The sequence below is a fragment of the Peptoniphilus sp. DNF00840 genome, from assembly GCF_001553125.1.
Taxonomy (GTDB): Bacteria; Bacillota; Clostridia; order Tissierellales; family Peptoniphilaceae; genus Peptoniphilus_A; species Peptoniphilus_A vaginalis.
Genome location: NZ_KQ960218.1, coordinates 1 through 57,671, shown reverse-complemented (window position 1 = coordinate 57,671; position 57,671 = coordinate 1). Strand labels below are relative to the sequence as shown.

Genomic DNA, 57,671 nt, shown 5'->3' with positions numbered 1-57,671 from the left:
TATAAAGTTTCTTTCTCAGCAAATGGGGGAACTTTTAGTGAAAATTCAATCTTTAAAACTCAAAAAGATGTATTTAAAATTGAAAAAGATAAAAACGGCAGTGATGTTGCAGTACTTAAAAAAACTGCAAAATACAATGATAAATTATTTGATTTACTAAATGGACTTGACCATAACAAATTAAAACCAGATAAAGATGCAACAAAAACTGGCTTTGTTATTAAAAACAATGACAGTTGGTCTAAAACAATAGAATCAGGATATGATACTATAAGATTTGATGATCATAAGTCTTTCATCTTTAATTATCCAGGGGAAAATCCACAGATAACTAAAGATACAACTTATTATTTAACTTGGAAAGATGATCCGAATATTCCTAAAATTTCTTCACAAGAAACAATTGACTCTGATATTTTGTCAGACAGTAAACAAACAAGTAAAGATATAAAAATCATTTCTGAAAATAAAGAATTTTCTTTAACAGGTGAAGTAAATGTTTCTTCTATAAAAGACAAAATGAAAGCAATTGAGGGAATGTTTAAAAAAGAAGAAAAAGATTTTGATAAAATTTCTCTAACTGGAGCAACATCAATATTTACTGCTACTTTAACTTTACCTAAAGAAGTAGAAGCTCCTAAAAAGTTACAAGTAGAAGCTAAGGGACTTGGCAATTGTTTTGAAATTAGTGAACCAAAAGTAAACGGACAAAAAATAACTGTAACATTTAAACTTAAAGATGGAATGACTGATTATAAAAAATTAAAAGATGCAGTTTTTTCAGCAGGTGATAAAGATAATACACTTTCAGTAACAGTTAATGGGCTAAAATTAAAAGATTTTGATAAAATAAAAGACGGCGAAAAATTCACGATTAAAGGAGAAGTTAAAGGAGAATTTTCTTCAGTAGCAAAAGAAGAAGATACAATCAAAAAATTCGACTTTAAGTGGACTGGAAACCAATCAATAGAGGGAAAAGATTCAGAAGCAAAAGATGATTCTACTATCCAATATACAATAATGGTTTCAAAACCTGTTCAATTAACTCTTGGTGGCGATTTACTTGTTAAAAAGGCTAATGAAGACTACGACACAGAACATGATAGCATTTATCCAGTAGATAAAGAGGACCTTTTAACATTTGATGGAAAACTTGATGTTTCTTCAATTAAAAATCAAATACAACATTTAAAAGATAATTATGCAGGGAATTCTGACACTATAACAACCAAAGATATAAAAAGTGAATTTATAGCAGAGCTTACAATTCCAGAAGGATTAGAAATTCCTGCTGATTTAAAAGCAACATTAACAGAAAATAAACTTTTTGAAGTTAAAGCTAGTGATGTTAAGCGTGATGGAAATAAAATCATTGTAAAAATGACTTTGAGAAACGGCAATTACACTAAATTTTCTGATTTATATAATGATGTAACAAGCGTTCCAGATAAATTAGATTTAAAAGTTCCAAAAATTAAAGTGAAAGATAGTGTATCTGATGGAAGTAAGTTAACCGTTGTAGGAAAGGTTAATGGTAATTTTAAAGGACAAGCTTTTTCACAATCTGGTAAAAAAGAAGTTTATAATTATAAATGGACTGCAGAACAAACTGAAGATGGTAAGGACTTTATCATCAAAGATCAAAAGGATAATAAGACAATCCAATATACAATACTTGTAAAAAGTCAAGTTAAACCTTCACCAAAGCCTGAACCAAAGCCAGAACCAAAACCTGAGCATAAATATTATTATGTAAAAACAGGAGAACCTACTCTAAATATTGATGATCATTATGCTTATATGAAGGGTTATCCGGACAAAACTTTTGGACCTGATAAAGCAATGACTAGGGCAGAAGTAACTATGATGTTTGCGAGATTGTTAAAGGAAAGACCAGAAAAGGGCAGAAAATATATTATGCCTTATAAAGACATTAAAGAAAATGACTGGTATGCATACGCTGTAACATTTATGAGCGAAAAGAAATTAGTTTCTGGCTATCCTGATGGAACATTTAAAGCCAATGCGCCAATAACAAGAGCAGAGTTTGCTTCAATTGCTTCAAGATTTGATAGTTTGTCAGAAGAAGCAAGGCTAAAATTCTCTGATGTTAAGGAAAATTATTGGGCATATAAATTTATTTCTTCAGCTGAGGATAAGGGATGGATAAGTGGATATCCAGACGGTACCTTTAAACCTGAAAAGAATATAACAAGAGCAGAAGTGGTAAGTTCAACAAACAGAATTTTGAATAGGTATGCAGATTTAGATTTTGCGAAGGCTCATGCACAAGAGCTTGCACCTATGATTGATATGGATGATAGTCACTGGGCATATGGGCCAGTAGTTGAAGCCATGAATGGTCATGACTATAAAAGACTTTCTGATGGAAAGCACGAAAAATGGATTAGGTTAAATGGAAAGAGATTTACTTTTCCTATTCCACCTTACGGAGAAGAAAAATAAATTATTTAGTAGTTTATTTTATAAGAAGATATTAATTAAAGATAAAAGGCAGCTCTAAAATGGGCTGCCTTTTAAAATTTTAATTTCGATTTTGTTTTATGACCTATTTTTTCTTTAAATGAACTATAGGATTTGTAAAATTTCTTTTATGGAATTAATTTTATAAGTTGCATCTTTGCCTTCTTCTTCTGGTCCGAAGCCATAGGTGCAGAAGATGCTCCTCAAATTATTTTTGCGGGCTGCCTCCATGTCGTGGTGTCTGTCGCCAACAAAGATAATTTCTTCTCTAATATTTTTCCTTTCCTGCTTAATGATTTCGTCCTTAGGTATGAAGTCAAAAGTTTCTGCTGCGTAGTATTTTTTGAAATATTTTTTTATGCCGTATATATCAAGGGCTTGGTCCAGGTAGGACTCACGACAGTTGGAAAGGATGTAGAGGTCGTAGGACTTTGAAAGTTTTTGCAAGACTTCTTCTGTTCCATCATAGAGCTTGCCAACCCTATTTTTTATATTTTCATCCATCTTTTGACCAACAAGGGTCATGACTTTTTTCTTGAAGTCATCGTCAGCATCTTTTGCTAATAGGTCGTAGGCAAAGTTCGGTCTTTCACCTAAAAATCTTTTTACATTGTCTTCAGAAAGTTCAAAGTCCTTGGCATATCCATGCTCCTTTAAAATTTTTACTCCTTCAGAGAAGGCTGGGTAGTAAATTTTTATGGTGTTGTGAAGGGTTCCGTCAAAGTCAAAAATTATGCTTTTGACATTTTTGAGGTCCTCCCTTATAGAATTCTTATCCACGGATCTCACCTAGAAGGTTTGCCATTTCAATAGCAGCTGTGGCAGCATCGAAGCCCTTGTTGCCAGCCTTTGTTCCTGCTCTTTCAATTGCTTGTTCAATATTTTCTGTTGTGATAACTCCAAAGATAATTGGCACTCCAGTTTCAAGTGAAGATGATGCAATTCCCTTGGCAACTTCGGCTGATACAAGTTCGTAGTGAGTTGTTGCTCCTCTTATAACTGCGCCTAGGGCAATGACTGCATCGTATTTTTTTGTTTGCGCAAGGGCTTTGGCAGCTAGGGGGATTTCAAAGGATCCTGGCACCCAAATCACTTCGATTTCTTCCTCTTTAACTCCATGCCTTTTAAGTCCGTCGAGGCAGCCATCTAACAATTTTGAAACTATAAACTCGTTAAATCTTGCTAAAACTATTGCGTATTTCTTTCCTTGTGATTGTAAATTTGCACTGTAAACTTTCATTTTTCCTCCAATTTTATTTTAAAATTTTATTAAATGTAATTAATTTACTAACCTATTTATTATTACTAAATTCTGACAAGATGTGGTTCATCTTTTCTGCCTTAGTCCTCAAATAGAACTCGTCGTGTTTTGTTGAGTGAATTTCTATTGGAACTCTTTCCTTTATCTTCATGCCAAATTCTTGAAGTGAATAAACCTTGTCTGGATTGTTTGTAAGGAGTCTTAGCTCTTTAACTCCAAGGTCTTGTAGGATTTGTGCGCCAGTTGCATAATCTCTTGCGTCTTCTGGGAAACCTAGAGCCAAGTTTGCTTCAACTGTATCCATTCCTTGGTCTTGAAGGGCATAGGCTTTGATTTTATTTACAAGTCCAATTCCACGACCTTCTTGACGCATGTAGAGGAGGATGCCCCTTCCTTCCTTGTCGATTTGATTCATGGCAAGGTGAAGTTGGTTTCCGCAGTCGCATCTTGATGAGCCAAAGCAGTCACCTGTTAGACATTCAGAGTGAACTCTTGTGAGTACGTCCATTCCGTCGCCAATTTCTCCTTTGACAAGGGCTATGTGGTGTTCGCCAGTTACCTTGTCAATGTAGGCATGTGCTCTAAAGTCGCCAAACTTTGTTGGAAGTTTTGCCTCAGCAACTTTTTCTACAATTTTTTCGTGTCTCTTCCTATAAAGAAGTAACTCTTCAGTTGTTGTAATCTTCATACCAAGTTCTTGGGAAAGTTTAAAGAGGTCTTCGCCACGCATCATGTGGCCATCGTCTTGCATGATTTCACAGCAAAGTCCAACTTCCTTAAGTCCAGCAATTTTAAGAAGGTCAACAGTTGCTTCAGTGTGGCCACGTCTTACAAAGATTCCATCTTTTTTTGCAACAAGGGGGAACATGTGACCAGGTCTTCTAAAGTCCTCTGGCTTTGCATCATCTTCTACAAGCTTGTTGGCAGTTAAAGCTCTTTCCCAAGCTGAAATCCCCGTAGTTGTGTCTACGTGGTCAACTGAAACTGTGAAGGCAGTTTCGTGGTTGTCTGTGTTGTCTGCAACCATTTGATTTAATTTTAATTTTTCTGCGTATGTCCTAGACATTGGCATACAGATTAGACCCTTTGCAAGGGAAGCCATGGTGTTTAGACTTTCACCAGTGGCGAACTCTGCTGCCTGAATCATATCACCTTCGTTTTCTCTATCTGGTTCGTCAGTTACTATAATGATTTCGCCCTTTTTAAGAGCTTCAACAACTTCTTCAATAGAATTAACTTTCATTTTATCTCCTCTCAATTAAAATCCATTTTCTAGTAAAAATGATTCAGTAATTTTGCTTTCACTTTTTGCATTTACAAAATTGTAGACATAGCGGCCAATGATGTCGGTCTCAATATTAATCATATCTCCCACTTTTTTATTTATAAGATTGGTGTTCCTAATAGTTGTCGGAATAATTGAAACTTCAAAATATTTTTCTCCAACCTTTGAGACAGTAAGACTTATTCCATCAAGGGCAATGGACCCCTTGGGGGTAATGTACTTAAAATTATCGGAGTCAAACTTTATCCTGTAGACAATTTCATTTCCGTGGTTGAGGATAGAAATTATTTCTCCAATTCCATCAACGTGACCTTGTACTATGTGACCGTCAAGTCTCTTTGAAGGGCTTAGGGCTCTTTCAAGATTTAGCCTTTCGCCTCTTTTTAAATTTTTAAAAGTTGTGGACTTTATAGTTTCCACCATTACATCAGCCTTGTAAAAGTCATCGCCTAATTCTGTTACTGTAAGGCAAACGCCATTAGTTGCAATAGAGTCACCCACATTTGTTCCCTCCAAAACTTTTTTGCAGGAAACTCTCAAGCTGTAGAGGTCGCGTTCTCTTTTAATATCAGATAGGCTGCCAATTTCTTCTATAATTCCTGTGAAAATTTTAATCACACCTTCCAGTGACAAGTATGTCATCAAATAATTTTTCGCACTTCATATCCTTTATCCTAATTGCATTTTTGAGCTCATCAATTTCAAGGTCGCCTATGGCAGGTATCCCCTTGGACCCAAGTAAGATTGGGGCAATGAAGAAGTAAAATTTATCAACTAAGTTATTTTTTAGCATTTCAGCATTTAAGGTCCTTCCACCTTCAAGTATGATGGAGGAGATGTCGTAGTCCTTTAATTTTTCCATAAGGTCTTTGAGGTCAACCCTCTTGTCCTTGTTCTTACAAATTATGACTTCAACATTTTTCATTGCCTTTAATTTTTCTAGCTTATCCTTGTCGCAGTTTTCTGTTGTTGCTATTATTGCGATCGAATCTAAGTCATCGCTTAGGACTTTTGCATCAAGGGGGATCTTCAAGCTTGAATCTGTGATGATCCTTATGGGATTGTTTTTATATTTGCCGTGACGGGTGTTAAGGCTTGGGTCATCTGCAAGGACTGTTCCTATTCCCACCATTATTGCATCAAGTTGTCCCCTTAGTTCATGACCCTGAGCTCGTGAAAATTCTGATGTAATCCACTTGGACTCGCCAGACTCTGTTGCAATTTTTCCGTCAAGAGATATGCCAGCCTTTAGGACCACAAAGGGTCTCTTGTTTTTTAAGTAAGCGAAGAAGCTTTCATTTAGGTTTAAACATTCTTCTTCGCAAAGACCTTCTGTAACAGAGATACCTGCATCTTCCAAAATTTTTATTCCCCTGCCAGAAACTTTTTCAAAGGGGTCAGATGTTCCTATGACAACTCTTCTTATTCCTTCCTTTACAATTTTCTCAGCACAGGGAGGAGTCTTGCCATAGTGGGAGCAGGGCTCGAGATTGACATAGAGGGTTGCGCCTCTTATGTCTTCGCCACGAGATTTTGCATCTAAGATGGCATTTACTTCTGCATGGTTTTCGCCAAATTTTAGGTGGGCGCCTTGACCAATTATCTTGTCATCTTTTACAATTACGCAGCCAACAAGGGGGTTGGTCTTTGTCTTGCCAGTTCCCTCTCTTGCAATTTCAAGGGCACGTTCCATGTAAAAGATATCGTTAAAATCTTCTAAATACATTAAATCACCTATAAAAAAAGAGCCCATGCAGGGCTCAAAAAATTTAAAATTTATCTTCTTTCATCCAGACTATACTGTCGGTATTGGAATTGCACCAATTCAGCTTTCGCTCGCGGACTTTTACCGCCGGTGAGGAATTGCACCTCGCCCTGAAGAGTTTTATTAACTTATGAATTTATAATAACACTAGAAATTAAATTGTCAAGAAAAAGCAAATCATTTTCCCTCTTTGATCTTTTTTATTAAGGTGATGACATCCTCAAAGACAGAGTCTATGTCCCTGTCGGCATCAATGATATAGTCAGCGTAGGGGTCAAGGTCTTCTAAGACATCAAGTCTCTTTTCTATATCATTTGCACTGTCGTGCCTCTTTATCATCCTATCCCTCAAAGTATCCCTTGAGCACTTTAGGTAAATTGATTTTGCATTTTCAAATTCTTTTTTAATAGCTATGACGCCTTCCTTGTCAACAACAATAACGCAGTCCTTGTGCTTGTTGTTATTCTTTTCAAGGTCTTCCTTTAAGGTTGAGTAGTAGTTGCCAACGTAGCAAGTTGTCCCAATAAATAAATTCTCCTTGTCCATCTTCTTAAAAAGCTCTGAGTCGATGAAGTTATAATCCATGCCATCCACTTCAGAGATTCTTGGTTTTCTTGTAGTGTAAGTAATAATTTTTTCGATTCCGTGTGAGGTCAAGGCATTCCTTATAGTAGACTTGCCTGAACCAGAGTGTCCTAGTATTAAATAAATCATAATTGCTCCTTAAAATTTAATTTATTAAAGTATAACATATTTTTTCTATTATGCTTTACAATTTTAAAAATTTGAAGTAATATGGAAAAGATAAAATATTAGATGGAGGTTAGGATGAAACATTTAATTGAGCCACTAGATTTTACAACTGAAGAGTACGAAGAAATTTTTAGACTAGTTGATAACATTATCGCAAATCCAGATGATTATTCTCACGTTTGCGACAATAAGTTATTGGCTAGTCTTTTTTTTGAGCCTTCCACTAGGACTAGACTATCCTTTGAGACAGCTATGCTAAGATTGGGAGGACGAGTAATTGGATTTTCTGACGCAGGTGTAAGCTCATCATCAAAGGGAGAGACCCTACTTGATACCATTAGGGTTATAGAAAATTATGCGGACATTTGTGCTATGCGTCACCCCAAAGAAGGGGCAGCCCTTATGGCATCAAAGGTCGTTAAGACAATGCCGATTATAAATGCAGGAGACGGGGGACACTTTCACCCAACTCAAACTCTTGCAGACTTAATAACAATAAGGCACTACAAAAAATCCTTTGACAATTTAACTATAGGACTTTGTGGTGACTTAAAATTTGGAAGGACAATTCACTCTCTTGTAAGAGCCCTTAATCGCTATGAAAATGTAAAATTTATTTTTATTTCGCCAGAGGAGCTCAAGATGCCAGATCCCTTTAAGAACTTTATAGACGAGGAAAACTACATTGAGACTAGGGACCTTGTAAGCGTGATTGATGACTTAGACGTCCTCTATATGTCAAGGGTTCAAAAGGAAAGATTTGTTTCCTCTGATGAGTATGAAAGGTTAAAGGACTACTACATCTTAAATGAAGAAAAATTAAAAAATGCTAAGGAAGATATGATAATCCTTCATCCTCTACCAAGAGTAAATGAGATTGCACCAGAAGTGGATAAAGACCCTCGTGCAGTTTACTTTGAGCAAACAAAATTTGGAATGTACGGCAGGATGGCTTTGATTATGAAACTTTTGGAGGCTACAAAATGATAAATGTTTCAAAAATAAAAAAGGGAATTGTACTCGACCACATAGAAGCAGGCAGGGCTCACGTTCTCTATAAGGCACTTGAACTTGATAAGGTCACAGATACAGTTGTACTTATGCAAAATATTTTTTCAACTTCAATGGGAAAGAAGGACCTAATAAAGATAGAAACAGATTACAACTTGGACTTCACAGTCCTAGGACTAATTGCTCCTCACACAACAGTAAACTTCATTGAAGATGGGGAGAGGGTGAAAAAAATTCGCATGGAAATGCCAGAGCTTGTTGAAGGTGTATTGACTTGCAAGAACCCAAGATGCATAGCAAACTCTGAAAGAGAAGTGCCAGGTCACAAGTTCTTCCTCTACAACAGGGACAAGAAGGAGTACAAGTGCGAATATTGCGACACAGTAACCACATACGGAGAATGATATGGCGAAGGTAATAGAAAACATTGAGGTGTGTAAGGACTACTTCATACTTAGGACAGACCTAGATGTAAAAGTTTATCCAGGACAATTTTTTATGTTAAGGGCATGGGAGTCTTATCCAACTCTTTCGAGGCCAATTTCTGTCTATGACTTCACTGATGGAGTTGACTTTCTAATTGAAAAGAGAGGAGAGGGGACAAAGATACTTGAAAAATTGCAAGCAGGCGACGAGATAAAATTATTTGGTCCCTTTGGCAATGCCTTCTACGCCAACGTAGATGAAGTTGCCCTAGTAGGTGGTGGAGTTGGTCTTGCACCCTTTCACTATCTAATTAAGGAAATTCAAAAACTTAAAGCAAATTCAAAAATCATCCTCTACATTGGAGAAAGAGAAGAGCTTGAACTTGAAAATGCCTTTAAAGATATTAGCTGCGACATAAAAATAAAAAAAGGCGGCTTCATAACAGATATAATTGATTTCCAAAACCACGACCTAATTTACACTTGTGGGCCAGAAATTATGATGAAAAAAGTTGTTGAACTTGCAAAAGCTCATGACATAAGGACCTATGTGTCTCTTGAAAAGAGAATGGGATGTGGCGTAGGTGCCTGCCTATCATGTTCTTGTGACACAAAAAAGGGCAGAAGAAGATCTTGCAAGGAAGGGCCAGTATTTAAGGGGAGTGATCTACTTGACTTCTAGGACTGAAATAGATTTAGCAGGAATAAAATTAAAAAATCCAATAATAATGGCAAGTGGTACCTATGGATTTGGAGAAGAGTTCAAGGACTTTTACGACCCGAAGATTCTTGGAGGGATTTCTTCCAAGGGGATCACAAGACATCCCAAGAAGGGAAATGAAGGCATAAGAATTTGGGAAACTCCATCAGGAATTTTAAACTCAATAGGACTTGAGAACCCAGGAGTTGAAGAATTTGTAAAAACAAAAATCCATGACATGAATAAACTTGGGACAGAAGTCTTCGTCAACCTTGGTGGCAATACTATTGAAGAGTACATTGAGTCAGCAGAAATTTTAAATGACTATGACTTCGCTGCCATTGAATTAAATATTTCTTGTCCCAACGTCAAGGAAGGTGGCATGGCCTTTGGTATGGACAAGGACTCTGCTGCAAAAGTTGTAAGAGAAGTGATGAAGGTGACAAACAAAAAAGTTTTTGTAAAGCTTTCTCCAAACGCAGGCGACATTGTTGGCATAGCCAAGGCAGTGGAAGCTGAAGGTGCGGCAGGACTTTCTCTTATAAATACAATTCTCGGCATGGCAATTGATTTAGACAGAGGAGAAATTCCCTTTAAGAATACTTACGCAGGCCTATCAGGTCCAGCAGTAAAACCAATTGCTTTAAGGATCCTCCACCAAGTTGCAAAAAATGTAGACATTCCAATAATTGGTATGGGAGGCATATCTAACTACAAAGATGTCTTAGAATTCTTAATGGCAGGAGCCACAGCAGTAGAAGTTGGAACCTATAACTTTATGAATCCAAAGGGAGGAGCAGAAATTATCTCTGACCTTGAAAGGTATTTGGAAGAAAAAAATAAAAACGTAAAGGACTTTATAAAAAAATTAGTTTAAAGATTACAAATTTTGATTCGAGGACTCCTGAGTAGGGAGTTCTTTTTTATTCTTCATAAGTTTTAAAAAAATTTTTTCAAAATTAATGCTAGCTAGGTGCAAACAAAATTTTTATTAATCTCAACTTACTAATGCAATAAATTATTTTACTAAAATATTGTTTAACTTTAAGCACGAAGTTGGATATAATAATAGTATATTAAGTCAGTATAAAAACCTTACATACTAGGATACTTACTAATCTAATAAAAATTTTTTATAAGGAGATGAGTTTATGGATTTATTAAGTATTCTAAATTCAAAACCCCTATACCTACTAGTAGGTATATCACTTGCAATTATTTTTGGAATGTGTATCTTTTTTTGCAAAAGGGCAATAAGAAGAGCAGGAGAGCTTAATATTGGTAAGGACAAAATCAAATCAGTAATAAGAACTTCAATAATATTTTCAATTGTTCCATCAGTTTCCATCATTATAGGTCTTATTACACTTGCACCAATCCTTGGAGTACCTTGGCCATGGTTTAGACTTTCAGTAGTAGGATCACTTCCTTACGAACTTATGGCAGCTGACTTATCAGTTAAGGGAGCAGGCTTTGAAGGCTTTGAAGATTTCTTATCTAATGGAACTCCTGAAGTTATTGGAGCAATAATGTTTGTAATGAGTATCGCCATTATGGCAGGTATGGTTTTTAACATTGTTGCATTAAAAAGAGTTCACACAGGTGTACTTAAGGCTGGAGAAAAGGATACTCCTTTTGGTGATCTTGCATTATCTGTTCTTGTAGTTGGTATGATGTCAGTATTCGTACCAGTTCAATCAGTTAAGTCAACTATTCACTTGCTTACAATTATAGTTAGTATGTTGATAACAGTTATTTGTTCAAAGATTGCGACAAAGTACAAAGTCACTTGGTTAAACGATTTTACAATGTCCTTTGCCCTTGTTGGAGCAATGGCAGCATCAGTTATTTTCACTAATATGGGAATAGGAGGTTAATTATGCAAATGTCAAATTATATGAAAAATACTTATAGATATGGAATCATTGAAACCCTAATAGCAATGGCTCTTATGCTAGGTATTCCTGCAGTAATGTGTACAATTTATGGAATGTGGCCTGAGTGGTCTCTTATAGCATCTGTTGCTGGTCCGCTAATGGCACTTTTTGTACCGACAGCCTTGGCAGAACAACTTTCAATGATTCCAATTGGTGGTACAACTTGTTATCTAAATTCAATTCTTGGTAATGTTATGAACATCAAATTTCCTTGCTACCTATCAGCTATTGCAACTGTAGATGCAACTCCAGGTACAGAAGAAGCTGACGTTATGGGAATGATAGCAGTTACAGTTTCAGGAATGGTTTCTATGATAACAGTAGTTCTTGGTGTAATTCTTTTGGCACCATTAAAACCAATTCTTCAAACAGAAAGTGTTGCTATTGCAACCAACTACATCCTTCCAGCCCTATATGGGTCAATGGGAATTTCTGCCTTTATATCAAGAGGAGCTGGTTCAAAATACAAGGCACCAAGAAAGCCTCTTATAGCTATAACATCTCTTATTATAGTTTATGCCTTTAACTTCCTAGTGATGCCAATTGCAGGCAAAGAAGGTTACGCTATGCTCATTATGCTTGGAGTAACTTTACTAATTGCTTACGCTTATTACAAGTCAGGCATAGTTAAGTTAGAAAAAAAGGATTAATTATGAATTTGGATAAATTTTTAGAATCAGTAATTGATTATGGAAAAAATTTTACAAGCCAAGGAAAGCTTGTAGACTATATAGAAATTTTAAAAGATGCAGATAAAAATGCTCTCGGTGCTTGCATCATTGACAAAGATGGAAAGGTTTATGAAGCAGGGAGGTCACGTGAAGAATTTGCAATTATGTCAATTGTAAAAGTACTGCTCTTTGAAATTGTTCTAGAAAATTATGAACTTTCTGAAATCAAAGAGTATATGAGACTTGAAGGATCCTCAAAGGCCTACAATTCTATATTGGACTTGGAGGCAGAGGGGGGTAAACCTGTTAACCCCTTTATAAATGCAGGAGCAATTACATCAGCCTACTTAATTTATAAAAAGTTTAAGGATAAGTCTGTTGAAGTCTTAATGAAAAGAGCAAGATTAGTAATGGAAGATGAGAGCTTAGACTACAGTCAAACCCTACTTGATACAGCAAGAACAGGTGGAGAGAATAACCTTGCCCTTGCTTGGATTCTAAAAAAACATGGGACTATTGATAGGTACACTTCTGTAGAAGATGTTATAAACTTATACAATCTTGCTTGCAGTATTATGGTTAACACTAGAGACCTTGCAGCCTTTGCTTCTATGATTTCTAAAGATGGGAAAAATTTAGAAGGAGAGCAAATAATTAAGAAGGGGAATGCAAGAATTCTTAGAACACTAATGGCGATTTGTGGAACCTATAACTATTCCGGTGACTTCGCAATAGATATTGGGCTACCTGCTAAGAGTGGAGTAGGCGGAGGCATAATGGCAACTACAAACAAAGAAATTGGCATCTGTACATTTTGCCCAGGACTCGACTCCTTTGGAAATTCTGTTGCAGGTCTTAAGATGCTAGAAAAAATTTCTATGGAATTGGATTTAAACTTTTATTAAACTTTTTAATTTTTCTTTGCTTGAAAAAGTTCAAGAGTTTATAAATTATAAAGAAGAAAGATTGATGAATTCATAGATAAAATTTTAAGGAGAAGGATATGGATAAATACAATAAAGAGCTAATAGACCTTGCAAAAAATATTTGGGAATATGCTGAAATTAAATGGAAAGAATTTAAGTCCATTGAAGCTCAAAAAGAAATTTTAAAAAAGCATGGTTTTAAAATAAATGATAATTTGGCTGATCTTCCAACAGCTTTTTCTGCTGAATATGAAAGAGGCAAGGGAGTAACAGTTGGTTTCTTAGGCGAGTTTGATGCCCTATCTGGACTTTCACAAGTTGAGGACTTGTCTGAAAGGAAGGAAAAAGTTGTTGGAGCTTGTGGACATGGTTGTGGTCACCACCTCTTAGGTACTGCATCAATAGGTGCAGCCTTAAAGTTAAAGGACTACATGGATGAAAACAACCTAGAGGGCAAGGTAGTTTACTTTGGATGTCCAGCAGAAGAAGGTGGAAGTGGTAAGGCCTTTATGGCAAAGGCAGGTTGCTTTGATGTAGCAGATATTGTCATTGCATGGCACCCCTTTAACGCCAATGCAATTTTCACAGGATCTCTTCAAGCTAATAAGCAAGTTTATGTTAGGTTTAGAGGTAAGGGAGCTCATGCAGCAGCATCTCCTCACTTAGGAAGATCTGCCCTTGATGGACTAGAGTTAGTTAATATTGGAGTTCAATTCTTAAGGGAACACATGCAAGACTTCGAAAGGATTCACTACTCAATCATTGATCCGGGATCAGCATCACCTAATGTTGTTCAACCTTATGCTGAAGGACTTTACCTAATCAGATCAAAGGACACAGAACACGTTAATAGACTTTACAAGAGATTTGAAAAAATTGTTGAAGGTGCAGGACTAATGACTGAAACTGAGCCAGAAATAATTTTTGATAAGGCTTGTTCCAATGTAATTCCAAATCCTGTAATTGAAGAAGAACTTTACAAGGCCTTCTTGGAAGAGGGACCAATTGACTTTACAGAAGAAGAATTAAAATATGCAGAGAACTTTAGGGCTACTTTCCCAGAAGAAAATATTGAAAGTGAACAAACTCTTGTCTATGCAGTTGACAAGGTTGATGAGTTAGCCTACCTAAAGGATCACATCCTTTATGATAAGATTTTGGACTACAAGCATTCCGATGAGTTGGGAATGGGATCATCAGATGTTGGTGACTGCTCTAATGTTGTGCCAACTGCTCAAATTATTACAGCTTGCTTTGCAATAGGAACAACAGCTCACTCTTGGCAAGAAGTTGCTCAAGGTAAGTCCTCTATGGCTATGAAGGGAATGTTAAAGGCATCTAATGTAATGTCAAGAGCTGCAAGAAGCTTTATAGAAAAACCTGAACTTGTTAAGAAGGCTCACGAAGAATTTATAAAGGTGCGTGGAGAAAAATTCATATCACCACTACCTGATGGAGCAAGGCCAAGGATGTAAGTTAATAAAATAAATTGTTAGAGGTCTCTTAGGAGGCCTTTTTTAATTTGCTTTTCAAAATTTTTCTACAATGAATTCTTTTGTTTTTCAAAGGTCAATATCATTTTACAAACTCACTTTATCGTATTATAATATCAAAAAAGGTTACAGTATATTTAATTTTTTTTAAAGGAGAAAAAATGGATTATAAAAATGGATACAAGGAAACTATAAAGGCGAGAGAAAGAATAGGGGACTTTATTTATGAAACTCCTCTAGTAAGACTTAATTATATTTCTGAAATGCTTGGCACATCTATTTATGCAAAACTTGAAAATATGCAAAAGACAAATTCCTTCAAGATAAGAGGTGCTCTAAATAAAATTAGAAAACTTTCTGAAGAAGAATTAAAAAAGGGTGTTGTCACAGCTTCTAGTGGTAATCACGGCAAGGGAATTGCAACTTGTGCAAAAATGTTAGGGATTCCAGCTAAGATTGTCCTATCAGACACTTCTACTGAAGCCAAGAGACAAATGATAAAAGATCTTGGTGCAGAAATTGTAATCACAAGCGTTGAAACAAGATTTGAAGTTGCAAAGGAAATTTCTGAAAAGGAAGGAATGACTTTCATTCATCCTTATGATGACTTAGATGTTTCTGAAGGTCAAGGAACTATTGCAGTGGAAGTCTTAGACAAGATGGACAACTTGAAGATGATTGTTCCTATTGGTGGTGGCGGACTAATCTCTGGCATTGCCATGTACACTAAGGGAGTTTCAAAAGGATCCAAGGTCATTGGAGTTGAGCCAGAAAATGTTGCAAGATATACTTTATCACTCAAAGAAGGTGAGCCAAGTCAAGTAAAGAGGGGAGCAACTCTTGCTGATGGACTTCTTTCTGTTAAACCTGGAGATCATGTTTTTCCAATTGTAAGAGATCTTGTTGATGACATTGTAACTTGCCAAGATAAAAATATTAAAAAAGCTTTGGATTTATTGTATAATAAAGAGAAATTAATTGTTGAGCCATCTTCTGCAATAGGTCTTGGTGCAATCTTAGAAGGCAAAATAGATTATGATGACAAGGACAAATTAGTTCTCATAATAACAGGTGGTAATGTAGAAGGCAGAGCAATTGAAGAAATAATAAATTCTTAGGGAGGAAATCATGAGAGATTTTATTTGTGGTAAGTTTAATAAGGTTGGGCCATCTGGCATTAGAAAAATCAATGAAAAAACCCTTGAGATGGAAAGAGCTGGCAAAAAAATCTACCACTTTGAAGTAGGCAGACCAGACTTTGACACTCCAAAGGTAATAAAAGATGCTACTATAAAGAGCATCGAAGATGGAAATGTTTTTTATACATCAAATTATGGCGTAATGCCTCTAAGAGAAGCTGTGGCTGAAAAACTTAGAAAGGAAAATAATTTAGACTATACTGCAAAGGAAGTCTTGATAACAGTAGGTGCTACTGAATCTATTTATGATTCTTATTCACTTATCCTAGAAGAAGGCGACGAAATCCTTCTACCAAATCCTTGCTGGCCAAACTATATCAATGCAGCTTATATTATGGGAGCTGTGCCTGTAAGATATAGCCTTGCAGAAGAAAATGACTTCCAAATTGATTTTGATGAACTTGAAGACCTTGTTACAGAAAAGACTAAGGCTATTGTAATTATTAACCCATCAAACCCAATTGGATCTATGTTCACACTAGAAACTTTGGAAAAACTTGCTGACTTTGCAAAGAAAAAAGACATCCTAGTAATTTCTGATGAGATTTATGAAAAGATTATTTATGGAAACAAAAAGCACGTATCTATTGCATCTCTTGATGGAATGAAGGAAAGAACTATTACTATTAATGGTTTCTCAAAAACTTATTCTATGACAGGCTTCCGTCTTGCTTATATTGCAGCCCCAGAAGAATTTATTAGGGTCCTAAATATTATCCACCAACACAATACTTCTTGTGCAACTTCCTTTGTTCAACATGGAGGTATCACTGCCCTTAAAGAAGGAAATGAAGGCGCAGAAGAAATGGTTAAGGAATACAAGAGAAGACGTGATTACATTGTCGATAAAGTTAACTCAATTGAAGGACTTAGCCTAAATGCTCCTGACGGTGCCTTTTATGCCTTTATAAATATCAAGGGACTTGGAGTTTCTTCAGAAGAATTCTGCAATTACCTTCTTGATGAAGAATGCGTTGCAATTGTTCCAGGAACAGTTTTCGGAAGTGCAGGAGAAGGCTTTGTTAGATTTTCCTACGCATCTTCTTACGAAGATATAGTTGAGGGTCTAAACAGGATGGAGAAAGCTTGTAAGCATTTTTTAAATAAGTAAGCTCACTGGATTTTAAAAATTATTTATTCAGTGGTCCTTGTTAAGGTAGGATTTAATATAGCGAAAGCATTAAAAATAGAGTAGGTTTCTCATTGAACCTACTCTATTTTATTTGCATAAGTTTTTAAAAATATACCAACTACCTTGTGGAAGCGGGCGATGTCAGTTATATAAGCGTAGTCATTGCCGTAAATCTTCTTGATGTTCATACTTTCTGCCTCTTTGCCAGTGAAGACTCCAAAGGTGTTGATTCCTTTAAGTCTTGTCAAGAGGACTTCCTTTGATGTGTCCATTACAGCTTCTTCGTCCTTGTAATTTTCTCCAGGCGTCTTTGATGCACCAACTATTCCAATGTCGATTTCGTCAAAGGGAAGGCCATCAGTTAGAACAATTAAAAATCTTCTTGCGTCTCTGTTTTTTGAAATCAGGTGTCGCATAAATTTTATTGCAAGACCATCTCTATTAGATCCCGAAGGAGAGTACTTGAAGATGTCCTTATTTTTTATTTTTGGATCATTGTAGTCTCTGTATTTTTTTATTACAAGATAATTGTAAAAGTTGTTGTAAGAGAAGACCCTAGTTTTTATATTTAAAGATGTTAGGGCCTCTGCAATGATATAGGTTTCTGTTGCAAGAATTTCCTTCCTATCATTTTGTGAAGCAGAGGAGTCCAAGAGAATGTCTACATAAATTTCATTGGAGTCCTTCCTGTTAATTTTTTCAAAAATCCTATCTTCATTTAACTCTCTCGTCTTCCAAATTTCTGATGGAATAATTTTTCCAGAAGTGGATTTTAATATTTCATCTTCAGATTCTTTTAAGAGGGAATTTTTTACTACGCCAGCAAGTTCTCTTATGGCACGAGAATTTTGCAACTTGTTGCTCTCATAAAAGTTTAAGTTGTCAGAGTAATTTCCAATTTCTTCCTGGGCATAATAGGAGGATTTGTTTTCAAATTCTCCAGCAGGGAAGAAAAATTTTATTTCCTCGTGGATGCCAGTTGAAATCTCTTGGGCAATCCTATCAGCCGTGTGTCTTTTTATTTTCTCAATCCCATAGCGTTTGACTAGAGCCTTGTAAATACTTTTGTCTCCAAAGTTATTTACTAGAGTGTCTTCTTTAACGTTTATGTCCCTGTAGTCGTCATTAAAGAAGGTGAACTCAGCTGACTCAATGTTGTACCTCTCAAGGAAGTCCTTGTCTATGAAATTTTTTCTCTGGTAGGGAGAATTTTTCTTTGAAGTTGAGTTGGATTTAGCTTCTTTTTTAAATTCCTCGTAGGACTCTTCTGTGTCGTGGGGAAGGTCCTTGTTGATGTGAAAATATTTTTTGAAAAGATATCTTAAGAAATCAAGATACTTAAAGGTGTCTTTCTCCTTAAAGTTATAAATTTCTCCTAACATCTCTTCTAAGACTCTTTGGACCTTTGGATATTGACCTTTTTCTTTTCTGATGTAGCCAATTTTAAGTTCAGTAGTCATAATAATTTTTCGCCTGTTTAGATTTTTTAAAATTTTTTCATCGTGGTCATTTTTAAAATCCAAAGTACCTGGTCTTTCCAAAATCATTTCTTTTGAAAAAATATTTTCCAAAACTAATTTTGAAATTTCCCACAAGTCCCTTTTGTTGTTTAATGAATTTACATACTTCTTGAAGAAGTCATCAAGTACATAAAAATCAAAATACCTACTGGCATGACCAAGAAGGGCAGCCTCGTAGGAGTCTTCAGGTTTAAGTGAAAAATTAAAAATATCAAAGTCGTAGAAGTCTGATAAAGTCCAAAAAATATTTTTTAGCCTATTTTCATCCTTCAAAGAGATCAGCTCTTTCAATATTTTTTACAAAAAGGGTGTCAATGACGTCATTGACAATTTCCTTTTCGTAGGAGTCAAAGGTCTTGTCAACAATGCCAAGGTCAAGGGACTCTCTTATGCCAAGTCCACGATTCATGAGCTCAATACTTGACATAAGTCCACGAAGGTCTATGGCCTTGGAAGAAATTTCTGAGTTAAGAGATTTCTCTTGAAGGTCTAAAAACAATCTTGTGAAAATTTTTATTGCATCCTTGTTGAGTCTTGTGTTTTCTTTAAACAACTTTGCAAGGTCCTCTTCAGTAATAGTTGGCATATCGATTACCAAAAATCTTGACACCAAGGCTTCGTTAAGGTCACGAGTACCAATGTAGCCGTAGTTCATTGTGGCGATAAATCTTGTTGCATCGTTTAGCATAAGTCTGTCGTAACCAGAAATATCAAGAACCCTTCTGTAGTCAAGAGTGGAGTGGACAACGGAAAGGGCTTCGTTCTTAGCCATATTTATTTCGTCAAAGACTGCAAAGCCACCTTCTTCTGCTGCTTCATAAACTGGTCCCTTCTTAAGAGTTACTTCGTTGTTCTTGAAGGTATCAGATCCAATTAAGCTTGAAGGGTCTGATGCAATGTTTAAAGAAACTGTCCATAGAGGTCTCTTAAAGAGATATGCCAAGTTTTCTGCCAAAACATTTTTGCCCGTTGCTTTTGGTCCAGAGAGGAGGATGTTGTCGCCAGATAAAATTGCAGCGATGGCCTTCTCCCAAGTTTTTTTGCCGTAATATTTGTATTTTATATTTGGAATTCTATATTCAAAATCCTTATTTAAATTATGTTTTTCTATAAATTCATCTACTCCCTTAAGTAGATCCTTTGAAACGCCTTGTGAAAGTAAGAAGTCTCTCATTTCATCACCTCTTGCCTATTATAACAAAAAGTGAAATTATGTGTGGGAAATAAATTTTGTAAAAGATTTATTTTATTGTTATAATGTAAGAAAGTATAAAGGAGGAATCATTATGGATTTTATTACTTCTTGGTCTCTTATTTCATTAATTCTTGGTTTGGCAATACATGTAGGAATTTTTGTACTTATTATCTTGGCAATACTTGCCATTATAAAGTATCTTAAAAAATAAAAAAGGCCTTGCAGCCTTTAAAAATAAAAATCTTATGTTATAATATAGATAAAGAGGACACCGTTAATACCCATTCGGGCACGAGAGATGGTTGCTCTAAGTTGATATTTATTTAATACCACTTGTAGTGCAATACAGGTGGTATTTTATTTTATGCTATTTCTTATTAAGAAACAGGGCTAATATAGCAATAATCAAACCAATGAATTTTAGCACAAGGCTTAATATTTCAAAATCTGACATTGCAATCACCCCCTTTACTATAAAAGTAAAGAGCAACCACCTTGGTATGTCCTCACGCTTATTATACATATTTTATAAAACTCCATCAATTAATAAATTGGTAAAAGCAAACCTTAAATAAAAAAAGGCCTTGCAGCCTTTAAAAATAAAAATCTTATGTTATAATATAGATAAAGAGGACACCATGTAGATGGTCACCCTCAATGACTAAATTTTAATTAAGCCATCTGTAGTAGTGATACAGGTGGCTTTCTCATTTCTTACTTATCTTTTCTAATGATAAGGGCTATAAGTGTGCCAAAAGCAATCATTAAAGACAATGTCTCAAATATACTCATAGCACCACCCCCTCCCTTTGGAAGGGTAACCATCTGTATGTCCTCGTCTACATTATACATATTTTAGAAAACTCCATCAATTAATAAATTTGTAAGAGCAAGCCATAAATAAAAAAGGCCATGCAGCCTTTAAAAATAAAAATCTTATGTTATAATATAGATAAAGAGGACACCGTTAATACCCATTCGGGCACAAGCGACGGTTTTCCCTGAGGCAAATTATAAAAACCTACCTATCAGCGAAAATACAGGTAGGTTTTTTATTTTCTATTTCTTATTTTGAAATAGGGTAACAATAGCAATAACCAACATAAAAATTTTAAAAATTAGAGATAAAATTTCATAATCAGTCATACTATCACCCCCAATCTAAGTGAGATTAGGGAAAACCATCTGCCTGTACCGTCTAGTTGATGTCCTCATTCTTATTATACATATTTTAGAAAACTCCATCAATTCATATTAATTAAATTACTTTAAAGTACAAAAAGCTTGAACTTATTTTTACTTATGTTATAATAAAAAAAACTAAAAAAGGCGATAATTGAGAATAGTAATTTTAAAAAGTTTTTAAGAGAGTAGGTGGCTGGTGAGAACCTGTAAAATTTTTAAGATGAATCCACCTCATAGTCTATGAAATTTTAAGTGAACCATTTGGTTAATTAGGGTGGCAACGCGGGTCTCTCGTCCCTTTAGGGATTGAGGGGCTTTTTTATTTTAAGGGAGGATTTATGTTAGACATTAAATTTGTAAGAGAAAACCCAGAAGCAGTAAAGGAAAACATCAAAAAGAAATTCCAAGATGACAAACTTCCACTAGTTGATGAAGTTATAAAGATTGACGAGGACCTAAGAGCAGCAAAGACTAAGGGCGACAATCTTCGTGCAGAAAAAAACCAAACTTCAAAAGCAATTGGTGGCTTTATGCAAAAGGGAGAAAAGGACAAGGCAGAAGAAGCAAAGAAAAAAGTTGCTGAAATTAATGAAGAGATAACAAATCTTGAAGCTACTGAAAGAGATCTTGCTGAAGAACTTAAGAAGAGGATGCAAGTTATTCCACAAATGATAGATGACACAGTGCCAATAGGAAAGGACGACAGCGAAAATGTTGAGCTTGAAAGATTTGGCGAACCAGTAATTCCTGACTTTGAAATTCCCTACCACATTGATATTATGGAAAGCTTTAACGGAATTGACCTTGACTCTGCAAGAAATACATCAGGTGCAGGTTTCTATTATCTAAAGGGAGATATTGCAAGACTTCACTCTGCAATCCTAGCTTACGCAAGAGACTTTATGATTGACCGTGGTTTTGAATATCACATTCCACCTTTTATGATTAGATCAGATGTAGTTACAGGTGTTATGAGTTTTGCAGAAATGGAAAACATGATGTACAAGATTGAAGGCGAAGACCTTTACCTAATTGGTACTTCTGAACACTCAATGATTGGTAAATATATAAATACAATTACTCCAGAAGAAGATATGCCTCTTGCACTTACTTCATATTCTCCATGCTTCAGAAAGGAAGTTGGAGCTCACGGTATTGAAGAAAGAGGGGTTTATAGGATCCACCAATTTGAAAAACAAGAAATGGTTGTAATTTGTAAGCCAGAAGAATCAAAAGACTGGTACGTAAAATTATGGCAAAACACAGTGGACTTCTTCCGTTCATTAGATATACCTGTTAGAACTCTTGAATGTTGTTCTGGTGACTTGGCAGACTTAAAGGTTAAGTCTCTTGACGTTGAAGCCTTCTCTCCAAGACAAAATAAATATTTTGAAGTTGGATCATGTTCAAACCTTGGCGATGCACAAGCAAGAAGACTTAACATCAAACTTCGTGGCAAGGATGGCACATATTTTGCCCACACACTAAACAACACAGTTGTTGCTCCACCAAGAATGTTAATCGCCTTCTTAGAAAACCTACTTCAAGAAGATGGCAGCGTAAGAATTCCAGAACCACTACAAATGTATATGGGTGGAATGACAAAGCTAACTCCAAAGAAATAAAAATAATTTATTAAGTCTTATTCATTGTTTTAAAGAAAGTAATTTGATATAATTTACTCACTTAGGGGAGTAACTTTTAAATTTTCAGTCGTCATTACGGCATTGCCCGGCTGGAAAGCTTATTATGTAAGTATGTGAGACCGACGTAACAGTCGGTCTCTTTTTTGTATTATAAAGGAGGAAGTATGGAAAAAAATTGGTATAATCAATCTCCTGATGAAGCTCTAAAAAATCTTTCTACAACTAAAGATAAGGGACTAAGTCAAGAGGAAGCCAAGGTTAGGCTTGAAAAATATGGAAAAAATGCTCTCGAAGCAGAAAAGAAAAAATCTTTTGGAGAGAAGTTAAAGGAACAAATCCTTGACCCAATGATTATCATCTTAATGCTAGCAGCCCTTGTATCAGCCTTCAATGGCGAAGCACTTGATGCAGGAATAATTATTGCCATTGTAATTGTCAATGCCTTTTTATCAATCTACCAAGAAGGCAAGGCAGAAGAAGCTATTGAAGCCCTACAAAAGATGTCGTCACCAAAGACCAAGGTCATAAGAGATGGCGAACACATTGAGGTTGACTCCAAGGCACTTGTGCCAGGGGATATTATCATCCTTGAAACAGGTGACATTGTCCCAGCGGACTTAAGACTTTTAGAGTCTTCAAACTTAAAAATTGACGAGTCATCCCTAACTGGTGAATCAGTACCAGTGGAAAAGGAAGCTTCTGTAGTCTACGATGGCAAGATGGAAATTGGTGACAGAGAAAACTTAGCTTACTCATCATCTATTGTAACTTACGGCAGGGGTATGGGACTTGTTATAGAAACTGGCCACGAAACAGAAATTGGAAAGATTGCAACTTCAATTGCAACAGTTGGAGATGAACAAACTCCCCTTCAAAGAAAACTTGCAAAGCTATCAAAGACTCTTGGTATTTTAGTTCTTGTAATTTGTGCAGTAGTTCTTGGAGTTGGCATACTTTATAAGCACGACCCAAGAGAAATGTTTATGACTGCAATATCGCTTGCAGTAGCAGCAGTGCCAGAAGGATTACCTGCTATTGTAACAATTGTACTTTCAATTGGCATGGGCAAGATGGCAGAAAAAAATGCCATTGTTAAAAAACTTTTGGCAGTAGAAACTCTTGGAACAACTACAGTAATTTGTTCCGACAAGACTGGTACTCTTACACAAAATGAAATGACTGTTGTAAAAGTATTTACTGACGGACATGTTTACGATGTTTCAGGTACTGGTTACTCTCCAGAAGGTGACGTAACAAGAAAAGATGCAAAAGTTACAATTGAAGAAGACGAAAACCTTAAAATTTTATCTTCTATCGCAGCCCTAACTAATGATGCAAAATTACAAGTTAAGGGTGAGGAAGCATCAATTATTGGAGACCCAACTGAAGGTGCCCTTCTTACCTTTGCAGAAAAGGCAGGTAATGGTCTTAAGGAACTTTACAGTAACTTTGACAGAATCGAAGAAATTCCTTTCGACTCTGATAGAAAGATGATGACAACTTTCCACGACAAGATTTTTGATGACATTGCATCCTTTACAAAGGGAGCACCAGACGTTGTCCTTGAAAGATGTAGCAAAATCTTAATAGATGGAAAAGAAGCAGAACTTGATGAAAAATTAAGAGAAGAAGTCTTAGCAAAGAACAGTGAGTTTGCAAGATCTGCCCTAAGATGTTTAGGCTATGCTTATAGAAAACACAGGGACATGCCAAGTGAAATCACATCAGAAAATATTGAAAAGGATATGGTTTTTGTTGGACTTACAGGTATGATTGACCCTTCAAGACCAGAAGCAAAGGCAGCAATAAAAGAATGTAGGACTGCAGGCATAAGACCAATTATGATTACAGGTGACTACCTTGAAACAGGTCTTGCTATAGCAAAGGACCTTGGCATTGCCACATCAGATGACCAAGCAATCTTGGGTAGAGAACTTAACGAAATGTCCGAAGAAGAACTTAGAGAAGTTGTAAAGAAAAAATCTGTCTTTACAAGAGTCTCTCCAGAAAATAAGGTTCAAATTGTTACAGCCCTAAAACAAAATGGCCACATAACTGCTATGACTGGTGATGGTGTTAACGACGCCCCAGCAATTAAAAAGGCAGACATTGGTATTGCCATGGGTATAACAGGTACTGACGTTGCAAAAAATACTGCAGAAGTAATTTTGACAGATGACAACTTTGCAACAATTGTAAACGCAGTTGAAGAAGGAAGAATTATCTATTCCAACATCAAGAAGTTCGTTGCTTATTTACTTTCATGTAACCTTGGGGAAGTTTTAATAGTATTGATTTCAATCCTAATGAACCTTCCAGTACCACTAATTCCTATTCAATTGTTGTGGCTTAACCTTGTTACAGATTCCTTCCCAGCACTTGCCCTTGGAGTTGAAAGAGGAGAGGCAGACATAATGAAGGAGCCGCCACGTGATCCAGACGAACCAATCCTTGACACAGAAATAAAAATTACAGTTGCCATCCAATCTATTGCAATCACATTTGCAACACTACTTGCCTACTTGGTAGGACTTAAGTGGTATGGCACAGGTGAAGGACTTGGACACGCAAGAACAATGGCATTTTCAGCATTAATTATTTGTGAACTTCTAAGAGCTTACACATCAAGATCAATTGACAAGACTGTATTTCAAATTGGAGTCTTCACAAATAAAAAGCTGGTACTTGCAACATTTTTCTCCTTCTTGTTGATGTTAGTAGTAATTTATGTACCAGTATTAAACGATGCCTTTAGTCTTATGGACTTAGGACCAAAAGAAATCGCAGTTGTACTTGGTTCATCAGTTATCCCACTAGTTGCAGGAGAAATTCAAAAGAAAGTAAGATTCAAGAAAAAATAAAAAATATAAATCCAAAGTATCCTTAAACTAATAAAGTCTAAGGATATTTTTTTATTGAAAATTTTTATAAAATCTTGACAAAATTATTTGCTGGGCTTATAGTGTAAATATAAAGTATATACACTTAAAATTTAATTTAAGGAGTTGACGATATTATGAAAAAAGATTTAAAAATTTTTATTGGCATATCATTCATTATTCCCTACTTAATGGGATTTGCTATTTACTATTGCAAACTACACAATATAAGCACAAATATTTATCCTGTATTTCAAATGTTTATTCCCTTTTTGGGCGTAGTGGCACTTTTGTATAAAGAAGATAAAAATATTTTAAAAATTTCTGCTATTAGAATATACCTAGTGACAAGTCTTATCTTATTTGCACTTTCGATAATAAATATTTTCTATCCAAAGTTTAGTAATTTGTCCAGTTTAGTTATTTTAATTTTAGCTATTCCAATGATAATATCTCTTTACAAAATGGACAAAAACTTGAAAAAGAAGTTAGCACTAGATAATCCAAATAAAAAACTAACCTTACTTATGTGCTTGTTATTTATAAGCATATACTTTACGAGGGGTTTTCTATCAAGCTTACTTCAAGGTGAAGTGAGTGAATTTTATAAAATTTTGAATTTAAAAAACTTAATGACTTCTGTTTTCATTTTTATAATTTCTTTTCTTAATATTATGCCATTTTTAGGAGAAGAGTATGGTTGGAGGGCATATCTAGCACCAAGGTTAAAAGAACTTTATGGTTATAAAAAATCTATTCTACTTACAGGTTTTATTTGGGGAATATGGCACTTACCTCTTAATTTATTTTATTACTCAGATGGACTATTGACATCACAAATTTATTCTATACTTGTACAACTTGTATTCTGTACATTTTTAGGGATATTCTTAACTTATGCCTACAATAAGACAAAGTCAATCTGGGCACCAGTTATGATTCACTATTTAAACAATAATCTTGCCCTACTATTTGTCACAGATTTATCTAAAGATATATTTTCTGGACAACATTATGATTTAAAAATATTTTTGATAGAGTCTGTAAGTGTAATTATATTTTTTGGATTTTTTATTTTTTCAAAATACGTTAAGGATGAAAATCTTTGGGAAAAATCTGTATATGAGAAAATTAAAGAATCTTAATTGTTTTGTGCTTTTACAAAATTTATAAAAATTATTAAAATCACTAAAACAAGTATTGTGTAAAAGCAAAAAAATAAAGTATATAGGCTTAAAGGTGGTGTGATATGAAAATTATTATTTCCAATGACTCTGGCCTTCCAATTTACGAGCAGATAAAAAATCAAATCAAGGCTCAAATCGTTGCTGGTGACCTAAGGGCAGACGAAGCTCTTCCTGGTATGAGGACTCTTGCCAGCGACTTAAAGGTTTCTGTCATTACAACAAAGCGTGCCTACAACGACTTGGAGCAAGAAGGATATATTTACTCCATGCCAGGCAAGGGTTCCTTTGTAAAAAAATTAAATGAAGAAGTTGTGAGAGAGAATGCTCTTGCAGAGATTGAAAAATATTTTACTGACGCAATGACTGTTGCCAAGGCTGCAGGAATTGAAATGGAAGAATTGCAAGAAATTTTAAAGACATTAGATGAAGTGGGTGAAGTATGAAAGCAATAGAAATAAAAAATTTGAGAAAAGAATTTAAGGACTTTGACCTTGATATAGAAAATTTAGAAATTCCAGAGGGAGCAGTCCTTGGACTAATTGGGGAGAACGGTGCAGGTAAGACTACACTACTTAAGTGCATCCTTGACCTCTACAGGTATGATGGCGACATAAAAGTTTTTGGAGAGGAGATTCACAAGGAGTCCTTTGAAAAAATTGGGGCAGTGATACCTGACTCCTTCTTTAACGATACTTTTAAGATAAAAGACGTTGTTGATATTTTAAAAGTTGCCTACAAAAATTTTGATGAAAAAATGTTTTATGACTGTGCAGATAAATTTAAGATGCCAAGGGACAAAAAGTTAAATGAACTCTCTACAGGTAACTTAATGAAGTTAAAAATTATTTCTGCAATTTGTCACGACCCTGACCTCTTGATCCTTGATGAGCCAACTTCAGGTCTTGACCCAGTTATTCGTGACGAAATCATAGGATTTTTATTTGACTACATCAAGGACGGGGACAAGACAATTTTATTTTCATCACACATCTTGTCTGACATAGAAAAAATTGCCGACTATATAATTTATATCCACGAGGGAAGAGTAATCTTATACGATGAAAAGGACTCCCTAATAGAAAAATATGGAATTTTAAAAACCTCTGAAGAAAACTTAAAAAATTATGGAGATTTTATTTTAAAGACAAGAAAAAATAAGTACTCAACAGAAGCTCTAATAAAAAACGTCCAAGTTTTTAAAGAATTTTATCCTAACGAAGTTGTGGATAGGGCAAATGTGGAGGACATAATGATATTTTTATCAAGAGGTGGACAATGAAAGCAGTTTTATATAATGACTTTAAACTTGTAAAGAATATTGCCCTACCAATTGTTATATTTGTTACTGCAATACTTTTTATAGGTTTTTTGATAACAGGACAAGTTTTCAGCAAGTTTTTTAGCCAATGGACTCTTACAATGATCTTTATCATTAGGGCACAAAGCGTCTTTGGGGATAACTTCAAAGATTTTCAAAAGTTCATGACTATGCCAATATCTATTGAGGACTATTCTCTTGCGAAGATAATAAAAAACTTAATTATCTTTGTAATTACTTCTCTTGTTTTGCTAATGGGATTAATTCTTAGTAATGAGGAAGATAAAAACATTATCATAGACATTTATATGAGCCTATTTATAGCCCTAGACTTTATGGCACTTAGCCTCAGCCACATTGTTTTCACAAGATATCAAAGGGGACTTGTAGTTTTCCTTTATACCTTAATTGGATTTGGAGCAGGCTTAGCTTTTATTTATTCAAGTTTTTATGAAAGCTTTGCTATTTACAGACCAATATTTATAGGTGTATCAATAATAATTTGCATCTTGTCCTTTAGCTTAGACTACAAATATTCTACAAAATACTTGAGAGAGAGGGGGATATTATGAAAACACTCCTAGTAAATGATTTAAAAATTAGAAAAAAATTTATTATTGTCTATCTCATATTTATTGCAATGATTTTTGCCATTAAGAGCCTAGGACTTTTTACAAAAGAATTTAGTTTCTTTGCAGAAAAACCCTTTGCCACACTTTTTCTAATAGCTATCCTATTACACTATGTCTTATACGTAATAAGTAGTGAAGGAATGATAATTGACAAGAGCAAACCCTATTTACTATGTGTGGGTGTATCAAGAGCTGACATAATAAATGTAAAGTTCTTGAAGGTATTAAGTATATTTATAATAGATTCACTTTTAATGACTTACATCTTGCAAAATGTTGAAATAAATGGTCTTGAATTTAAGGTTGGACTTTTCGTTATATTGTATGTGATGGCATACTACCTTATAGGTATCCCCATCTATCTTTACTTTGGACAAACAAGTGGAATGGGCACAATCTTTACATTATCGCCAGCTCTACTTCCCTTGCTTGACAAAATTGGAAAAAATCCAGCAGGATTTTTCTTAGGCATAATAAAAAATACAAGCTCCCTTAAATTAAGTTTCTTCTTAATCATCTTTGTCGTAGCAATTTATATCATCGCTCGAATAATAGGAGAGAGAAAAGATTATTAATAAAGAAAGACTTTTGAAGCCCCACTTCAAGAGTCTTTTTTTATTACTTAAAATTAAATAAAAGAAAATAAAAAAAATATTATCATCACACTTTCATTTGTCTTGCAATGTGATAGAATAAAAAATGTATTTTATATGAGGAGGAAAAAATGGAAACAAATTCAAGTTTTTTAGAAAGAACATTTTCTCTTAATGAGAGAAAGACTAATGCCAAGACAGAGTTTTTGGCAGGGCTTACAACTTTTATGACAATGTCATATATCCTTGTTGTAAATCCAAATATGTTATCTGAAACTGGAATGGACAAGGGTGGAGTTTTCACTGCGACTATTATTTCGTCAATCATTGCAATGATCTTTATGGGATTGTATGCAAACTTGCCCTTTGCACTTTCAGCAGGAATGGGACTTAATGCTTTCTTCACTTACACAGTTGTATTAAGCATGGGTCACGATTGGTCCTACGCCTTAACGGCAGTATTCGTAGAAGGTGTCATCTTTATAGTGATGAGCTTCTTCAACATTCGTGAAGCAATATTTACTTCAATACCGATGTCACTTAAGAACGCAGTATCTGTTGGTATAGGCTTATTTATAACCCTAGTTGGACTTACATCAGCAGGAATTATTGTAAATAATGATGCAACTCTAATTTCTCTTGGAGAAATTGCATCAAGACCATCCTTTGTATTCATAGTATCACTAATGGTTATGGCATTTCTTACTGCAAAAAAAGTCAAGGGAGCACTTTTATATGGAATTATAACAGGAACTGTACTTGCTCTTATCTTGGGAGTTAGTCACTTGCCTGATGGAATGTTATTTTCACTTCCACCATCACTTAGCCCTGTTGCCTTTAAACTTCACTGGGGGGACATCTTCACTTTTGATATGTTCTCTGTTATGTTTACATTCTTATTCGTAGACTTATTTGACACAGTGGGAACTCTTACTGGAGTTGCAACTAAGGCAGACCTAATTGATGAAGATGGAAACCTACCAGGAGTTGGTCGTGCACTCTTATCTGATGCCATTGGTACAGTTGTTGGTGCCCTACTAGGTACATCTACTGTTACAACTTTTGTTGAATCAGCATCAGGTGTTGCAGACGGAGGAAGAACTGGACTTACAACTATATCATGTGCCTTCTTCTTCTTTATATCACTATTTTTATTCCCAATTTTTTCAATTGTGCCAGCACAAGCAACATCAGCTGCTCTTGTAATGGTAGGACTTTTTATGATTAGTCCAATTAATCAAATAAAATTAGATGACTACACAGAATCAGTTCCAGCCTTTTTGACAATGGTGACAATGCCCTTTGCATATTCAATTGCAGAAGGTATTTCTGTTGGAATGATCTCTTATGTAATTTTAAAAGTAGCAACAGGACGTGGAAAAGAAGTTTCACCTGTTATGTACCTATTGGCTCTTATCTTTACAATAAGATACCTAAGACCAATTCTACCTTTATAAGAAATTTATAGTAAATTTTTAGGACTTCAAAAATTATTTTGGAGTCCTATTTTTTTTATGAGTGATTTTTAATTTGTAAGTGATAAATTTTTATGAAGTTATAATTTTTTATGAAGTCGCAATTATTTATAAAGTCGTAATTATTTATGTAGCTTTAAATTTTTTTGAAGTCGTAAATATTTATTAAGTCATAAATTTTTACAAAGTTCTATGAAAATAATTTTTTATGAAAGCTTTTTAGTAAAAATTTATTTTTTATTTAGGATGACCTCCTTACATTAAAAAAAGCCGAGTTTATTGAATTGTTAAAGCCCCTTTAGTATAATTATAAATATATTAAGGGGGCATTCTAATGAAAAAAATGTTTTTATACATTCTTATGGCTTTTACTCTTTTTGTAAATGTTTTTGCCGCTGAAGACATTCAAGTTGTCCTAGAACAACCTGGTTTATCTCAGGCAAAGAGTGGAGACAGCCTAAAGTATAATTTAATTGTAAATTTGCCAAGAGATTACAAGGAGAAGTATTCATCTTTTTCTGTGACTCTTTTGTTGGATAAGGCACTTGAGGTCAAGGAAACAAAGTTAATTGATGAGAAGGAAGTAACTGGTAAGCTAGATATTAGGGAAACTTCTATTAAGGGCAAGGAACAAAGCATCGTCACAATCAATGCTAACGACTTATCTGTTATAAAGGGCGACAGACTAAACCTAGAAATTAGCACTAGGGTAAAGAATGATGTTGGATCAAGCTCCAACTTGAAAAACTCCTTTGTCCTATCCTATGTAGATAAGGAAGGGGACACTAAGAGTGACCAAAAAAATCTTGAGTCCTCAACAAAAACTCAAAATGGAGTTTTGATTATCAAGGACCTTTACGATGGGGCAAGTGAAATTCAAGGTACAACAGAAAAAAATGCTGATTTAAGACTTGCTATTGATAAAAAACTTGTGGCAACTACTAAGGCAGATGAAAAGGGGAACTTTAGATTCCAAGGGCTTGACTTAAAAGAAGGATCTTTTCTCAGAATAGTTGCAAGGACAAAGGACAAGGAAGCAAGCCTTGACTATTTGGTAAAGGCCAAGCTTGAGGCAAAAAAATCAACAGAACTTGTAAATGAAAATAACGTTGAACTAGAAACTTATAGCACAATAAAAACTCTTGAAAAGTTAACTGACTATGTTGACTTTGCGAAAAATCTTTCCACTGCCAAGGCAGGTATCCAAAATGAAAGAAGACTTCGTGCAGCCATTGCCTCAGCTGAATATGTTGTAGTAAAAAGCGAAGTTTCAACTGATGAAGTAAATAAGTCTCTTGAGGAGCTTCAAAAGTCCATAAGTCTTGTTAGACTCCCATATATGTCAGGTATATCAAGTGATAAATTCGCTCCAAACGAAAAAATAACTAGGGCAGAGGCTGCTTCAGTTTTAAAGAGGTTGATTAATGACAAGGCCAAGGCCAATGGAGAGACTAACTTTAGTGACTTGAAGGAGGGCCAATGGTTCTATGACAATATTGTCTTTATAGAAAGGCAGGGCCTAATAGCTGGTTATGAAGATGGAACTTTTAGACCAAATGAGCCAATGACTAGGGCACAGTTTGCAAGTATGATGGCAAATTATTTAAAATTGAATGTGGGCAACCACCCAATTGATTTCAAGGACGTAAAGGGAAATTATTGGGCAAGTGATGCTATAAATGCCTTGTCAAGTAATGGAATTATGGTTGGAAAGTCAAAAAATGAATTCAAACCAAATGACAAGATTACAAGGGCAGAAGCTGCCACAATTTTCAACAAGATTTTGTATAGGAAGATCAACAAGTCTTTCTTAGATAAATATTCAAGCAACCCCTTTAAGGACCTAAACAGGGACCACTGGGCATATTATCAAGTTATAGAAATTACAGCAAAGTAAACAGAAAGGAATAAAAAATGTCAGATATTAAATTAAGATTTGCACCATCACCAACAGGTTACCTTCACATTGGAGGTTTGAGAACAGCTCTTTACAATTACTTATTCGCAAAGAAAAATGGCGGCAAATTTGTCTTGAGAATCGAAGATACAGATAGGACAAGATATGTTGAAGGTGCCATAGAAAACCTAATTGAATCTCTTGAATGGGCAGGCATAACTCATGACGAAGGTGTTATTGTTAAGGACGGCAAGCTAACAGAAGTTGGCGACTGTGGACCTTACATCCAATCAGAAAGATTAGACATCTACAAAAAATATGTTGATAAATTAATTGAAGATGGCCACGCTTACTACTGCTTCTGTTCTAAGGACAGACTAGATAATCTTAGGGAAGAACAAAGAATTAAGGGAAAGGTACCTAAGTATGATGGACTTTGCCGTGGAATTCCTCTTGAAGAAGCTAAGAAAAGAGTTGCAGCTGGAGAAGACTATGTTGTAAGACTTAAACTTCCAAAGAACAAGGACATAACTTTTAATGATGCAGTTCGTGGAAAAGTTACAATTAACACTGATGAAATTGATGACCAAGTCCTAATGAAGTCAGATGGTTTTCCAACTTACCACATGGCTGTAATTGTTGACGACCACCTAATGGGTATCACTCACATTGTTAGAGGGGAAGAATGGCTTCCATCAACTCCAAAGCACGTTTATCTTTATGAATGTCTTGGCTGGGAAGCGCCAGAATTTGTTCACCTTCCAACAGTTTTAAATAAGGACAGAAAAAAACTTTCTAAGAGACAAGGAGATGTTTCAGTAGAAGACTTCAAGAAGAGGGGCTACCTACCAGAAGGTATTGTAAACTATCTTGCACTTGTTGGTTGGTCTCCAGAAGATGGAGAAGAAATCATGTCCCTAGATGAGCTAGTAGAAAAATTCTCCTTTGACAGGGTAGGAAAGTCTGGCGGAATCTTTGACACTGACAAGTTAAACTGGGTTAACTCTCACTACATGAAGTCCTACGACTTAGAAAAACTTGCTGAACTTGCTATACCATTTGTAACTGAGTCAGGTCTACTAAGTGAAGAAGAAATTAGAAACAACTTTGAATGGTACAAGATCTTAATTGATACAGTTAGAGAAGCTTGTGACAAGTTAGAAGACATTCCAGAACACATAAAGTTCTTATTTGGCGACATAGAAATCACAGAAGATGCCGCAAAAGAAGAATTAGCACAAGAACACGTGCCAGGACTTCTTGATTCCTTTATAAAGATTGTAAAGGCACACGATGAAATTGACATGGAAACTGCCAAGGGACTTATGAAGGAAGTTCAAAAAGATTCTGGAGTAAAGGGCAAGCAACTTTACATGCCAGTAAGAGCAGCAATCTCTGGAAATGTTCACGGACCAGAAATGCAAAATATCCTTTACCTCTTAGGCAAGGACAAGCTAATTGAAAGAGCAGAAAAAATTAAAAATTCACTTTAATTAAAAAAATTGGACTAGTCATAGAGATTAGTCCTTTTTGTTTAAAGATTGAGACCTAAATTTTTCTAAAAAATAATTTTTAATGATAGATATTTTTTTATTTTATAAACTATAATATTATTACAAGTATTTTTTAGGTGGGGGATATAGTTGACAACAAATATAAAAAAATTTTTGAAGGTAATCTTTTGGCAGTATCCTAAAAAATCTAATATAATTTATAGGATTTTAATTCATGCCTTTATAATATTTTTAAGCTTGGGTTGGGCTTATATTTTTATTGATAATATAAATATTACTTTTATTAAAGTTTGTCTTATTATCTATACTTATCTCAGTTTTCTATCTTTTTTACCCAGCCTTCTTATTGTTGGAAGTCTAGATGAGAAAAGTGGAAAGTCTTTATTTATTGTATATATATTATCTTCTTACATCTTGGCCTTTATCAGCTTATTTATTTTAATCTACTTAATAAAAAAGGACTTAGTTTAATTTAAAATTAATAATCTTGTTTTAATTTATAATGACTTAAGGCAAATAAAAAGAGGACTGAAAATAAATCAGTCCTCTAAATTTTTATAAACTTGTTAAAAATTAAAGTTATTTTAAAAGTCCAAATTCATAGTCCCTGTCTCTGAAGTATTTTATAACTTCTGATAGGGAGTCGGCTGTTAGTTGTTTGTTTATTGCGTCGTGAGAAAGTACGACGGCAATTTTTGTGTTCTTGTTTTCGTTTAAGCTCTTGTCAAGATATTCGATTTGACCTTGGATTGTTGTTGGTCTCACAGATTTTTTCTCTGCATCACCAACAAGGCAGTTCCAGTCAATCCAATTTATATCTTTTGATGCTAGATATGAATCGCAAGCTTCAATATTGTTCCATGACATTTCGCCACCTGGATACCTAAAGACCTTTGAATGAAAATCATCGCCTAAAATATTTTTAAGTCTTTCATTAGTCTTTTCTATTTCATCATAAACTCTTTCCACATTTACAGTTCTTCCTGGGTAGAGGTAGTCGTAGTCGTGGGTGAAGGAGTGAGTACCAATGGCGTTACCATTTGCTAGAATTTCTCTTATACGTCCTGCAGTTTTGTCACCAATAGACTTGCCGACAAGGAAGAAAGTTGCACGAGCATTTTCCTTCTTTAAGGTATCTAGAACTTGTGGAGTGATTTCATTATTTGGTCCATCGTCAAAGGTCAAGAATACAATTTTCTTTTTGCCCTTGTAGTTTTGGTGGACTGTGAAGTCACGAATTTTTTTTGCGTCATAGGCATACTTGTCAACCTTCTTTAGGTGGTTGGATCCCTTGACTATGAATTCATCTTCCATTTGACCTAGTTTGTCCAAGACAACATTAGAGATGTATTCTTTTTCATAAAAGATTGGTCTTGGCCTGTCCTTATAAATTTCATTTGTGTAGTACCACATTAGGGCAGGTGAAACTTCTGTGTCTTTTGAGTTTTTTATTCCAGAAAAGATTTTTGAAAATATAAAAATAAGTATTAAGACAAAAATTGAAATTGAAATAGTTTGTCTTATTCTCTTCTTTCGTCTAGCCCTTTGTCTTCTTAATCTTTTTCTTCTATCGTAGTTTGTTTGGGTCATAAAAAACCTCCCAGTGATAATATACATCAGTGGGAGGTAAGATGCAATTACAAAAGAATTACAATTACTTCATTGAGTTATAGATTAAATATAGAACTTCTTCGAGGGTCATTTCCTTATTGGGGTCTATGTCGCCATTAATATAGGCGAAGCCCTTGGCGATTATATAATAAGATTCATAATCGCCTAAAGACTTTTGATTTTTAAAGATGTCCTCTTTAAAAATTCCCTTGGCTTTTGTAAATCTTTCAAGATTATTTTTTGTAACAAGAGTCTTTACTACATCTTTTTCTAAAATATTTTTGCCCTTTAATTTTTCAAGGTCAAGTCCAAAATTATCAATGTAGGAGGAGTTCATTCTGTTAGGAGCATTTAAAAGTTTAACAAAGTCTTGATAGTTAATCTTGTCTGAAAGTTTTCTTCCAATTAAACCAATGCCCAAATCCTTTAGGTAAAGAATTGCTTCCTTGTCCCTTGCCTTGTTAAGGTCAGAGTAAGATATTTGTTCCTTAAAGTTAATAATCTCTCCATTGTAATCTCTTAATATTTTATCTTGACCAATGACTGGGGCGAAGTCCCTTATGTTGCCGTAGAAAAGTTTAGGTCCCTTGTTAGTCATTACATACTTTAGTCCAAAGTTTTTAGAGGATAAGAAGATCTTGTTGGCTTCTTCTTGAGTCAAGCTATTGTCACTTGCCTTAGAGAAATCAATTTTTGTTGAAGTCCTTTCATAAGATGAAATTTTTTTATTTTGGTCTACAAAAATTTTCACACCTTCCTTTAGGACAGGGAGTTTGTTTACATATCTTGGTATAGTAACAGAAGTTCCCATCTTAGAAGAGTCAATTGAAATCTTATCTAAGTTAAGCTCTTTCTTGTCTCCGTATTTTTCTAAGAAGCCTAGGGCAAGCTTTTTAGCATCTGCTTCTTTAAGCTTGTTGTTGTAAACTTTTTTGTCAGTCCAAAGGTCTAGGGAAATAAGATTTAAGTTCCTAGCATTTAGTGTGAGTCTGCCATAATTTTTATCTTTCTCTAGGCTTATATTGTAGTAGAAATTTTCCTTGTCAGAGTTTAAAGAGATTGATGTAACTTGGTAGCCATCACCAGCAATTTCATAGGCTTTTTTCTTAGCTTGTGATTTTTTACTTAAGTCCTTTAGACCCTCAATCTTTTTAATTTCCACATCGGTTAGACCTTCAGCATTAGCAGCTTTATCCATCTCATAGGGCATAAGTCCCAAATTATTATTTTTTACAAGCTTACCATCTTCTGCATCTATATCAAAAATTTCTGAGTGGTAGACCTTGGCTACGGACTTGCCATCATTGGAAATCTTGTAGGAAAGCCTAAGTGGAAACTTTTCTCTAAATATTTTTTCTGCTTTTTCTTGACTTAGCTTGGCCTTGTTCTTAAAGTCCTTGTCACTTAAGAAGGAAGTAGTAGGACCGAAGTCGGAGTTGATTTCCATATTTCCAATTTCTTTAGAAGTAAGGGAGATGTTTACATAAAGAGAGTCTGACGCAAGTGGTATTCCATGTATTAACCTCTCATATAAAAAGTTTAATTCCTTTCCATCATCTAAGAATGAAAAATCTCTTAATTTATATTTTTTGTCGAAGTCAGGAATAAGCTTTGCTAACTTTTCTTCTACAATTTTTTGTGCCTGGTCTTTTGAAATCTTTTTAGAATTTTTATTGTCATCTTGATCCTTGCTCCACTTTGAATAGGAATAGAAGTCGCCATCACTTGTGTAGGCAACTTGTAAGTTTCCTAAGTTTTCATCAGACCATTGGTAGGAGTCAATAGTTTTATTCTTTGCTTTATTATTTAAGTAAGTAGAACCTGAGTCAGAATTAATAGGATCCTTAATCAAATTAAAATCTTCATAGGCCTCTGTGATATTAAACAATTCTTTTATCTCTTTAACTTTTTCCTTTTCCTTCTTTGTTATGTCAACTGTCACTGCCTCATCAGTAGGAGTGTAATTTGTCATTTCAACTGAAGCCACAACTGGTCCCACGAGAAGGGCTAGGGAGAGTGCATAAATTATTTTCTTTTTCATATTTTTCTCCTTTGTAAATCGTTAAAGTATTTATGTAAAAAAAGAAGAGGCTCTGCCTCTTCAAAATTAAGCTTTAGATTAAGCGTCTGCTTCTTCTTTGCTATCTTCATTAAGAGCAGCTACAAGCATATTAGGATCTATACCATGAACCATTGCTGCTTCTTCAAGACTTTCCATTTGAGAAGATGGGCACATAATGCATCCCATTCCAAAACTCATTAGAGTACCAATTGATTCTGGTTTTTCTGAAAGAATTTGTCCGATTAACATTTCTTTTTTAATTTTCATTTACTAACACCTCCCTGATTAATATACCCAAAATTATTTATACTTAAAAGATGAGTACTTAACAAAATGGTCCTTGCTTTTTGTTCCAAGGCTAATTTCAAATTCACTTGTGGAGTCGAAGCCCTTTGATGTTAAAGTTTTTGCAACTTCAAATCCCTTCTCATAAGGGAAGACTTCCGACTTATCTCCTTGCTCAATCTTTATATAAGGAGTGTACACTAGCTTGCCATGGTACTTAGCAGAAGTTGGTAGGACTTCAACAATATTTTCTGACTTAACATAGGTTGACTCTCCACTTAGCTTGCCTTCTTCAGATGTTGCAAGTACTTCGTTCTTTATATTAGCAAGAAATTTTGAAATGTCAAGAAGAGGGTCCTTTAAAATGTCTAAGCTCTTTTCTTCGTAGTCAGTTACGTAGTCAACAATTTTTACATTGACTTGGTTGTTGACAAGAGAGCGACCAGGAATTGATTTTGAATCAATTTGGACAGAATTATTTTTTTCGTCGAAGTTAACACTGAAACCAATTGTCTTACCAAGTTGCCTCAATTGAAAATAATTATAGCCGTCAATTGTGTACACGCTAAAAGAATGTCTAACTCCATTTACAAAGACCTTGTGAGTTGAACTTTTTACTTCACTGTCGCTGTCCTTTAAAGGTACAAGATCATTTTCAGTTTTCTTGTAGTCAGACTTGCTAGTGATGATGACAGCTTTTCTGTCGTTGTCGTAAGATACATTAAACTCAGCGTCCTTTTCATCAAGAAGAGCTGCAATGTCTCTTAACTTAAAGTAGTTGTTGTCGGCAATGTTGTAGCCCTTAACACCTGTGTCCTTTCCATCGACTAAGACGCTTTGACTAGAAACTTTTGCACTAGCAAATACATTTGTAATTAAAACTAGGGATGTAAGCCCTATAGAAATTATTTTTTTCATAACACGACCTCCTAGGTCTATTGTATTTTAAAAGATTGCCCTCGACAAGACCAAATATTTAACCTATAATTTAATAAGGTGATTTTATGAGTAACTTACTTATGGGTTTTAATATTGTATCGCCCGTGTTTATAGTTTTGCTACTGGGATACTTTGCAAAACAAAAAGGATACATTGACAACAACTTCGTAGACAAGGGAACCTGGATAGTCTTTTACATGGCCTTGCCCTTTAAATTATTTTACGACATAAAGAATGCAAGGATTGAATCCCTTCATCCAAAATATGTTGCCTACATCTTATTGGGAATTATTTTTATAATTTTTATTTCTCTTATAATAGGAAAGACTTTGAGGATTAAAGACAAGAGAAAATTATCTGCCTTTATTCACTGTGCCTACAGGTCAAACTTTGTCTATGTTGGCTTTCCAATCCTAGACATAATTTATAATGGTGCTCCTTCAATGGAACACATGATAGTAATAATTGCCTTTGGTCTTACTCTTTATAACATAGCTGCTATTGTAATCTTGACTTATTATTCTGAGGTAGAAGATAAATCAATTTCTGTTGCTAATATTCTTATAAAGATAATAAAGAACCCAATGATTGCTGGTGTAGTCTTTGGTTCAATTTTTAACTTTTTAAACATACCAGTTTATCAAGGAATTGATAAGGCAATAGAAATGGTGGCAAAGATTTCAACACCAATGTCACTTATATTAATTGGGGCAAGTCTAAACTTTGAATCATCAAAGGATGATTTCAAGTTTATGTTTATCTCAGCCTTTATCAAGACAGTTTTAGCTCCACTTATGCTTATACCAATAGGAGTTAAGCTTGGCTTTACAAATATGGAGCTTGGAATAGCCTATATATTTTGGGCAACTCCTTGCGCAGCCAACTGCTTTATCTTTACAAAGCAAATGAAGTCCGATTATGAATTTGCCTCAAAGGTAATCACTCTTTCTTTTATCATGAGTATTATTACCTACCCAGTGGGCATATCCATAATGAACTATTTTAACTTCTTGCACTAAAAAAATTTAAGTGCTATAATCAAAACTACAAAATATAAATAATACCTTATTGAGAGTGGTGGAGTGAATGGGCACTTTGAAACCCGGCAACCTAGTTGGTGCTAAATCCCACAGATTTTTATCTGGAAGATGAGGTTTAATGGTCCTCACTTTTTGCGTGGGGATTTTTTTATGGATTAAAATTTTATGTGACTTTATAAATTTGACCAAATAGAAAAGAGAAAATAAATTCATACATTAAATCAAGGTATTTAAAATGGAGGAAAGAAATAAAATGAAAAAATGGCAATTTAGTTCAGAGTCCGTTACAGAAGGACATCCTGATAAAGTTTGCGACCAAATATCAGATGCCATCTTAGATAAGATTTTGGCAGAAGATAAAAATGCGAGAGTGGCATGTGAAACTATGGCATCCACAGGAATGATAGTTATAACTGGAGAAATCTCAACAGAAATTTATGTGGACTTCGAAAAAACTGCAAGAGAAGTCCTAGAAGATATTGGATACAACAGGGCAAAGTTTGGTTTCGATGGAAGAACTTGTGCAGTCCTTTCTGCAATCAAGGAACAATCTTCTGACATAGCCATGGGTGTTGACAGGTTTAAGGAAGAAGGAGTAGACGAACTTGACTCCTTTGGAGCAGGAGACCAAGGTATTATGTTTGGATTTGCCTGCAACGAAACTGAAGAGTTAATGCCACTTCCAATTTCACTTGCCCACAAGTTATCAAGAAGATTAACTGAAGTAAGAAAGAATGGTACACTTGACTACCTAAGACCAGATGGCAAGACTCAAGTTACAGTTGAGTATGAAGAAGACAAGCCAGTAAGACTTAAAAATATTGTAGTATCATCCCAACACGCTCCAGATGTAGCTATGGAACAAATTAGGGAAGACATAATTAGAGAGGTAGTTGAAAAAGTTGTGCCAAAAGAATTCATTGACAAAGACACAGAATTTTTCATTAACCCAACTGGTAGATTTGTTATTGGTGGACCAATGGCTGACGCAGGACTTACTGGCAGAAAAATAATTGTTGATACCTACGGTGGATTTGGAAGACATGGCGGTGGAGCTTTTTCAGGAAAGGATCCAACAAAGGTTGACAGGTCAGGTGCCTACTACGCAAGGTACATTGCAAAAAATTTAGTGGCAGCAGGACTTGCAGATAAAGTTGAAATTGGACTTGCTTATGCAATTGGTATTGCAAGACCAACTTCAGTTTATGTAGAAACTTTTGGCACTGGTAAACTATCTCATGAAGAAATCGAAAAAATTATTATGGAAAACTTCGACATGAGACCAGCTGCAATTATTCGTGACCTAGACCTATTGAGACCAATCTACAGACAAACTGCATCCTATGGTCACTTTGGTAGAAACGACCTAGATCTTCCTTGGGAAAGGACAGATAGGGTAGAAGACCTTAAGAAGTATCTAAAGTAAGACTGCGTTAAAAATTAAATTTCGGGTAAGATAGGATTAGCTGTTAAAAAATACTAACTTAGTATGCTATAATTAAAGAGCAAATTTATTTTTAGAGTCGAGAAGAGGATGGTTATGAAGAAAACTTTTAATTATTTTAGAGCGAACCCATGTGGAAATATAACAGGCTTTGTTGTTGCTCCTGTTTATCCAGGCTATAGAAAAGCCTACACAGACTGCATTATTGAACAAATAGATAAAGATGTAGAACAAGTTGGATTTATTTCTCCAGCTTATGAAGGTGCACCCCTTAGGATGGATATGATGGGTGGAGAATTTTGTGCCAACGCAACAAGAGCTTATGGACTTTACTCTGCAGGCTTCTACGACACCGATGGACTTGTTGATATTGAAGTTTATGTAAGCGGTCATAAAGGAACAACTGATGTAATTGCAGATGTTAAAAATCAAAAGGCCTATGTTGCCCTTGATGGTCCTATTGAAAGAGAAAACTTGACAATAGATGGCAAGGACTGCACACTTATTAAACTTCACGGGATTAGTCACTTAATTGTTGAAGGAGAAGAAGACAGAGACTTTGTAGATAAGGCTCTTGAAGTCCTTAAAAAAGATCACAAGGACGAAGCCTATGGAGTTCTTTTCTTCAACAAGGAAAAGCTTGAAATGATTCCTTACGTTTATGTAGAAGGTTCTGAAACTTTATTTAGAGAAAGCTCTTGTGGATCAGGTACTGTAGCTGTAGTTAATTATCTTGAAAGTGACATTGAAAAGCTTGATGAAGACTACAAGATTGCAATAAAAAACCCAGCAGGAGAACTTGAAGTCTTTGTTTATGAATTTGAAGATGGAAAGAAATTCTGCGTTGGTGGCAAGGTTGAACTTTCTGAAGTAGAAAAGAAATCTATTGAAATCCCACAAGACGTTGCCCTAGCAGTTATAGCTGAGCACGATAAGATTGTTGAAGAGCACAAAAAGAAAATGGCTGAAGAAGAAAATAAAGAGCCAGTTGACGAAAACGACTTAACTGATGAAGAACTTAAAATAATGAGAGAAAAATTTGGATTTGATTAATCCTTATGAGGAGGGGGCAACCCCTTCTTTTTTTGTAAAGTTTAAAGATACAAAATTTGAAAAACTTGAAGTCTTTGAAAGATAATTTTTTTATTATTAGTTAGCTTAAAATATTTTTCTACAAGATAGGCTAAAGTAAAAAATTATTTCCACTTGCAAAGCAAAGAGACAATAAAAAATTTTTTATAAACACTCAGACTTTATGTGTATAATGTTATCAGGTGATTTGAATGATAAATGTTGTTGGACTTGGATCCACTTCTTCAAGAGACCTTACCCTTGAAGCAGTAAAAATTATGAAAAATGGGAATAAAAATTTTTTGAGGACTGACAGGCATGAAGCCCTTTCTTTTTTTGAAGAAAATAAAATAGCTTACCAGTCCTTTGACTACTTGTACGATGAAATGGAAAGCTTCGATCAAGTTTATAATAAAATTGTAGAAATATTAATAGAAGAATCTAAGAAGGAAGATATAAATTATTTTGTCCCAGGTACTCCCCTAGTTGCAGAAAAAACTGTAAAGCTTTTAATCGATAAGAAGGAAGACATAAATATTGTAAATGGAATTTCTTTTATTGAACCAGTTCTTGCAGGAGTTGGACGAGATGCTGTTGATGGACTTCTGTTTTTGGATTCAGATGCAAAGAAGTTTGACTTCGACACAAGACGTGACACACTGATAACTCAAGTTTATAATAAGAGGATTGCATCAGACCTATCACTTCTTCTCCAAGAAGTATACAAAGAAGAGGACATGGCTTATGTAATTACCAACGCAGGTCTTGATGATGAGATTGTGAGAAAGGTCGAGATTTATAAACTTCCAAGACTTGATGACTACAACCATCAATCCTGCATCTACATCCCAAGGACAAGTGGCAAAAACTTCCAAATAATTATGGACCAGCTAGAAAATATTTTAGAAGACAAGGACCTTTACTTAGATGATGAAAATTTTGATAGAATTAAAAATCTATTAATGGAAAAATCTAAGGAGATTTCCATGGACTATGAAGATGAAATTGACACCTTAATCCTGTCTTTATTGATGCTTTTCTTAAAGGAGAGAGAGGGTTTAGTGGATTTTCGTGAAATATTTGATGAAATCTATAAAAAATTGGATAAAATAGCGATTATTTTAAAATAAATGTAGAAAATAAAGCCAACTTAGGTTATAATTGTAACAGTCTTAGCAATAGAGCTCTAGTAGGTCTTACATATCAAAGACTTATAGGGTTTTGTAACTAAGGAAAGACTATAGAGAATTCTTCAAGGAGGATATAAAATGAACAAATCAGAATTAGTAGCAAGTATTGCTGAAAAATCAGGTCTTACTAAAAAAGACGCAGAACAAGCTTTAAACGGATTTATTTCTTCAGTTCAAGAAGCTCTTGCAGACGGAGAAAAAGTTCAATTAGTTGGATTTGGAACTTTCGAAGTAAGACAAAGAAAAGCTAGAGAAGGAAGAAACCCTAGAAATCCAGAAGAAGTTATTAAGATTCCTGCATCTAAAGCTCCAGTTTTCAGATCAGGTAAAGCTCTTAAAGAAGCTGTTAATAAGTAAGAAAAGAGAAGGCAAGGCCTTCTTTTTTTTATGCCCAAATCTAGTCTAAGTGTTGATATTTTCTTTTCTATTTGATATATATGGATAGAGAGCATTATAAGAGTAGATAAATTAAAAACCTAAGGCTTATAAAAAGAAGGACTTATGTTTCTTTAAACTAGGTGATAAAGTAGCATAAGGATTATTTTTAGTACAAAATAGTGGAAGAAGGTAAATTTTAATGCTTAGATATTTTTTAACTGATAAGTATACAATTTTATACTTTACACTACAAATCTTGAACCTTATAGCTATGTATAAAAGTTTAAAAAAAGGCTATAAAAAGACAGCGATAGCATTTATGTTTATTTTAATAATATTTAATTATCTTTACTTATCAATAAATTACGTAGTTAGGTGGTAAAATTAAAATACTTTAGTAAAGTTTAAACACTCGTATAGAACTAGATTTTTAAAAACAATGTTAAAGAAAAGCTATTTTCGGGCTTTACAATAGCTAATGCTGAAAAAGGGAAATTATGAATATATGGTTTAAAGAGAAATCTTAGACCATATATTTTTATGTCCAAATTTTGTCTAAGTATTGATATTTTCTTCTATATTTGATATATTCTTATTTGGAGAGGATTATGAGATTAGATAAATTTTTAAAAAACTCAAGACTTATAAAAAGAAGAACTCTAGCAAAGGAAGCTTGCGAAAAGGGGCTTGTTGAAATTAATGGCAAGCTTGCCAAGCCATCAGACTCTGTTAACATTGACGACATTATTTCGCTCCAACTTGGCGAGAGAAAAATCAGGGTCAAGGTTAAGGACATCTCTGATGTGAATTCCAAGAAGGATGCAGAGACTCTTTATGAGAGAATAGATTAATTGAGGCTTTTAATCTAATTGTATATAAGGTGGGAGAGACTTATGAAGTTAAAAAGAAGAAGGTTTCCCTTGGCTCTTGCCATTATAATTATAGGGTCTGTACTTTTTGGATCTGTAAAAATTGGCAAGTCAATAGCTCTAAGAAATCAAAAACTTGAGATTATTTCTGCCAACAATAGAGAAATTTCTAATTTAAAACTTGAAATAGATAATCTAAATTCTGAACTTAAAAATTCTTCCTCTACTGATTTTATTGAAAAGGTAGCAAGAGAAGATTTGGGAATGGTTAAACCAAGAGAAGTTATCTATGTTGATAAGAACAAGGATAAGACTACAAATACCGATAAGGATAATTAAAATAAAATTTAGGAGGAAGTTATGGATTTATCGCCAGGCGATATAGTTGAAGGTGTAGTTACTAAGGTTGCTAAATTTGGAGCCTTTGTAGATTTAAAAGATGGCAAGAGTGGTCTAGTACATATTTCTGAAATTGCAGATACTTTTGTTAAGGACATCAATAATCACATTTCAGAAGGTGATGAGGTTAAGGTCAAGGTTCTTAGCATTGACGAAAAGGGAAAGATTGCCCTTTCAATTAAGGATGCCATTGAAAAAAAGGAAGAGCCTAAGGATGAAAAAGTAGACCAAAGATTCGAAGACATCTTGAGCAAGTTCCTCAAGGAAAGCAATACAAAGCTTGACGAAGCTAGAGCAAGATACAATCAAAAGACAAAGAAGAAGAATTCTAGAAATTAGTAGTGGTAACTATCTTTTGATAGTTTGCCACTTTTTTTATTTTAATTTTTATTTTAACAATGGATAAGATATTTTACGAGAACTTAAAAAAACTAAATATTATAAAAAAATCTGACAAGCTAAGTCTTGGCGTATCTGGTGGAGCTGACTCTATGTATCTCTTTTATAATTTTATGGATTTAAAAGAAGATTGGGACCTTGATATAATAGTTTGCCACCTAAATCATGGCATAAGAGAGACTGCAAAGAGGGATGAAGAGTTTGTAAAAAAATCTTGCCAAGCTTATGGAATAAAATTCATAAGCAAGACAGTGAACATGGATGAATTTGCAAGAAAAGAAAAAATTTCATCAGAAGAGGCTGGAAGGATTTTAAGGTATGAATTCTTTAGAGAAAACTCCCAAGGCAGGAAGATTTTAACGGCCCATAATGCCAATGACAGGGTGGAGACACTTCTTTTTAATATTATGAGGGGAACAGGTCTAAAGGGTCTTTCAGGTATAAATCAAGTCAATAAAGACATCTATAGACCCCTCATAAATATTAAGAGGGAAGAGATCGAAGACTACCTTCATAAGAATAAGCTTCCATACTTTGATGATGAAACAAACTTTGAAGAAATTTACACTAGAAATAAAATTAGGCTTGGACTTATACCACAACTTAAAAAATTCAATCCAGACATAATCAATTCTCTTCTTAGACTTTCTGAGAATGCAGAAGAAGCTAATGACTTTATAGGAGAAATTCTAGAAGAAAATTATAATAATTGCCTGGGAGATAATTTTTTAATTCCATCTGAGATAATAAAATTAAAAAAGTTTATAGGTCAAGAAGTAATAAAAAAATACTTAGAAGAGAATTTTTATAGTGAAAATATTTTAAGTAGGTCCAACATACTTGCTATTTATGACTTATGCCTTGGCGACTCTGGAAGACAAATTGATCTTGGCAAAAATATTTCTGCTAGAAGGTCCTACGATAAGATTTATATAGAAGAAGTGATTGACCAAGAAGAAAAGACAAAGAAGGACTTAAGTCTTGGAAGAAACGTAACAGACTTTGGAGAAATTTTTATCGCAAGAGATGGGGAAGAAAGTCATGAGGATTCCTTTATAAAAGTAATAGACTATGATAAAATAAAGGGTAGTCTTAGCATTAGGAAGAGAGCCCCAGGGGATAGGTTTAAACCACTGGGTATGAAAAATAATAAAAAGCTAAAGGATTATTTTATTGATAGAAAAGTTGACAGGCTTTTAAGGGATGAAATAGGTCTTATATGTGATGACGAAAAAATCATCTACATACTTGGGATGGATATCTCAGAAGATGTTAAGATAGATAAAAACACAAAAAGCAAACTCGTTTTGGAGGTTAAGAATGTCAGACATTAAAGCAGTTCTTTATTCTGAAGAAGAAATCAGAGCAAAGGTTAAAGAGCTTGGTGAAAGAATAACAGAGGACTATAAGGATAAAAATTTATTCTTGCTTGGAATCTTAAAGGGATGTGTTCCCTTTATGGCAGATATTATGAGAAGTATTGACTTAGAGCTTGAATACGACTTTATGGATGTTTCTAGCTACCAAGGCACAAGGTCTATGGGTGAAGTTAGAATTCTAAAGGATATTTCAATTTCAATAGTTGACAAGGATATACTAATAGTAGAAGACATAATTGATACAGGTGTGACTCTTTCTTACTTGACTAAACTTTTGAAGTCAAGGGGAGCAAGGTCCATAGAAATTGTAACTATGCTTTCAAAGCCATCTAGGAGAAAGGTTGACCTACCTGTTAAATACAATGGATATGAAATAGATGACCACTTTGTAATTGGTTATGGAATGGACTACAACGAGAGATTCAGAGGACTTCCTTACATTGGAATACTAGATGAGTCTGTCTATTCTAATAGTGAGGAGTGATATTTTTGAATAAAAAATTTGGAGGAGCAGGATTTTATATTGTCCTGATTCTTGTGTTAATACTATCTATTAAGTTTTTTGGACCACCAGCAAATGTAGTAGAAGAAAAATCTTTTACAGAGTTTGTAACTGAACTTGAAAAGGACAATGTAAAGTCCGTAAGCTTGCAAAATGGAATTGACTCCATTGCCAGCGTAAAATTAAAAGATGGCGACACTTTTAAGACTATAATACCACAAGAGGCAGCAGATACTTTTTATAAGGACTACCTAAAGGAAAAATCTGATGCTGGTACCATTAATGTAGTTTCAAGTCCAACTAAGCAAACTTCTTTTCTTGTTGAGTGGATTCCAACTCTTCTTATGTTCGTCTTAATTGTTTTCTTCTGGTACAGGATGATGCAACAAACTGGTGGCGGAGGAAAGATGAGTTCCTTCGGCAAAAGCAAGGCAAAACTAATTAACAAAGAAGATGGCAAAAATTTAGTTAAGTTTAAGGATGTTGCAGGCTTAGAAGAAGAAAAGGAAGAACTGGAAGAAATTGTTGACTTCTTAAAAAATCCTAAGAAATTCATAGATATGGGAGCTAGAATTCCTAAGGGGGTCCTATTAGTAGGTCCTCCAGGAACTGGTAAAACTTATCTTTCAAAGGCTGTTGCTGGCGAAGCAGGAGTTCCTTTCTTTATAATGAGTGGATCTGACTTCGTAGAAATGTTTGTTGGTGTTGGTGCATCAAGAGTAAGAGACCTTTTTGAATCTGCAAAGAAAAACGCACCTTGTATTATTTTTATTGATGAAATTGATGCAGTGGGAAGGAAAAGAGGAGCAGGTCTTGGTGGAGGCCATGACGAAAGAGAACAAACTCTTAACCAACTTCTTGTTGAGATGGATGGTTTTGGAACTAACGAAGGTGTTATTGTTATGGCTGCAACAAATAGGGCAGACATACTTGACCCAGCAATCCTAAGACCAGGTAGATTTGACAGGACAGTTTATGTTGGGAAGCCAGACGTTCGTGCAAGAAAGGCAATACTTGAAATTCATTCTAGGGGCAAGAAGCTTGCTGATGACGTAAATTTTGAAGTAATTGCAAAGAGAACTCCAGGCTTTACTCCAGCAGATCTTGAAAACTTAATGAATGAATCAGCCCTACTTGCTGCAAGACGTAGCGAAAATGCAATCTCTATGGAAGATGTTGATGAAGCATCAATAAAGGTCCAAGCAGGTCCTGCAAAGAAATCTCGTGTTGTTTCAGAAAAGGAAAGAAAGCTAACAGCAGTTCACGAATCTGGTCACGCAATTGTATCAAGACTTCTTCCAGAAGAAGACTCAGTTCATATGATTACAATTATTCCAAGGGGAATGGCTGGTGGCTTTACTGCCTACCTACCTGAAGATGATGTTTCTTTTATGACAAAGAAGAAGATGGAAGCTTCCATTGTATCACTTCTTGGAGGAAGAGTTGCCGAGTCCCTTGTCCTTGATGACATTTCAACTGGTGCATCAAATGACATTGAGAGGGCTACAAAAATTGCTCGTGCTATGGTAACCCACTATGGAATGAGTGAAAAGCTTGGAACAATTAATTACGACTCATCAGAAAATGAAGTCTTTATAGGAAGAGACCTGGGACGTTCAAGAGATTATTCTGAAAGAACTGCAGCAGAAATAGATGATGAAGTTACAAGAATTATAAACGAGGCCTATGCAAAGTGTAAGCAACTTTTAAGTGATAACTTAGACAAGTTGCTCGCATTATCAGATGCCCTATTGGAAAAGGAAACAATTTACTCCAAGGACTTTGAAAAAATCTTCAATGGCGAAAAGCTTGATGAAGAATCTATTGACCTTGATGACACAATAAATGAAGATGACTTATCCGATGAAGCAAAAGAACTCATCCACAAGAATGATAAAGATGATAAGAAGGATGAAGTTGATAAGAAAAATTCAGAAGATAGTGAAAGTTTATAAACTCTTATAAAACAAAAAAGCTCCGAGAGGGGCTTTTTATTTTGCCAATTTTTAACAGCTATTACATTAGAGGGCTTGAATTATGTGTAATATATTTTAAATTTTAATATTATTGATTTGCTTAATCGATAAAATAATTAATTTAGACTCAAGTCATAAGTCTTAAGAAAGGTATTAAGAAGTAAAACTTGCTTATTAAAATAGTAATTTTGGAATTTAATTACATAATATGGACTATTAATATGACTCTTTAAATGTATTCAAGATGAATTAATGAGAAATAATAGAATACATATCAATTCAAATAATATTTTTTAAAGATGATTTGTGAATGAAAATATAATTAAAAATTAAAATTTCAAATAATATGTGTAGTATTAAAAACTTGCAACAAAAAAACTGGAGTCGTGCTCCAGTTTTTTAATCCTCATTATTAATAATTGACTTAGAAGATTTTTTCTTCTTTTTACTTGGCTTGTTGCTGTTGTTTTCGCTGTTTGATGATTTCTTTTTTCTCTTCTTCTTGTCGCCATTATTATTATCGTTGTTGTTGTTATTGTTATTATTATCGTCCTTCTTCTTATCTTCTCTCCTCTTTTCCTCAGAAGCTCTGTAGAAGCCGTATTTATTTGTGTAGTGAGGTTTAGTTCCGTCAGCAAAGATTTCTCTTCTACCACCTGAGTACTTAGTGTAGATACCTTCAGGTTCTTCGAACTTTTTGCTGTCAAGATCTTGGTGAACAGACCTCATAATTTGCTTCCATAGATAAGCTGATTGAGTTGATCCAAAGGCAAGCTTTTGATTTTTGTCGTTACCAATCCAAACTGAACAAGTGTAGTAAGGAGTGAAACCAACAAACCAAACGTCCTTCTTGTCACTTGTTGTACCAGTCTTGCCGGCAACTTCTTGACCTGGGAAGGAGGCGTTCCTACCTGTACCACGTCTTACAACATCCTTTAGCATATCTGTTAAGATGTAAGCATTTTGTGGAGTGGTAACTTCTCTCTCTTTAGGGTCAACTTGGTAAATTATATCACCAGTGTTTGATTCGATTTTTGTAATTACATAAGGGTTGGCGTACTTTCCTTCGTTGGAAATTGCAGTGAATGCACCAGCCATTTCAAAAGGACTTATTCCATAACTCATACCACCAAGTGTAAGAGGGGCATAATCTATGTCGTTCCATGTTGGGTTGTCCTTCTTTTCAACTATTGTAGAAACTCCAATTGATTTTAAAGTATCAACCATCTTACTAAGAGATTCTTCATCGTTATAGGCCTTAGAATAAGTTGAATTTTTATTTACTTTTGCATCCTTGTCGGCAGAAATATCTCTAGCAACTTGGTAGGCACCAACGTTTGATGATTGACGAAGGAGATTTCTTATAGTTGTCCAACCTTGGTAATAGTTGCCTGCGTTCTTAGGTGAGTGACCGAATAATTTTTCTGGCATCTTTTGGTCTAGGTAGACATCACCTGCAGTTGCTCCGTTGTTAAGAGCTGTTAAGTAAACTGAAATAGGCTTAATTGATGAACCAGGTTGTCTTGGAACAAGAGCTCTGTTTAAAAGTCTACCACCACTTACATTTCTACCGCCAACAAGGGCCTTAACTTCGTGAGTTTTTTGGTCGATGATGACAGATGCAACTTGTGGTTGGATAATTCCATTCTTGTCTGTGAAGCCACCATAATAATATTTTGGATTGGAAACAACTTCTTCAAGAGTCCTTTGCATTTTTATATCCATTGGAGTATAAATCTTTAGACCTCCATTAAAGAGTTTGTTTGTAGCTTCTTCCTTTGAGTATCCAGATTCTTTTAAGATTTTTATAGCATTCTTTTGAACAACGTCTGTATAGAAAGAAGAAATTCCACTTTCCTTACGAGAACCAATGTTGATTTCAATTTTTTCATTTAAAGCCTTGTCGTGATCTTCTTTAGTGATTAGTCCTTGAGCGAGCATCCTCTTTAATACAAGTCTTTGTCTTTCTTGTGAAGTTTCATTAAAGACAGCCTTAACAGGAACTAGCATGTCGTTTTGAATTTGAATTAAATCAAAGTTATCAATTTGTCCAAGTTCGTTTAAGTTCTTGGCAATTTTTATAATCCTGTCAGAGTTTGGCTCAGAGTTTTCATTTTTTGGAAGAAGAACAACTTCAATGTTGCCTAAGTCATCTGAGTCTTCTATCTCTTTTGTATTGTAAGGAGTGTACTTTTCTGGAAGGTTTGTTACACCAGCTATAAGGGCACACTCAGCAAGATCAAGCTCTGATACGTCTTTGTTAAAGAAAGTTTTTGCAGCAGCTTGGACTCCAACAGTCCCCTTGGAGAAGCCTGCAGAGTTTAAGTAAGCTTCAAGGATTTGTTCCTTAGAAAGTTTTTCTTCTATTTGATAAGAATAGTAAACGTCAGTTATTTTTCTCACTACACTTTTTGAGAAGGAAGTGTATAAGTTTTTGGCAAGTTGCATTGTTATAGTTGATGCACCTTGTTCAAAAGACCTAGTTTTTAAGTCGTGAACTATAGCACCAGCGACTCTCTTGTAGTCAACGCCGCTATGCTCAAAAAACCTTTCGTCTTCTATTGCCACTATGGCATTTACTAAGTTCTTAGGTATGTCCTCGTAGGGAACGAATTCGCTAAACTGATCAGAGATAAGTGATTCAATTAGCTTTCCATCACTTGAATAGATCCTAGAAGTTTCAGAAAGTTGTGATCTATATTCTGATGGATCTATCACAGGAGCTTTTTTAAAAATACCTAACACAATTGATGTGACAAGTGAGCCTAAAATAATAATTGCAGCCGCAACAATTAAGAGAAGTATTTTTATTACGCTTGAAAGTTTTATCATTCCACGAGGTTTATTGTTTTTATTGTCTTTCATAACAACCTCCTATTTTGTTATTATATCAGAATTCTTAGCATATAACTATAAATATAAATGAAAAAAACCTCGCCGCGAAGCGAGGTTCTTTTGAAGTTATTCTATTAATTATGAACTTAATTATTTGATTGCCTTTAAAATTCTTGGGGCAATAATAGCAGCTACTACTGCCTTTGCCATGTCAGGTATAATGAAAGGAATCATTCCAACAGAAAAAACTTTTGAAATGTCCATGGCATTACCCATGACAACATTTAAGATGTAGTACATGTATGGAAGTCCAATTGCATAGAAGATAACTTCTGCAAGAATTAAGACCACCATAATCTTTCCAAAGTTTTTTTCGCCGTGAGCAAACTTAGATATAAATGCAGCTCCAATTATAAAAGCAATTAAAAAACCAAAGCTTGGTTTTAATACAGATTGGACGCCACCATTGAAGCCTGCAAAAATTGGCACACCAATTAGGCCAAGTAGGACGTAAATAAAAACTGTAAGTCCTGCGTAAAAGGGTGTAAGTAAAAGTCCAGCCATAAATACAAAAAAGTTTTGTAGTGTAAAGGGAACTGGTCCGATGGGAATAGAAATAAAAGCTCCCACTGCTATAAGTGCTACTAAGAGTGCTATCTTTGTTGTGTCTTTTGTTTGTATTTTCATTTTTAACCTCCAAGGATATCTTACACAATGTTTACCTAAGTGTCAATAAGGTTAACCTAATTATTTACTGTAAAGCTTTATTTATCAATCTAAAGAAAATAATTAGTTGAAAGTGTTGGTCTTAAAATATATAATAAATACAATTTGTTAAATAGAGGTGTAAAAATGTTATTAGTAATAGATGTAGGAAATACTTCCATAACTTGGGGTGTCTTTAAGGGAGGAGAGCTGGTCAATGATTTTAGGACTTCCACTGTGAAGACTAGGACATCTGACGAGTATGGTCTTATCTTTATAAATACTCTTCTTCATGCCAACATAGATCCACAAGATATTGAAGATGTTATTATTTCTTCAGTTGTGCCAAACCTTATGCACACACTTCCTTCCATGATTATAAAATACTTTAACAAGAGCCCAATGGTCGTAAGCACAGACCTTGAACTTGGACTTAATATTAAATACGACAATCCAAAACAAGTTGGGGCAGATAGAATTGTAAATGCTGTTGGAGCTATAGAACTTTATGGCGAGCAATCAATTATAGTTGACATTGGAACTGCTATGACTTTTTGTGTTGTAGATAAAGAAAGAAATTATCTTGGTGGACTTATTATGCCGGGTATTGGGATTTCTGCTGAAGCTCTTTTTATGATGACATCAAAGCTTCCTAAGATAGAAATAATTGCTCCAAAAAAAGTTATTCAAGCTGATACAGTTGGTGCAATGCAAGCAGGACTTTATTACGGTTACACTGAAATGATTGATGGAATTGTTGCAAAGTTACTAAAGGAATTAAATTGGAAGGAAGAAGACACTAATATTATTTCAACTGGTGGCTTCTCCACAATGTTAACTAAGGATTCAAAATATAATTTTATTATTAACAAGTTTTTGACACTTGAAGGTTTAAAAATTATTTATGAAAAGAACAACAAACTTGAAGGAATAGATTGAGAGTGATTTTTTGTTAAAGATTTTAGCTCCCATGGCAGGCTATACAGACATAGCCTTTAGAGAAGTGGCTACTGAAAAGGGTGCAGACATAACTGTAACTGAAATGGTGTCGGCCATGGCACTTGTATATGAAAACAAAAAAACTATAGACCTCTTGGATATATCTCCCAAAGAAAAGAAAGTTGCAGTTCAAATTTTTGGCAGTGACCCAGATGTCATGGGTGAAGCCGCAAGAATTTTAAATGATTATGACTTTTCTTATGTAGATATAAATATGGGCTGTCCTGCACCAAAGATTGTAAAAAATAATTCAGGCTCCCATCTTCTAGGTGACCCATCACTGGTCTACGACATTGTAAAGTCTGTCGTAAAAAATTCTAACAAGCCCGTCACTGCAAAGGTCCGCAAGGGAATAGGTGGAAGGTCATCTATGAAAGCCATAAAAAATATTGAGGCTGCAGGTGCAAGCTTTGTCACAGTCCACGGAAGAACTAGAGAAGAATACTACACAGGCAAGGCTGACTGGGACTTCATAAAAGAAGTAAAGGAAAATGTAAAAATTCCTGTCATAGGAAATGGAGACGTTGATAGCCCAGAAGATGCCATAGAAAAAATAAATTACTCTAAGGTTGATGGACTAGCAATAGGTCGTGGCGCAATAGGCAATCCTTACATCTTTAATCAGATAGAAGAACTTATAAAGACTGGCGACTACTATAAGCCAAGCAATAAGGAAAAATTACTTTTAATGATTGACGAGCTTGAAAGAAAAATTTCTTACAAGGGAGAGAAGCTTGGCATACTTGAAATGAGAAAGGTCTATGCAGAATATTTTAAGGGAATGAAGGATTCCAAAGAAGTTAGGAACAAGCTAAACAACTTAAAGGACAAGGAAGAAATTTTAAAAACTATAAGTGACTATATAGAAAAAATTTAAATTTTTAAACTCTGTAAGCTTTGCAGAGTTTATTTTTTTTATAAATTTTAATAAAATTGATGAAAGTCTTATAGGCACTTAATCTTCTTGACATTTAGCAGCCTATAAATTATAATGGCTTAGATTAAAAGGTTTAGTGAAAGGCGGCTGACGCCTTATTTTTTATATAATTGAGGGAGAGAGAGTTTTGGAAAAAGATATATTTTTTACACCGGAAGGTTTAGAAAAAATCGAAAATGAAATTGAGTATTTAAAAACAGTTAGAAGAAAAGAAGTTTCTGAAAGAATTAAGGTAGCTCTTGGCTATGGAGACCTTTCTGAAAACTCTGAGTATGACGAAGCTAAAAACGAACAAGCACAAGTTGAAGAGAGAATCGCTAAGCTTGAAATGATGGTTCGTAATGCTAAAATCATAGATGAAAAAGATTTAAATACAGATGTTGTTAACATAGGATCCAACGTAAAAGTTAGAGAACTTGACACAATGGAAGAAGATGAGTACACAATTGTTGGTTCAGCAGAAGCAGACCCACTTGAAGGAAAAATTTCTAACGAATCACCAGTTGGTTCAAAACTTATTGGCAACCGTGTTGGCGATGTAGTTGAAGTTGAAGTTCCAGATGGAATTATCAAGTACGAAATTTGTGGAATAACTATTTAGGAGGCAGTTTGTGAAGAAAACAGAAGATGCAAATCTAAATGAAATGCTTTTGTTAAAGAGACAAAAGCTTGATGAATTAAAAAAGGAAGGCAAAGATCCCTTTGTCAACGAAACTTATGATGTAACTGCACACTCAGTTGAAATCAAAGAAGAATTCAACGAAGCAGATGAAAGGGAAGTTTCTATTGCTGGACGTATTATGAGCAAGAGACGTCACGGAAAAATTTGCTTCCTAGACCTTAGAGACTCTGAAGGCAACATCCAAGTTTTCGCAAGAAAGGATGTCCTTGAAGACAAGTATGAAGACGTTAAGGGCATAGACATTGGAGATATTGTCGGAGTTAAGGGAATTGTATTTAAGACAGAAGCTGGAGAAATCACAGTTCGTGCAACTGACATAACTCTACTTTCAAAGTCACTACAAATTCTTCCAGAAAAATTCCACGGACTTAAGGACCCAGACCTAAGATACAGACAAAGATATGTTGACTTAATTGTAAATCCTGAAGTTAAGGATGTATTTATTAAGAGAAATAAAATTATCAAGAAGATTAGAGAATTCTTAGACAACAAGGACTTCCTAGAAGTTGAAACACCAATCCTTGGTACTGTAGCAGGTGGAGCAAACGCAAGACCTTTCTACACTCACCACAACACTCTTGACATTGACATGCAACTTAGAATTGCCAATGAATTATTCCTAAAGAGACTAATTGTTGGTGGCTTCGACAAGGTTTATGAAATGGGCAAGATGTTTAGAAATGAAGGAATGGATACAAGACACAATCCTGAATTTACAAATATTGAACTTTACCAAGCCTATGTTGACTATGAAGAAATGATGAGAATAACTGAAGACCTATTTGAATATGTAGCTCTTGAAGTTCTTGGAACAGATACAATTAACTACCAAGGAACAGAAATTTGTCTAAAGGCTCCTTGGAAGAGAATCACAATGATAGACGCAGTTAAAAAATATGCTGACGTAGACTTTAATGAAATTGATACAGACGAAAAGGCAAGAGAAATTGCAAGAGAAAAGGGCATCGAAGTTCATGAAAAGGACACTTGGGGCAAGCTTCTTTCAGAAATGTTTGAAGAATTCTGTGAAGAGCACCTTGTTGAACCAACTTTTGTAATTGGTCACCCAGTAGATGTTTCTCCACTTGCAAAGAGAAATCCAAAAGACCCAAGACTTACACAAAGATTTGAAGCCTTTATTAACACTTGGGAATTTGCAAATGCCTTCTCAGAACTTAACGACCCAATAGATCAAAGACAAAGATTTGAAGCTCAAGTTGCAGAAAAGGCAGCAGGAGATGATGAAGCTCACCCAATGGATTCAGACTTCATCAACGCAATTGAAGTTGGTCTTCCTCCAACAGGTGGACTTGGAATTGGTGTTGACAGGATGATTGTTCTTCTAACAGACCAACCAAGCATTAGGGACGTATTACTATTCCCAACAATGAAACCACTTGGAGCTGAAGTTGCTGAAATAAAAGCTAACAAGGCTGCAGATGAAAAGGCAAGTGTAAAGATTGACATGTCAAAGGTAAAGGTTGAACCATTATTTGAAGATATGGTTGATTTTGATACCTTCTCAAAATCTGACTTTAGAGTTGTAAAAGTTAAGAACTGTGAAGAAGTTCCAAAGTCTAAAAAGCTTCTTAAGTTCACACTTGATGATGGATCAGGTCAAGACAGAACAATCCTTTCAGGCATCAAAAACTTTTATGAAGCAGAAGAATTAATTGGCAAGACTCTTGTTGCTATAACAAACCTTCCACCAAGAAAGATGATGGGAGTAGACTCTTGCGGCATGCTTCTTTCAGCAGTTTGCGACTATGATGGAGAAGAATTATTAAATCTTGTAATGCTAGAGGATAAAATCCCAGCAGGAGCAAAATTATATTAAAAGAACACGCTAATTATGAACTGACCCCCAAAAGTTGGACTTAAAAACC

At 34.8% G+C, this 57,671-nt stretch carries 51 protein-coding genes, 2 riboswitches and 1 other annotated feature (1 of these 54 running past the window's edge); of the genes, 36 read left to right on the top strand and 15 right to left on the bottom strand.

Going from position 1 to position 57,671, the window contains the following annotated elements; translation table 11 throughout:
* Positions 1-2,466 carry the 3' portion of an S-layer homology domain-containing protein gene (locus tag HMPREF1864_RS05550; RefSeq protein WP_062571842.1) on the top strand. Its footprint begins 2,076 nt before the window's first position, so the window shows 2,466 of its 4,542 coding nt (coding positions 2,077-4,542); its start codon lies beyond the left edge, outside the window; its stop codon occupies positions 2,464-2,466.
* Positions 2,467-2,589: 123 nt separating this feature from the next.
* Here the strand turns inward: HMPREF1864_RS05550 and HMPREF1864_RS05545 are convergent, their stop codons facing one another.
* The 6 genes from HMPREF1864_RS05545 to HMPREF1864_RS05520 form a co-directional block, all read right to left on the bottom strand.
* Complete coding sequence (locus tag HMPREF1864_RS05545) at positions 2,590-3,264, bottom strand: HAD family hydrolase (RefSeq protein WP_082718926.1); 675 nt, start codon at positions 3,262-3,264, stop codon at positions 2,590-2,592.
* Positions 3,257-3,724: a 6,7-dimethyl-8-ribityllumazine synthase gene (ribE, locus tag HMPREF1864_RS05540; protein ID WP_062571841.1), complete on the bottom strand. Its 468-nt coding sequence runs from the start codon at positions 3,722-3,724 to the stop codon at positions 3,257-3,259. The genes HMPREF1864_RS05545 and ribE (HMPREF1864_RS05540) overlap by 8 nt, the downstream gene beginning before the upstream one ends.
* A 52-nt stretch (positions 3,725-3,776) precedes the next feature.
* Positions 3,777-4,988 carry a bifunctional 3,4-dihydroxy-2-butanone-4-phosphate synthase/GTP cyclohydrolase II gene (locus HMPREF1864_RS05535; protein WP_062571840.1) on the bottom strand — a complete coding sequence of 404 codons (1,212 nt, stop codon included), beginning with the start codon at positions 4,986-4,988 and terminating at the stop codon, positions 3,777-3,779.
* 15 nt (positions 4,989-5,003) lie between these two features.
* On the bottom strand, positions 5,004-5,648 hold the full coding sequence (ribE, locus tag HMPREF1864_RS05530) for a riboflavin synthase (RefSeq protein WP_082718925.1): 645 nt from the start codon (positions 5,646-5,648) through the stop codon (positions 5,004-5,006).
* A complete protein-coding gene (ribD, locus tag HMPREF1864_RS05525) occupies positions 5,641-6,756 on the bottom strand; it encodes a bifunctional diaminohydroxyphosphoribosylaminopyrimidine deaminase/5-amino-6-(5-phosphoribosylamino)uracil reductase RibD (RefSeq protein WP_062571839.1) in 1,116 nt (371 codons plus the stop codon). The genes ribE (HMPREF1864_RS05530) and ribD overlap by 8 nt, the downstream gene beginning before the upstream one ends.
* Positions 6,757-6,804: 48 nt before the next feature.
* A riboswitch (FMN riboswitch) is annotated at positions 6,805-6,917 on the bottom strand.
* Between the two features lie 55 nt (positions 6,918-6,972).
* Entirely contained in the window at positions 6,973-7,509 is a 537-nt protein-coding gene (locus HMPREF1864_RS05520; protein ID WP_062571838.1) for a guanylate kinase, read from the bottom strand.
* A 114-nt stretch (positions 7,510-7,623) separates the two neighbouring features.
* Between HMPREF1864_RS05520 and pyrB the strand changes: the two genes are divergently transcribed.
* The 10 genes from pyrB (at position 7,624) to HMPREF1864_RS05470 (ending at position 17,021) form a co-directional block, all read left to right on the top strand.
* Complete coding sequence (gene pyrB / locus HMPREF1864_RS05515) at positions 7,624-8,535, top strand: aspartate carbamoyltransferase (protein WP_062571837.1); 912 nt, start codon at positions 7,624-7,626, stop codon at positions 8,533-8,535.
* Complete coding sequence (locus tag HMPREF1864_RS05510; RefSeq protein WP_062571836.1) at positions 8,532-8,963, top strand: aspartate carbamoyltransferase regulatory subunit; 432 nt, start codon at positions 8,532-8,534, stop codon at positions 8,961-8,963. The genes pyrB and HMPREF1864_RS05510 overlap by 4 nt, the downstream gene beginning before the upstream one ends.
* Position 8,964: 1 nt before the next feature.
* The gene (locus HMPREF1864_RS05505; protein WP_062571835.1) at positions 8,965-9,666 is read left to right on the top strand and encodes a dihydroorotate dehydrogenase electron transfer subunit; all 702 of its coding nucleotides are present in this window, start codon (positions 8,965-8,967) and stop codon (positions 9,664-9,666) included.
* Positions 9,656-10,561, top strand: coding sequence for a dihydroorotate dehydrogenase (locus HMPREF1864_RS05500; RefSeq protein ID WP_082718924.1), 906 nt, complete (start codon positions 9,656-9,658; stop codon positions 10,559-10,561). The genes HMPREF1864_RS05505 and HMPREF1864_RS05500 overlap by 11 nt, the downstream gene beginning before the upstream one ends.
* A 274-nt stretch (positions 10,562-10,835) precedes the next feature.
* Positions 10,836-11,561 carry a DUF5058 family protein gene (locus HMPREF1864_RS05495; RefSeq protein ID WP_062571834.1) on the top strand — a complete coding sequence of 242 codons (726 nt, stop codon included), beginning with the start codon at positions 10,836-10,838 and terminating at the stop codon, positions 11,559-11,561.
* Positions 11,562-11,563: 2 nt separating this feature from the next.
* Positions 11,564-12,271 carry a hypothetical protein gene (locus tag HMPREF1864_RS05490; protein ID WP_062571833.1) on the top strand — a complete coding sequence of 236 codons (708 nt, stop codon included), beginning with the start codon at positions 11,564-11,566 and terminating at the stop codon, positions 12,269-12,271.
* A gap of 2 nt (positions 12,272-12,273) precedes the next feature.
* On the top strand, positions 12,274-13,197 hold the full coding sequence (gene glsA, locus HMPREF1864_RS05485; protein ID WP_062571832.1) for a glutaminase A: 924 nt from the start codon (positions 12,274-12,276) through the stop codon (positions 13,195-13,197).
* A gap of 98 nt (positions 13,198-13,295) precedes the next feature.
* The gene (locus tag HMPREF1864_RS05480) at positions 13,296-14,693 is read left to right on the top strand and encodes an amidohydrolase (RefSeq protein ID WP_062571831.1); all 1,398 of its coding nucleotides are present in this window, start codon (positions 13,296-13,298) and stop codon (positions 14,691-14,693) included.
* Between the two features lie 179 nt (positions 14,694-14,872).
* The gene (locus tag HMPREF1864_RS05475; protein ID WP_062571830.1) at positions 14,873-15,829 is read left to right on the top strand and encodes a threonine ammonia-lyase; all 957 of its coding nucleotides are present in this window, start codon (positions 14,873-14,875) and stop codon (positions 15,827-15,829) included.
* A 10-nt stretch (positions 15,830-15,839) separates the two neighbouring features.
* The gene (locus HMPREF1864_RS05470; RefSeq protein ID WP_062571829.1) at positions 15,840-17,021 is read left to right on the top strand and encodes a pyridoxal phosphate-dependent aminotransferase; all 1,182 of its coding nucleotides are present in this window, start codon (positions 15,840-15,842) and stop codon (positions 17,019-17,021) included.
* Between the two features lie 98 nt (positions 17,022-17,119).
* On the opposite strand, the gene HMPREF1864_RS05465 is transcribed toward HMPREF1864_RS05470, so the two are convergent.
* From HMPREF1864_RS05465 to HMPREF1864_RS08615, 3 genes are all read right to left on the bottom strand, one after another.
* Positions 17,120-18,835, bottom strand: coding sequence for a vWA domain-containing protein (locus tag HMPREF1864_RS05465; RefSeq protein ID WP_062571828.1), 1,716 nt, complete (start codon positions 18,833-18,835; stop codon positions 17,120-17,122).
* Complete coding sequence (locus HMPREF1864_RS05460) at positions 18,825-19,736, bottom strand: AAA family ATPase (RefSeq protein WP_062571827.1); 912 nt, start codon at positions 19,734-19,736, stop codon at positions 18,825-18,827. The genes HMPREF1864_RS05465 and HMPREF1864_RS05460 overlap by 11 nt, the downstream gene beginning before the upstream one ends.
* 735 nt (positions 19,737-20,471) lie before the next feature.
* Positions 20,472-20,609: a putative holin-like toxin gene (locus tag HMPREF1864_RS08615; RefSeq protein ID WP_005957914.1), complete on the bottom strand. Its 138-nt coding sequence runs from the start codon at positions 20,607-20,609 to the stop codon at positions 20,472-20,474.
* Between the two features lie 471 nt (positions 20,610-21,080).
* Positions 21,081-21,244 (top strand) — a binding site (T-box leader).
* A gap of 36 nt (positions 21,245-21,280) precedes the next feature.
* Here HMPREF1864_RS08615 and serS point away from each other — a divergent pair.
* From serS to gltX, 10 genes are all read left to right on the top strand, one after another.
* On the top strand, positions 21,281-22,567 hold the full coding sequence (serS, locus tag HMPREF1864_RS05455; protein ID WP_062571826.1) for a serine--tRNA ligase: 1,287 nt from the start codon (positions 21,281-21,283) through the stop codon (positions 22,565-22,567).
* A gap of 185 nt (positions 22,568-22,752) precedes the next feature.
* The gene (locus HMPREF1864_RS05450) at positions 22,753-25,449 is read left to right on the top strand and encodes a cation-translocating P-type ATPase (protein WP_062571825.1); all 2,697 of its coding nucleotides are present in this window, start codon (positions 22,753-22,755) and stop codon (positions 25,447-25,449) included.
* A 155-nt stretch (positions 25,450-25,604) separates the two neighbouring features.
* Positions 25,605-26,612, top strand: coding sequence for a CPBP family intramembrane glutamic endopeptidase (locus tag HMPREF1864_RS05445; protein ID WP_062571824.1), 1,008 nt, complete (start codon positions 25,605-25,607; stop codon positions 26,610-26,612).
* A 104-nt stretch (positions 26,613-26,716) separates the two neighbouring features.
* Entirely contained in the window at positions 26,717-27,097 is a 381-nt protein-coding gene (locus HMPREF1864_RS05440) for a GntR family transcriptional regulator (RefSeq protein WP_062571823.1), read from the top strand.
* A complete protein-coding gene (locus HMPREF1864_RS05435) occupies positions 27,094-27,933 on the top strand; it encodes an ABC transporter ATP-binding protein (RefSeq protein WP_062571822.1) in 840 nt (279 codons plus the stop codon). The genes HMPREF1864_RS05440 and HMPREF1864_RS05435 overlap by 4 nt, the downstream gene beginning before the upstream one ends.
* Positions 27,930-28,544, top strand: a complete 615-nt coding sequence (locus HMPREF1864_RS05430; protein ID WP_062571821.1) for an ABC-2 transporter permease — start codon at positions 27,930-27,932, stop codon at positions 28,542-28,544. Before HMPREF1864_RS05435 ends, HMPREF1864_RS05430 begins: the two co-directional genes overlap by 4 nt.
* Complete coding sequence (locus HMPREF1864_RS05425; protein ID WP_062571820.1) at positions 28,541-29,179, top strand: hypothetical protein; 639 nt, start codon at positions 28,541-28,543, stop codon at positions 29,177-29,179. The genes HMPREF1864_RS05430 and HMPREF1864_RS05425 overlap by 4 nt, the downstream gene beginning before the upstream one ends.
* A 149-nt stretch (positions 29,180-29,328) precedes the next feature.
* Positions 29,329-30,654: an NCS2 family permease gene (locus tag HMPREF1864_RS05420; protein ID WP_062571819.1), complete on the top strand. Its 1,326-nt coding sequence runs from the start codon at positions 29,329-29,331 to the stop codon at positions 30,652-30,654.
* Positions 30,655-31,006: 352 nt separating this feature from the next.
* The gene (locus HMPREF1864_RS05415; protein ID WP_062571818.1) at positions 31,007-32,569 is read left to right on the top strand and encodes an S-layer homology domain-containing protein; all 1,563 of its coding nucleotides are present in this window, start codon (positions 31,007-31,009) and stop codon (positions 32,567-32,569) included.
* Between the two features lie 17 nt (positions 32,570-32,586).
* Positions 32,587-34,062: a glutamate--tRNA ligase gene (gltX, locus tag HMPREF1864_RS05410; protein WP_062571817.1), complete on the top strand. Its 1,476-nt coding sequence runs from the start codon at positions 32,587-32,589 to the stop codon at positions 34,060-34,062.
* 600 nt (positions 34,063-34,662) lie between these two features.
* Here the strand turns inward: gltX and HMPREF1864_RS05400 are convergent.
* From HMPREF1864_RS05400 to HMPREF1864_RS05385, 4 genes are all read right to left on the bottom strand, one after another.
* The gene (locus HMPREF1864_RS05400) at positions 34,663-35,673 is read right to left on the bottom strand and encodes a polysaccharide deacetylase family protein (protein WP_062571815.1); all 1,011 of its coding nucleotides are present in this window, start codon (positions 35,671-35,673) and stop codon (positions 34,663-34,665) included.
* A 64-nt stretch (positions 35,674-35,737) separates the two neighbouring features.
* Positions 35,738-37,735 (bottom strand): YcdB/YcdC domain-containing protein, encoded by a 1,998-nt coding sequence (locus tag HMPREF1864_RS05395; protein WP_062571814.1) that lies wholly within the window; start codon positions 37,733-37,735, stop codon positions 35,738-35,740.
* A gap of 78 nt (positions 37,736-37,813) precedes the next feature.
* Entirely contained in the window at positions 37,814-38,023 is a 210-nt protein-coding gene (locus HMPREF1864_RS05390; RefSeq protein ID WP_062571813.1) for a DUF1858 domain-containing protein, read from the bottom strand.
* 33 nt (positions 38,024-38,056) lie between these two features.
* Complete coding sequence (locus HMPREF1864_RS05385) at positions 38,057-38,959, bottom strand: hypothetical protein (protein WP_062571812.1); 903 nt, start codon at positions 38,957-38,959, stop codon at positions 38,057-38,059.
* Positions 38,960-39,045: 86 nt separating this feature from the next.
* Between HMPREF1864_RS05385 and HMPREF1864_RS05380 the strand changes: the two genes are divergently transcribed.
* From HMPREF1864_RS05380 to ftsH, 11 genes are all read left to right on the top strand, one after another.
* Positions 39,046-39,999, top strand: coding sequence for an AEC family transporter (locus HMPREF1864_RS05380; RefSeq protein ID WP_062571811.1), 954 nt, complete (start codon positions 39,046-39,048; stop codon positions 39,997-39,999).
* A 43-nt stretch (positions 40,000-40,042) separates the two neighbouring features.
* Positions 40,043-40,135: riboswitch (SAM riboswitch) on the top strand.
* 138 nt (positions 40,136-40,273) lie between these two features.
* The gene (metK, locus tag HMPREF1864_RS05375) at positions 40,274-41,446 is read left to right on the top strand and encodes a methionine adenosyltransferase (RefSeq protein WP_062571810.1); all 1,173 of its coding nucleotides are present in this window, start codon (positions 40,274-40,276) and stop codon (positions 41,444-41,446) included.
* A gap of 114 nt (positions 41,447-41,560) precedes the next feature.
* A complete protein-coding gene (locus HMPREF1864_RS05370; protein WP_062571809.1) occupies positions 41,561-42,517 on the top strand; it encodes a hypothetical protein in 957 nt (318 codons plus the stop codon).
* A gap of 230 nt (positions 42,518-42,747) precedes the next feature.
* Positions 42,748-43,665 carry an SAM-dependent methyltransferase gene (locus HMPREF1864_RS05365; protein WP_062571808.1) on the top strand — a complete coding sequence of 306 codons (918 nt, stop codon included), beginning with the start codon at positions 42,748-42,750 and terminating at the stop codon, positions 43,663-43,665.
* A 138-nt stretch (positions 43,666-43,803) separates the two neighbouring features.
* Positions 43,804-44,082 (top strand): HU family DNA-binding protein, encoded by a 279-nt coding sequence (locus HMPREF1864_RS05360; RefSeq protein ID WP_005957971.1) that lies wholly within the window; start codon positions 43,804-43,806, stop codon positions 44,080-44,082.
* A gap of 629 nt (positions 44,083-44,711) precedes the next feature.
* On the top strand, positions 44,712-44,954 hold the full coding sequence (locus HMPREF1864_RS05355) for an RNA-binding S4 domain-containing protein (RefSeq protein ID WP_062571807.1): 243 nt from the start codon (positions 44,712-44,714) through the stop codon (positions 44,952-44,954).
* 42 nt (positions 44,955-44,996) lie between these two features.
* Positions 44,997-45,311: an FtsB family cell division protein gene (locus tag HMPREF1864_RS05350; protein WP_062571806.1), complete on the top strand. Its 315-nt coding sequence runs from the start codon at positions 44,997-44,999 to the stop codon at positions 45,309-45,311.
* Between the two features lie 21 nt (positions 45,312-45,332).
* A complete protein-coding gene (locus HMPREF1864_RS05345) occupies positions 45,333-45,710 on the top strand; it encodes a S1 RNA-binding domain-containing protein (protein WP_062571805.1) in 378 nt (125 codons plus the stop codon).
* A 59-nt stretch (positions 45,711-45,769) separates the two neighbouring features.
* Positions 45,770-47,104 (top strand): tRNA lysidine(34) synthetase TilS, encoded by a 1,335-nt coding sequence (tilS, locus tag HMPREF1864_RS05340; RefSeq protein ID WP_062571804.1) that lies wholly within the window; start codon positions 45,770-45,772, stop codon positions 47,102-47,104.
* Entirely contained in the window at positions 47,091-47,633 is a 543-nt protein-coding gene (hpt, locus tag HMPREF1864_RS05335; RefSeq protein WP_062571803.1) for a hypoxanthine phosphoribosyltransferase, read from the top strand. Before tilS ends, hpt begins: the two co-directional genes overlap by 14 nt.
* Before the next feature lie 5 nt (positions 47,634-47,638).
* Positions 47,639-49,606, top strand: a complete 1,968-nt coding sequence (gene ftsH, locus HMPREF1864_RS05330) for an ATP-dependent zinc metalloprotease FtsH (protein ID WP_062571802.1) — start codon at positions 47,639-47,641, stop codon at positions 49,604-49,606.
* Positions 49,607-50,026: 420 nt separating this feature from the next.
* Here ftsH and HMPREF1864_RS05325 read toward each other — a convergent pair whose 3' ends face one another.
* A complete protein-coding gene (locus HMPREF1864_RS05325) occupies positions 50,027-52,492 on the bottom strand; it encodes a transglycosylase domain-containing protein (RefSeq protein ID WP_062571801.1) in 2,466 nt (821 codons plus the stop codon).
* 120 nt (positions 52,493-52,612) lie between these two features.
* The gene (locus HMPREF1864_RS05320) at positions 52,613-53,149 is read right to left on the bottom strand and encodes a biotin transporter BioY (RefSeq protein WP_062571800.1); all 537 of its coding nucleotides are present in this window, start codon (positions 53,147-53,149) and stop codon (positions 52,613-52,615) included.
* Between the two features lie 165 nt (positions 53,150-53,314).
* On the opposite strand from HMPREF1864_RS05320, the gene HMPREF1864_RS05315 reads away from it, so the two are divergent.
* From HMPREF1864_RS05315 to lysS, 4 genes are all read left to right on the top strand, one after another.
* Positions 53,315-54,106 carry a type III pantothenate kinase gene (locus tag HMPREF1864_RS05315; protein WP_062571799.1) on the top strand — a complete coding sequence of 264 codons (792 nt, stop codon included), beginning with the start codon at positions 53,315-53,317 and terminating at the stop codon, positions 54,104-54,106.
* A gap of 10 nt (positions 54,107-54,116) precedes the next feature.
* Positions 54,117-55,043 carry a tRNA dihydrouridine synthase DusB gene (gene dusB, locus HMPREF1864_RS05310; RefSeq protein ID WP_082718923.1) on the top strand — a complete coding sequence of 309 codons (927 nt, stop codon included), beginning with the start codon at positions 54,117-54,119 and terminating at the stop codon, positions 55,041-55,043.
* A 187-nt stretch (positions 55,044-55,230) separates the two neighbouring features.
* Entirely contained in the window at positions 55,231-55,704 is a 474-nt protein-coding gene (greA, locus tag HMPREF1864_RS05305) for a transcription elongation factor GreA (RefSeq protein ID WP_005958008.1), read from the top strand.
* 43 nt (positions 55,705-55,747) lie between these two features.
* Positions 55,748-57,622 (top strand): lysine--tRNA ligase, encoded by a 1,875-nt coding sequence (lysS, locus tag HMPREF1864_RS05300; protein WP_062571853.1) that lies wholly within the window; start codon positions 55,748-55,750, stop codon positions 57,620-57,622.
* The last annotated feature ends 49 nt before the right edge of the window (positions 57,623-57,671 follow it).

Bases quoted from the DNA above. Each gene is read 5' to 3' on its own strand.
- HMPREF1864_RS05490 (WP_062571833.1), top strand. From the start codon at position 11,564: ATGCAAATGTCAAATTATATGAAAAATACTTATAGATATGGAATCATT.
- HMPREF1864_RS05400 (WP_062571815.1), bottom strand. From the start codon at position 35,673: ATGACCCAAACAAACTACGATAGAAGAAAAAGATTAAGAAGACAAAGG.
- HMPREF1864_RS05320 (WP_062571800.1), bottom strand. From the start codon at position 53,149: ATGAAAATACAAACAAAAGACACAACAAAGATAGCACTCTTAGTAGCA.
- HMPREF1864_RS05460 (WP_062571827.1), bottom strand. From the start codon at position 19,736: ATGAGAGACTTCTTACTTTCACAAGGCGTTTCAAAGGATCTACTTAAG.
- gltX (WP_062571817.1), top strand. From the start codon at position 32,587: ATGTCAGATATTAAATTAAGATTTGCACCATCACCAACAGGTTACCTT.
- HMPREF1864_RS05365 (WP_062571808.1), top strand. From the start codon at position 42,748: ATGATAAATGTTGTTGGACTTGGATCCACTTCTTCAAGAGACCTTACC.
- HMPREF1864_RS05495 (WP_062571834.1), top strand. From the start codon at position 10,836: ATGGATTTATTAAGTATTCTAAATTCAAAACCCCTATACCTACTAGTA.
- pyrB (WP_062571837.1), top strand. From the start codon at position 7,624: ATGAAACATTTAATTGAGCCACTAGATTTTACAACTGAAGAGTACGAA.
- HMPREF1864_RS05450 (WP_062571825.1), top strand. From the start codon at position 22,753: ATGGAAAAAAATTGGTATAATCAATCTCCTGATGAAGCTCTAAAAAAT.
- HMPREF1864_RS05315 (WP_062571799.1), top strand. From the start codon at position 53,315: ATGTTATTAGTAATAGATGTAGGAAATACTTCCATAACTTGGGGTGTC.
- HMPREF1864_RS05325 (WP_062571801.1), bottom strand. From the start codon at position 52,492: ATGAAAGACAATAAAAACAATAAACCTCGTGGAATGATAAAACTTTCA.
- tilS (WP_062571804.1), top strand. From the start codon at position 45,770: ATGGATAAGATATTTTACGAGAACTTAAAAAAACTAAATATTATAAAA.
- HMPREF1864_RS05480 (WP_062571831.1), top strand. From the start codon at position 13,296: ATGGATAAATACAATAAAGAGCTAATAGACCTTGCAAAAAATATTTGG.
- HMPREF1864_RS05470 (WP_062571829.1), top strand. From the start codon at position 15,840: ATGAGAGATTTTATTTGTGGTAAGTTTAATAAGGTTGGGCCATCTGGC.
- HMPREF1864_RS05435 (WP_062571822.1), top strand. From the start codon at position 27,094: ATGAAAGCAATAGAAATAAAAAATTTGAGAAAAGAATTTAAGGACTTT.
- HMPREF1864_RS05505 (WP_062571835.1), top strand. From the start codon at position 8,965: ATGGCGAAGGTAATAGAAAACATTGAGGTGTGTAAGGACTACTTCATA.
- ribE (WP_062571841.1), bottom strand. From the start codon at position 3,724: ATGAAAGTTTACAGTGCAAATTTACAATCACAAGGAAAGAAATACGCA.
- HMPREF1864_RS05350 (WP_062571806.1), top strand. From the start codon at position 44,997: ATGAAGTTAAAAAGAAGAAGGTTTCCCTTGGCTCTTGCCATTATAATT.
- HMPREF1864_RS05520 (WP_062571838.1), bottom strand. From the start codon at position 7,509: ATGATTTATTTAATACTAGGACACTCTGGTTCAGGCAAGTCTACTATA.
- ribD (WP_062571839.1), bottom strand. From the start codon at position 6,756: ATGTATTTAGAAGATTTTAACGATATCTTTTACATGGAACGTGCCCTT.
- HMPREF1864_RS05385 (WP_062571812.1), bottom strand. From the start codon at position 38,959: ATGAAAAAAATAATTTCTATAGGGCTTACATCCCTAGTTTTAATTACA.
- HMPREF1864_RS05445 (WP_062571824.1), top strand. From the start codon at position 25,605: ATGAAAAAAGATTTAAAAATTTTTATTGGCATATCATTCATTATTCCC.
- HMPREF1864_RS05440 (WP_062571823.1), top strand. From the start codon at position 26,717: ATGAAAATTATTATTTCCAATGACTCTGGCCTTCCAATTTACGAGCAG.
- HMPREF1864_RS05425 (WP_062571820.1), top strand. From the start codon at position 28,541: ATGAAAACACTCCTAGTAAATGATTTAAAAATTAGAAAAAAATTTATT.
- HMPREF1864_RS05345 (WP_062571805.1), top strand. From the start codon at position 45,333: ATGGATTTATCGCCAGGCGATATAGTTGAAGGTGTAGTTACTAAGGTT.
- hpt (WP_062571803.1), top strand. From the start codon at position 47,091: ATGTCAGACATTAAAGCAGTTCTTTATTCTGAAGAAGAAATCAGAGCA.
- HMPREF1864_RS05510 (WP_062571836.1), top strand. From the start codon at position 8,532: ATGATAAATGTTTCAAAAATAAAAAAGGGAATTGTACTCGACCACATA.
- HMPREF1864_RS05475 (WP_062571830.1), top strand. From the start codon at position 14,873: ATGGATTATAAAAATGGATACAAGGAAACTATAAAGGCGAGAGAAAGA.
- HMPREF1864_RS05370 (WP_062571809.1), top strand. From the start codon at position 41,561: ATGAAGAAAACTTTTAATTATTTTAGAGCGAACCCATGTGGAAATATA.
- serS (WP_062571826.1), top strand. From the start codon at position 21,281: ATGTTAGACATTAAATTTGTAAGAGAAAACCCAGAAGCAGTAAAGGAA.
- HMPREF1864_RS05395 (WP_062571814.1), bottom strand. From the start codon at position 37,735: ATGAAAAAGAAAATAATTTATGCACTCTCCCTAGCCCTTCTCGTGGGA.
- lysS (WP_062571853.1), top strand. From the start codon at position 55,748: ATGCTTTTGTTAAAGAGACAAAAGCTTGATGAATTAAAAAAGGAAGGC.
- HMPREF1864_RS05430 (WP_062571821.1), top strand. From the start codon at position 27,930: ATGAAAGCAGTTTTATATAATGACTTTAAACTTGTAAAGAATATTGCC.
- HMPREF1864_RS05360 (WP_005957971.1), top strand. From the start codon at position 43,804: ATGAACAAATCAGAATTAGTAGCAAGTATTGCTGAAAAATCAGGTCTT.
- HMPREF1864_RS05380 (WP_062571811.1), top strand. From the start codon at position 39,046: ATGAGTAACTTACTTATGGGTTTTAATATTGTATCGCCCGTGTTTATA.
- HMPREF1864_RS05415 (WP_062571818.1), top strand. From the start codon at position 31,007: ATGAAAAAAATGTTTTTATACATTCTTATGGCTTTTACTCTTTTTGTA.
- HMPREF1864_RS05355 (WP_062571807.1), top strand. From the start codon at position 44,712: ATGAGATTAGATAAATTTTTAAAAAACTCAAGACTTATAAAAAGAAGA.
- metK (WP_062571810.1), top strand. From the start codon at position 40,274: ATGAAAAAATGGCAATTTAGTTCAGAGTCCGTTACAGAAGGACATCCT.
- HMPREF1864_RS05420 (WP_062571819.1), top strand. From the start codon at position 29,329: ATGGAAACAAATTCAAGTTTTTTAGAAAGAACATTTTCTCTTAATGAG.
- HMPREF1864_RS08615 (WP_005957914.1), bottom strand. From the start codon at position 20,609: ATGTATAATGTAGACGAGGACATACAGATGGTTACCCTTCCAAAGGGA.
- HMPREF1864_RS05535 (WP_062571840.1), bottom strand. From the start codon at position 4,988: ATGAAAGTTAATTCTATTGAAGAAGTTGTTGAAGCTCTTAAAAAGGGC.
- HMPREF1864_RS05390 (WP_062571813.1), bottom strand. From the start codon at position 38,023: ATGAAAATTAAAAAAGAAATGTTAATCGGACAAATTCTTTCAGAAAAA.
- glsA (WP_062571832.1), top strand. From the start codon at position 12,274: ATGAATTTGGATAAATTTTTAGAATCAGTAATTGATTATGGAAAAAAT.